The organism is Stenotrophomonas maltophilia (genome assembly GCF_900186865.1).
GTDB lineage: Bacteria > Pseudomonadota > Gammaproteobacteria > Xanthomonadales > Xanthomonadaceae > Stenotrophomonas > Stenotrophomonas maltophilia.
Genome location: NZ_LT906480.1, coordinates 4,747,957 through 4,803,473, shown reverse-complemented (window position 1 = coordinate 4,803,473; position 55,517 = coordinate 4,747,957). Strand labels below are relative to the sequence as shown.

Genomic DNA, 55,517 nt, shown 5'->3' with positions numbered 1-55,517 from the left:
GGCGGCGGCCATCGCTGGCGGCCTGCAGCACGCGCGCCTGCTGTTCCACCGGCAGCTCACCATGCAGGGCCTGTACTTCGACGCCGGCATCCAGCGATTCCTGCAGGCCAGCCTGCACCCGCGCGATCTCGCGCTGGCCGGGCAGGAACACCAGCAGGTCACCGGGGTGATCGGCCAGGGCCTGCTGCACCGCGCGGCGCACCTGCAGTTCCAGCGTCTCATCGCGGCGCGCCGGGAAATGGCTGACCGTCACCGGGTAGCTGCGGCCCTCGCTGCTCAGCCGCGGCGCATCGAGGAAGCGTGCCAGGCGCTCGCCATCCAGCGTGGCCGACATCACTACCAGGCGCAGGTCATCGCGCAGCTGCGCCTGCACGTCCAGCGCCAGCGCCAGGCCGAGGTCACCGCTGAGATGGCGCTCGTGGAATTCGTCGAACAGGATCGCACCGACCTCTTCCAGCATCGGGTCGTCCTGCAGCATGCGGGTCAGGATGCCTTCGGTGACGACTTCAATGCGGGTGCGTGCCGAGACCTTGTTCTCGAAGCGGATGCGGTAGCCGACCGTGCCGCCGACCTCTTCGCCCAGCTGCCGTGCCATGAACAGCGCGGCGCTGCGTGCGGCGACCCGGCGCGGCTCCAGCAGGATGATTTTCCGGCCTTGCAGCCATGGCGCTTCGAGCAGGGCCAGTGGTACCTGGGTGGTCTTGCCGGCGCCGGGCGGGGCTTCCAGCACCAGCCGTGGCTGCACGGCCAGGTGCTGCTGGATCTGCGGCAGCAGCGGGGAAATCGGGAAGAGCGGGGCATTCATGGGCAAAGGATAAGGGGCCATGGCGGCCGCAGGTACAATGCGCGGGCACTTTTCCCCCGCGATGACCATGCACCTGATCGATATCGGCGCCAACCTGACCCACGACTCCTTCGACCGCGACCGCGACGCCGTGCTGGACCGCGCACGGCAGGCCGGCGTGGTGCAGATGGTCATCACCGGTGCCAGCCGCGAGCACTCGCCGCTGGCCGTGCAGCTGGCGCAGCAGCACCCGGGCTTCCTGTATGCCACCGCCGGCGTGCACCCGCATCATGCGGTGGAGTACACCGAGGAATGTGATGCCGAGATGCGCGCACTGCATGATCACCCGGAAGTGGTGGCGGTGGGTGAGTGCGGGCTGGACTACTTCCGTGATTTCTCGCCGCGCCCGGCGCAGCACCGTGCCTTCGAGCGCCAGCTGCAGCTGGCGGCAGACAACGGCAAGCCCCTGTTCCTGCACCAGCGCGATGCACACGCCGATTTCATGGCACAGATGAAGAACTTCGAAGGCCGCATCGGCCCGGCGGTGGTGCATTGCTTCACCGGCGAACGCGATGAGCTGTTCGATTACCTGGACCAGGACTGGTACATCGGCATCACCGGCTGGCTGTGCGACGAGCGCCGTGGCGCGCACCTGCGCGAACTGGTGAAGAACATCCCGGCCAACCGCCTGATGATCGAGACCGATGCGCCCTACCTGTTGCCACGCACGCTGAAGCCGATGCCGAAGGACCGCCGCAACGAACCGATGTTCCTCTTGCACATCGTGGAAGAACTGGCGCGTGACCGTGGCGAGGACGTTGCAGTGACGGCGGCCAATGCGACTGCGGCGACGCGTGCGTTCTTCCGCCTGCCCGACGCGGGTTGATGGGAGTGCCGGTCGCTGGCCGGCAATCAACCGTGGTGCCGGCCAGCGGCCGGCACTACCGGAGCAGGTCGCGCAGGCCCTCACGGTAGCTGGGGAAGCGCGGCTGCCACGCCAGCGCTTCACGCGTGCCACGACTGTCGATGCGCTTGTTGCTCTCGTAGAAGCGGCGTAGCGTCGGGCTGAGTGCAGGGTCGTCCCATGCCACGGCAGGTGGCATCGCAAACCCGCCCAGCTTCGCGGCGAAGGCCAGCACATCCTGCGGTGGTGCCGGCTCGTCATCGCTGGGCAGGTATATCCCCTGCGCAACCGGTCGCTGCATCGCCGCGACGATCACTGCCGCAAGATCCTCTACGTGCAGGCGGTTGAACGCCAGGCCCGGCCGAATCACATGGCGGGCACGGCCCTGTGACAGCTGCAGCAACGCATTGCGCCCCGGCCCGTACAGGCCGGGCAGGCGGAACACCGCCCAAGCGATGCCACGTACCTCTGCAAGCGCACGCCATTGCGCTTCGGCACGCAGGCGCTGCACGCCGGCTGCTTCGGTGGCATCGGCTGCGCTGTGCTCGTCAACCCAGCCGCCGGCCCGATCGGCATACACCGACGTGGACGACAGATAGCCCACCCAGCGCAGTGCCGGGCTGGCCCGCAGAGCCGGCAGCAGCAGGCGCAGTGCCGGGTCGCCCGCGGCATCTGGCGGCACGCTGCACAGCACGGCCTCGGCCTGCGCGACCTCATCGAGCAGGGCGGGCGACGGTGGGGAGTCAGCGTGCAGCTGATGCCGCAGCAGGCCATCGTCCGGCGCCGACGAGGGGTTACGCACCGTGCCGACGACGTGCACCCCCCGCGCCTGCAGATGCGGGGCCAGCACGCATCCGCTCCAGCCCATACCGAGGATCAGCACCCGCATAGGCAGCGCGCCGGCCTGCAACGGGAGGCTCACGCGCCGCGCAGTGCCTGGTAGGCCTGCAGGCTGCTGTAGGCGACCTGCAGCAGCAGGGCTTCCTGATCGGCCTTGCGTGCACGCGCCAGCATGTCGCCGACGATCTGTTCGGCCTCTACCTGCTGGCCGGCTTCCAGATCCCGCAGCATCGACGCCTTCAGTGCCGAGCCCGCCTGGGTGAGGGTGCCGCGTGCGGTGTCCTGCGCGGCATCGGGAATCGGCTCACCGGCAGCTTCGGCCACGGCCAGGCATTCGTCGTACAGGCCGCGCACGATCGCCTCGCCATCATCGGTGGCGACGATGGTGCCGATATCCGCGCGAAGCAGGCAGGTAGCAGCGGCCAGCGCGGTCAGGAAGGTGTACTTGATCCACTGTTCCTGGCCGATGTGTTCGCTCGCCAGGTGATCAAGATGGGCCTGCGCGCAGGCAGCGGCGAAGGCACGCACGCGTGCGGACGCCGCGCCCCCATCGCGTTCGCCGAAGGTGAGCTTGGCCGGCTTGCCCAGGTGCAGCACCGCACCGTCGGGGGCCTTGGTGGCGCTGATGAAGCACAGGCCGCCGAGCACGGCGTCGCGGCCGAAGCGCAGGTCCAGCGCGTTGTAGTGGTGCAGGCCGTTGAGGATCGGCAGCACGGTGGTGTTCGCGCCCACGGCTGGAGCAATGGCGTCGATCGAGCTGTCGAGGTCGTAGGCCTTGCAGCTGAGGATGACCAGATCGAACGGCTTCTGCGCGGCCAATGCGGGCAGCGCATCGGCGGTGACGTGCTGCACCGGGAAGCTGGCATCGCCGAGCGGGCTGCGGATGACCAGGCCATCGCGGTCCAGCTGGGCGGCGCGCGCGGGGCGCACGAGGAAGGTCACGTCCACGCCGGCCTGGGCCAGGCGACCACCGAAGTAACCGCCGGTACCGCCGGCGCCGAGGATCAGGACGCGCATTGCACGTTCACCGCTTTCTGGGGAATCAGATCTGCGATTGTGCCGGAGATTGCGGCCAACGGCGGAGCCCCTCGTGGTGGTTCGCGCAGTTGGTTTCATGAGCTGGGTCGTGTGCGATGGGTTCGCGGGGGACGCCGTGAACCCCGCTCCGCGGTCCGGCCCAGCCGCTGGCGGCTGTGCGTTCGGGCGCTTGCGAAGCAATGCTTCGCAAGCAAAGCGCCCTCACCCCTGGGGGCTTAGCCGAGCCATGCATGGCGCGGATACCCCCGCGAGCCCATCGCACACGACCCCTGACAGTTTCCGGGTGCGGCCACCACGGAAAACAGATCAGGAGCGGAGGCGGGTCGCTCGCTGCGCTCGCTCGTGTAGAGCGGTGCTCAGGGCAGTTGTTCGCTGAAGTCTTCGGTGTAGCCCAACAGCAGTGTGGTGCGGGTGGCCAGGGTTGCAGCCAGTTTTGACCACGTGTCATGCGTTCCGGCCGCGTAGACGCGCTGCAGGTCCGCGACCAACGCATTTGCCTGTGCAGGCGACGGCGCGCTGTCGCGCTGGAAGCCGAGCCACGATGCGCCAAGCCCGAACAGGCGGTAGCCATGGTGCTCCTGCAGGTGCCGGATCAGGGCGTGATTCTGGAAGATGTCCCAGTCCGCGCTGAAGTAACCGTTGGGCAGGGCGGCGATCAGCAGGTCATCGCGGTCCACCGGCACCTGTTGCACGCAGACCACCTCGTCGACGATGAGGTCCGGCGTTGCATTGGCGGCGACCAGCGCCTCGATGTCCTCGTCGCTGCACATCAGCGTGCCCGGCAGCGCGCTCCATTCCAGCCGATGAGAGGAATGCTCGAGCTGCGCGACCACATGCGCCAGCAACCGCTCGCGTGCCGCCAATGCATCTTCGGGGGTTTCCGGATCTTCGTCCTCGTACAGCGCGACGCGCGCGTCGTCGGACGCATGCATGCTGGTGTAGCGGCATTGGCCGACATCATCGAGCGTGCACAGGTAGCGATACCGGGGATCAGCCGCGTGCCGCGAGGCCAGGTATTCCAGCACCTCATCCAGCGTGGGCGAATCGCCCAGCAACGCATGGCTGAAGGCATCGATGGGGCCGTCCGACACGGCCTTGTCCAATGGAATGGAAGTGATCTTCATCGCCACAGCCTAGCCGCAATCCCGAACGAAAAGAGCCGAGCATCGGCTTGGAACGCGTCATCCACGAATGGCTTGGATCCATCGTGTCGACCAAGGTCGACACCTACCAACAGCAGCGCAGAACGACTCCCCGGCAGATCGCAGGAATCTGTCGAAGGCGGGGTGGGTCCGGTTGCGGGGGTGTCTGCGGCATGGATGCCGCGGCCAAGCCCCCAGGATGGGTTTACGGCGTCCCCCGCAACCGGACCCACCCCGCCATCCCCCGGATAGTCAGCTTTTGCCGTTGCCGTTGCCGTTGATTCGGCGGGTGCAGGGCCGCAGGCCCTGCAGGCAAAACTCAGCTGCGCATGCCCACGCCGCGACGCAGCAGCCACAGCGCCAACGCCGTCAGCACCACCACGAAACCGATCATCAGGCCGTAGGCCACCGGCAGCGGTACATCGCTGCTGCCCAGCAGGCCATAGCGGAAGGCGTTGACCATGTAGAAGATCGGGTTGGCGTGCGTGGCCGCTTCGGCCCAGCTCGGCAGCAGCTTCACCGAATAGAACACGCCACCCAGGTAGGTCAGCGGGGTCAGGATGAAGGTCGGCACGATCGCCACGTCATCGAACTTCTTCGCATACACCGCGTTGATGAAGCCGGCCAGCGAGAAGATCGTCGCGCCCAGGATCACCGTGGTCAGCATCACCAGCGGGTGCGGGATGCGCACCGGGGTGAAGAACATCGCGATGATCAGCACGATCACGCCCACCATCAGGCCGCGCAGCACGGCGCCGGCCACGTAGCCCCACAGGATCACCCAGTTCGGCATCGGGCTGACCAGCAGTTCTTCCACGTGGCGGCCGAACTTGGCGCCAAAGAACGAGGAACTGATGTTGCCGTAGCTGTTCTGGATCACGCTCATCATCACCAGGCCCGGCACGATGAACTGCATGTAGGTGTAGCCGCCCATGTCACCCACGCGCGACCCGATCAGGTTGCCGAAGATCAGGAAGTACAGGGTCATGGTGATCGCCGGTGGCACCAGGGTCTGGCCCCAGATGCGCATGATGCGGGCGACTTCGCGGCGCACGATGGTCATCAGCGCGATGCGGTTGCGCTGGCCGTCGGTCAGCTCGGTGGTGCTCATGCAGGCTTCTCCAGGTTGCCGGTGAGGCGCACGAACAGCTCCTCCAGGCGGTTGCTCTTGGTACGCATCGAACGCACGCGGATACCGGCCTCGTTGAGCGTGGCGAACACGCGGTTGAGGTCCATTGCGCGCGGCATGTCGATGTCCAGCGTGTGCGGGTCCGGCGCGGTCAGCGTCGCACCTTCGATCACCGGCAGCTGTGCCGGCAGGTCACCGTCGATGTCCAGCAGGAAGCCCTCCACGTCCAGCTTGGCCAGCAAGGTGCGCATCGGCCCCTGCTCGACGATCTGGCCATGGTTGATGATCGCCAGGTGGCGGCACAGGTACTCGGCTTCTTCCAGGTAGTGCGTGGTAAGGATGATCGTGGTGCCTGCGGCATTGATCTCCTTCAGCACGCGCCACATGTCGCGGCGGATCTCGATGTCCACGCCGGCGGTCGGCTCGTCCAGGATCAGCAGGCGCGGGCGGGTCATCATCGCGCGGGCGATCATCAGCCGGCGCTTCATGCCGCCGGAAAGCGTGCGGCTCATTACCTGTGCCTTTTCCCACAGGTGCGCGCGCTTCAGTTCCTCTTCGGCGCGCTGCTCGGCTTCCTCGCGCGGTACGCCATAGAAGCCGGCGTAGTTCACCAGGATGTCGAAGGGCTTCTCGAACAGGTTGAAGTTGATTTCCTGAGGCACCAGCCCGATCAGGCGCATGGTGGCGCTGCGGTTGCGCACCAGGTCGCTGCCGAACACTTCCACCTGGCCCTCGCTGAGGTTGACCAGGGAGCTGATGATGCCGATCAGGGTCGACTTGCCGGCGCCATTGGGGCCGAGCAGGGCGAAGAAGTCGCCCGGGGCCACTTCCAGGGAAACCCCCTTCAGGGCCTGGGTGCCGTTGTCGTAGGTCTTGCGCAGGTCGCGCACGCGCAGGGCGGGCGCCGTATCGTTCTGGGATGCCAAGCTCGAAGCCTTCGCGCCCATGGGCTGGCGCTAGAGAGGGGCGGGGAGGGGCTATTATAGAAGACCCCGAGGGCTTGCCCCGGCTACACACTGTCCCGAAAAGTCGTGCCTGTTCAATTCCCCCTCAAGCTGGTCGGCTGCCGCATGCTGGCCCCGACCGTCGGCCACTACCAGTTCGTGCGTGACGATGGGCAGCCGCTGGATTTCCAGCCCGGCCAGTTCATCCAGGTCCATTTCAGCTACGCCGACGGCACCGAAACCAAGCGCAGCTACTCGCTGGCGACCATCCACGACCACGCGCTGGGCCCAGGCGAGGCGGTGGATATCGCCGTCAGTTTCGTGCCCGGTGGCGCCGCCACGGCCCTGTTCGAGGCACTGGAGCAGGGCGGCCAGATCAGTGCGTCCGGCCCCTATGGCCGGTTCTGCCTGAATCCCGGTGACCACAACGCCCGTTACCTGCTGATCGCCACCGGTACCGGCGTTACCCCGTACCGCTCGATGCTGCCGCTGCTGGAAAAGGCCATGGCCGAACGCGGTGTGCAGATCGTGCTGTTGCAGGGCGCGCGCAGCCCGGGCGAGCTGCTGTACAGCGAAGATTTTTACAGCTTCGCCGAAAAGCACCCGAACTTCCGTTATGTTCCGTGCCTGTCGCGTGAACTCCCGGCTGATCCGCACCCGGACGTACAGCACGGCTATGTGCAGCAGGCGCTGGCCGGCTTCACGCCGGACCCGGCCACCGACATCGCCTACCTGTGCGGCAACCCGGACATGGTCGATGCCTGTGCCGAGCTGCTGAAGGCCGCCGGCCTGGGCAACCCGCAGATCCGCCGCGAGAAGTACGTCAGCAGCAAGTAAGTCAGGGTAGTGCCGGCCGCTGGCCGGCAGCCCCACGAACCCTGGTAGTGCCGGCCGCTGGCCGGCAGCCCCACGAACCCTGGTAGTGCCGGCCGCTGGCCGGGCAGCCCCACGAACCCTGGTAGTGCCGGCCGCTGGCCGGCAACTCCAAGAACCGGAGGCGGCGCCACGCCGCCCCCGGTACCCTGCCTCAGTACGCGACCCAGGCATCGCGCCAGGCGAAACCGGTGCCCGGGCGATAGGCATCGGCGTTGATGTTGCACCACGCACCCTCCGGGAACGGCCGGCAGGCGTAGAGCTTGCCGTCGGTGCCCTTGACCACGGTTTCGCCCGGCGTGTAGCTGCCGATACCGGCCGGATACACGAAGTCGTAGTCGTCACCCGGCGGCGGATCGACCGGATCGACCGGGCCCGGCAAGCGGGTATCGATCTGGAACAGGTTGCCCGGCTTCAGGTAGACGCGGTTCTCGGTGGCCGAGGCGACCGGCGTGATCACGCCGTTCCTCATCACGCCCACACGCGCCTGCTGTGCACTGGCGTTGACCTTGCGGGCCAGCGCGAGCGGCCACTGGTTCGCAGCGGTCTGGCCTGCGGCCAGGGTGATCTCCGGACGCTCCAGATCATTGCCCTGGGCGTTGAACACGCGCAGCGTCAGGGTGGTGCCTTCTTCCAACGCACCGCGGGCGGTGACCGGGCCGGCGTCCTGCCACTGCGGCGGCGGTTCAACGCCACCACCGCCTTCGAAGCGCACGTCCGCGCAGGTATAGAACGCTTCACCGGAATCCGAGCGTTGCCAGGTGTTGTAGATGATGTGCTGGCCGCTGCGCTTGGGCAGCGGGCAATCCAGCTTGTAGACGTCGCCGGAGACCGGCACGTTGCCCAGCGTGCAGAATTCCTGCAGGTCGGCCCAGCGCAGCGGGCTGCCCGGCTGCCAGCCGTCGCGGGTGACGTAGAACTTCCACTCGCGGGTAGCATGCGGCGCCGGTGCCTTGAACTCGAAGGTGTAGCGCCCGCGCGAATCGGCGCGGATCGGCGAGGTCGGCCAGTCACTGCGGTTCAGATCGAGGCCGCGGTACTTGCTGTTGCCGCCGCTGCACAACTCGCCATCTGGAACCACCGCTTGATGGTTGCCGTTGGCGTTGGCCTGGTTGACACCGGCCCAGTCGTAGAACGGCTGGGCGCCGCCGATGGCCTTGGCGGCGGCGCAGGCCGGGTTGGTCGGATTCTCCGGATTGCCCTCGTGGCACTGCTTCACGCGGCTGAGCGGCTTGGACAGGGTGCCGTGGGCGAAGGCGTTGCCGGACAGTGCCAGGCCGACAACGGCGGACAGTGCGAGGACGGCCCGATGGGACAGGTGCATGCAGGAACTCCTTTGCGAAGTGTTGGAAACCTCGCGGAGTCTTCCCATGTAGCCGCCATATGCCCATCAGACAAGTTTGAAAGGCTGCTGCGTTCCTCTGTTTCTGCAACGCGCGCCCCACTGCGCGACAGGGGAGCCAGGAGGCGGTGTGATGTGCACCGCCTCCCAAATCACTGCGTCAGTACGCGATCCACGCATCGCGCCAGGCCGCGCCCACGCCCGGCCGGTAGGCCTCGGCATTGACGTTGCACCATGCACCCTCCGGGAACGGGCGGCAGGCATACAGCTTGCCGTCGCTGCTCTTCACCACGGTCTGGCCCGGCACGTAGCTGCCGATACCCGCCGGGTACACGTGGTCGAAATCACCACCTGGCGATGGCGTACCCGGGTCCGGCACCTGGGTATCGAGCTGGAAGCGGTTGCCGTCCTTCAGGTACACGCGATTGTCGGTGGCCGACGCCGACGGCGTGATCATGCCATTGGCAAGCACGCCCACGCGCGCATGCCGGGCACTGGCATTGACCTTGCGGGCCAGCGCCAAGGGCCATTGCGCGGCCGAGGTCTGGCCGCTGGCCAGCGTCGCTTCCACACGTTCGACATCGTTGCCGCTGGCATTGAACACGCGCAGTGCCAGCGTCGTACCGACCGGCAATTCACCGCGGGCGGTGACCGGGCCGGCATCCTGCCATTGCGGTGCCGGCGTCGTACCACCGCCGCTGCCCTCAAAGCGTACGTCCATGCAGGTGTAGAACGCTTCGGTCGAATCCGAGCGCTGCCAGGTGTTGTAGATCACATGCTGGCCGGTGCGCTGCGGCAGCGTGCACTGCAGCTTGTAGGTGCCATCGGCAGAGAGCGGTGTATTGCCCAGCGTGCAGAACTCCTGCAGGTCGGCCCAACGCAACGGGCTGCCCGGTTGCCAGCCGTCGCGGGTGACGAAGAAGCGCCAGTCGCGCGTGGCGTGCGGCGCGGTCGCCTTGAACACGAAGGTGAACTTGCCATTGGCATCGGCGTGGATCGGCGTGGTCTGCCAGTCACTGCGGTTCACGTCCAAGCCGCGGAAGGTGGGATTGTTGCCGCTGCACAGCTTGCCGTCGGGCACCACCGCCTGATGGTTGCCGTTGGCGTTGGCCTGGTTGATGCCGTTCCAGTCGTAGAACGCCTGCGATCCGCCCACCGCTTTCGCGGCGGCGCAGGCCGGGTTGGTCGGGTTCTCCGGATTGCCCTGGAAACAGGCATAGACGCGGCTGACCGGCGTGGTCATGGTGCCGTGGGCGAACGCGTTGCCGGCCAGGCACAGGCCTGCAGCGGCGAACGAGGTGGCCAGCAGCAGCGGTGTGGATCGGAATGACATGGCGCTTCCTTGTGGTCGTCGAAAGAGAGCGGTGACCGCAGAGTTGCGCTGCGCGGCGGACTTTCGGCGGCACCATGGCGAGTATCGAGTTGCGGTGCCGGGTGCGGAACCATGGAAATGCTGATCCGTGACTGTGGGTGTGAAGCCCTTCCCGCGGGCTTCACGTGGGCCTGAACGGATGCGCTGGCGATCACGTGTCCGGCGTGGCAATGATCACGTCGTGGAGATCCGGTCATGTCGGCGCCATGCCGACGCGATCCGCTTGGCACGAGAAGCAGCCGTGGGCCGCGTTGTGCAGCTGCACGAAGGCCACGGCAGGGTCGGCAAACAGCGCGTCCAGCCGAGCGCCGACATCCGTGCCTGCGCTGATCTCGGCGGCCAGCATCAATGCAGCCTGGTCATAGGCGCGCAACGAGATCATCCGGCGCTGCACGTACGGGGGTACTTCGCCCGGCGGCAGCACGCAGCGGGTCACGCCACGCTGCACGAAGATCGGGCCCGAGGCGTGATAGGGCGAGTGCAGGGGCAGGTGCACGTGGGACAACAGCAGCAGCTCGCTGCCACCGGGCGGATCGCTCAGGCTGATCCGGCAGGGGTGTCCTCCTGATTCGCCGGCCCAGCGACGCCGGATGCCCAGCGCAGCCAGCGCGGTGTCGCTCTTTTCGAACAGGTGCAGGAACGGGCGGTGGTCGATGCCACCGAGGTACCACGCATGCATGGGCGTCTCCTTGGTTTTCCGCGGATTCTGCGCAGGCACCGGCCGCCGTGCTCGCCGTTTTCAGACCCCGCATCTCCATCGGGCCAGGCAGCGCCACGGGGATCGCAGCACAAGGCGCCAAGATGCGCGCGCCGCCCCGGCCGATGAGCGCCGCATGTCCCTGGATGTCCCCACCCTCACCGTGCTTGGCTTCCTGCTCTGCATCGCTGGGGCCATCTGGCCGGAGACGAGTACTGCGCCACTTCGCTGCGTTGATGCAGCACGGTTTGCAGGGCCATGACACGCTGCTGGGCCGCTACGGTGGCGAGGAGTTCGTGCTGGTGCTGGCCAGCAGCACGCAGGCGGAAGCGATGGCGCGGGCTGCGGCGATCCGTACCGCTCTGCAGCAGAAGCCGGCGCGGCTGGCCACCGGGCCGGTGACGTTCACTGCCAGCATCGGCCTGGCGATGGACGACGGTCAGGGCGAGCTGTCCACGCTGCTGGCAGCGGCAGACGCGGCGCTGTACCGGGCCAAGGCCGCCGGCCGCGATCGCCTGGCCTGCGCCACGCCGGCGGAGATTTCGCGTCTGCCCATCGCCGACGACGCCGTGCCCGTGTAAGTTGAGTCACATCTTCCGCGGCAGCCCGTCGTGGTTGCCAGGAACGTCCTCCAGGGGAAACGAGCACGATGCAAAGACACCACCTCGCGTTGGCCGCAGTGTTGGCCAGCCTGATGCTTGCCGGATGCAGCCAGTCACCGTCACCCGGCGCCGAAGGCGCCAGCGATGCACCCAGCCGCCGTTTCGGCACGATCGACTTCCAGCCCTGCACGCTGTCCACGGTAGGTGCCAGTGCCAACGTGGAAGCGCAGTGCGCCACCCTGCAGGTGCCGGAGGACCGGGCCCAGCCCGCTGGCCGGCGCATTGGCCTGCGCATCGCCTGGCTGGAATCGGGCAGCAGCGGCTCCAGCCAGCCCGACCCGGTGTTCTTCCTGGCCGGTGGCCCCGGCCAGGCCGCCAGCGAAGTGGCCGTCATCGTCGATACCGCGCTGCGTCAGGTGCGCAAGCAGCGGGACATCTTCCTGGTCGACCAGCGCGGCACCGGCGGCTCCAACCCGCTCAGCTGCCTCGGCGCGGACGGAAAGGAACTGCCGATGGACGAGGACGCGGCGCCCTCCGAGGCCTTGCTGCGCGACTATGCCCAGCGATGCGCGGCTTCCCTGCAGGGACGTGCGGACGCACGTTTCTACACCACCACCGAAGCCATTGCCGACCTGGACGCGGTCCGCCAGGCCTTGGGCGTGGACCGGGTCAATCTGATCGGTGCGTCCTACGGCACCCGCGTGGCCCAGCGCTATGCGGGTACCTATCCACAGCACACCCGCAGCATCGTCATCGATGGCGTGGTGCCGAATGAGCTGGTGGTGGGCGGCGATTTCGCCAGGACGTTCGAAGACGCGATCGCCCTGCAGTCGGCACAGTGCCGCAAGGACGCTGCCTGCAGCCGGCGCTTCCCGACCGATACCCGTGCGCAGCTGCGCAGCGTGGTCGAGACCCTGCGCCGTGCACCGGTTCCGGTCGAGTATCGCGATCCCGGCACCTACGACACCCGGAAGGATGTGCTGACACCGGACAGCGTGGTGGGCCTGGCGTTTGCGTTTTCCTACGTACCCCAGTACGCCTCATTGCTGCCGCTGGTTCTTGATGAAGCCGCGCACGGCCGCTACGCGCCGCTCGCCTCGTTGGCGCGCGGTGCGAACCGCAGCATGGATTTCCAGATCAACCGTGGCATGCACTGGTCGGTGATCTGCAGCGAAGACGCGCCGCGCTACCAGGCGCCGGCCGAGGATCCCGGGCGCCTGTTCGGCAACGACGTGGCAAGTTCCTTCTTTGCCGCCTGCCCGGTATGGCCGCACCGGCCGGCACCGGCAGCCAATGCCGTGCCGCTGCGCAGTGACGTACCGGCGCTGCTGTTGTCTGGTGAACTGGACCCGGTGACCCCGCCGCGCTATGCCGAGCAGGTCCTCAAGGGCCTGCCCAATGGACGCGCGCTGGTCGCCCGTGGCCAGGGCCACGGCACGCTGACCGCCGGCTGCATGCCGCGCCTGCTTGGCCAGTTCATCGACACGACCGATGCCAAGGCGCTGGATGCCGGCTGCCTGGACACGCTGAGCTACGTGCCGGCGTTCACCTCGTTCAACGGATGGGAACCATGATCGTCGCCGACAACCTGCACAAGGCCTTCGACACCCGCACCGGCCGTATCCAGGCCGTGTCCAACGTCGGCTTCCGCGCCGAGGATGGCCGCATCACCGGCCTGCTGGGGCCCAATGGTGCTGGCAAGACCACCACCATGCGCATGCTGTACACGCTGATGACCCCCGACCAGGGCAGCATCAGCGTCGATGGTGTCGATGCTGCGCGCAATCCGGTGGAAGTGCGTCGCCATCTCGGCGTGCTGCCCGACGCGCGTGGCGTCTACAAGCGCCTGACCGCGCGTGAGAACATCGCCTACTTCGGCGAACTGCATGGCCTGTCGGCCGAGCGCATCCGCGAGCGCATCGAGGTGCTGTCGCACGCGCTGGACATGGGGGACATCCTCGACCGCCAGACCGATGGCTTCTCGCAGGGCCAGCGCACCAAGACCGCGATCGCCCGCGCACTGGTGCACGACCCGCGCAACGTCATTCTCGATGAACCGACCAACGGCCTGGACGTGATGACCACCCGCGCACTGCGCCGCTTCCTGCTGGGCCTGCGCGAAGAAGGCCGCTGCGTGATCCTGTCTAGCCACATCATGCAGGAGGTGGCCGCGCTGTGCGATCACATCGTGATCATCGCCAAGGGCACGGTGATGGCCGCCGGCAGCGCCGATGAACTGCGCGCGCAGTCCGGCGAATCCAACCTGGAGGATGCGTTCGTGAAACTGATCGGCAGCGAAGAGGGCCTGCACGCATGAGCATGATGTCGACCCTGATGACGGTGATGCGCAAGGAGCTGCGTGACCTGTCGCGCGACCGCCGTACGCTGGCGCTGACCCTGCTGTTCGGGCCGCTGCTGTACCCGCTGCTGATCCTGGGCATGGGCAAGCTGTCCGAAAGCCGCGTGCGCACGCAGATCGAGCAGCCGCTGCAGATTCCCACCATCGGCGCCGAACATGCGCCGAACCTGGTGCGCTTCCTGGCTGCCCAGGGCCTGAATACCGCTGCTGCGCCGAAGGACCTGGCCGAGGCCATCCGTTCGCAGGACATCGACGTGGCGCTGCGCATCAGCCCGGACTTCGGCAGGGACTGGGCCGATGGCAAGCCAGCGCCGGTGGAGGTGATCAGTGACAGTACACGACGTGCCGCCGAGGTGCCCACTGCGCGCCTGCAGGCGGCGTTGGCCACGTACAACGGGCAGGTAGGGGCGCTGCGGCTGATGGCGCGGGGCATCGACGCCCAGGTCGCACGGCCGCTGGACGTGGCCAGCCAGGACATGGCCAGTGCCGAAGCCAAGCGTGGCCTGATGCTGTCGGCGTTGTTGCCGATCCTGCTGACCCTCACCTCGTTCCTCGGTGGTGCCTACCTGGTAATGGACACCACCGCCGGCGAGCGTGAGCGGCAGTCGCTGGAGCCGCTGCTGGCCACGCCGGGGTCGCGCAGTGCCATTGTCAGCGGCAAGATCGCCGCCGCCTGCATGGTCGGCTTTGCGTCGCTGCTGTTGACCCTGGCCGCGTTCAAGGTGAGCGCGCAGATCGCCCCCGGCAACATCGGCCGCCAGCTCAACATGAACATCATGGCGATGGTGCAGATGCTGCTGGTGATGCTGCCGATGCTGCTGATCGGCACCTCGCTGCTGACCTTCCTGGCCGCAGCGGCCAAGAGCATGAAGGAAGCGCAGAGCCACATGACCTGGTTGATGCTTCTGCCGATGCTGCCGGGCTATGCGCTGATTGCCTACCCGGTGAAGAGCCAGCTGTGGCAGTACGCCGTGCCGTTCCTGTCGCAGAACCAGATGCTGCTGAAGGTGATCCGCCACGAGACCATCACACCCGCGGTCTGGGCCATCTACCTCGGCGCCAGCCTCGGCCTGGCCGCCGTGCTGTGGTTCGCCGCCGTGCGCCGGTATCACAACGAGCGCCTGGCCATCTCCGGCTGACCGCAGAGATAGCGCCGGGCTGTGCCCGGCGGATATGAAACGAGGCCCGGTCATGCCGGGCCTCGTTGTTTTCAGCACTGCTTTGCTTGCCAAGTACCGAAGCGCTGCGCAATCACCGGCGCCAGGCGGTCGAAGTTTTCCCAGGTATCGGCGACGTGGTACAGCGAAGGGAGATCATCTGCCAGCAACTCGATGTAGTCATCGGGATAAACGGCATCATCAGCTTGGTAGTACTCCAGCGTGAATGCATTCGCCTCATCGTTGATCATTTCATCAAGGAACTTGCCATCACACACCAGCAGGAACTGACCGGGTGTCATTGCACGCCGGGTCAAGGCTCCCAGCTCCTCCTGCATGTCATCCAACAGCTCTTCGCCTGCCATCCCCCGTAGCAGCAGCCACGCCAGATACATTCCGATGTGGGTAGCGCCTGCCTCAGGGGAGAGATCGGCAGGGAAGTCGCCGTCAGAGTGCCAGCTGGCGTCGTCGTACTTCATATGGGTGCGTCTGTGGACCAACGGGCAGGTTAGGTCGCGAAGATATACAGCGCGAGTGTTGATTGCGTCACTCCACGCTATACCGCGCAGGCGTCACCCCCATCTCGCGCTTGAACACGGCGATGAAGGCGCTGGGCGTGTCGTACCCCATCGACAGCGCGACGCTGATCACCGGCTCGCCGGACAGCAGGCGTGGCAGCGCCAGCAGCACCCGCAGGCGTTGCCGCCACTGGCTCAGCGTCATGCCGGTCTCGGCCAGCCAGTGGCGGGCCAGGCTGCGGCCGGACAGGCCACTGCTGGCGGCCCAGTCCTCGACGCTGCGGTTGTCGTGCGGCGCGCGAGCCAGCGCGGCGGCGATCCGGCCCAGGCGCCGGTCACGCGGTTGTGGCAGGGCCAGCGGCAGCGGCGTGCTAGCAGTGATCTCATCGGCGATCACGCCGGCCAGGCGTGCCTGCGCAGCATCCAGTGGCGCATGGGGCCATTGCAGCGCACGTGCTGTCGCCGCCTGCAGCAGCGCACTGGGCTGGAAGATGCGTGGTGTGGCGGGCAGACCCAGGCAGGCCTCCGCGTTGAAGTACAGGCTCCAGCCATTGAACCCGTCTGCGCCCAGCAGCGCGTGGGGCACCAAGGGCGGTATCCAGGCGACGTGACCTGCGGGCAGCAGCCAGTGCAGGTCGTCGGCGGCGATCCGCAGCAGCCCCTGGTGCGCACCCAGCAGCTGCCCACGCGCATGCCGGTGGCGGGCCGTGCGACGCTTGCCGAGCTGGTGCAGCCCGGCCGCCAGCACCACCGGTCCATCGGTGGCATCGGCCAGCGCGGGGGCGAGCAATGCGGCGGTTGTCTGATCTGCCATATCGATTGGCAGTTATACGGCAGAAACGTCGCCTCCGGGCCCCGACACTGGGGCCCACTTCAACGGAGCGCTTCCCCATGCAGCCACACGACATCCTCCCCGACCATCAGAACGACGTGCAGGTGAACGGCGTCACCGTGCGCAAGGGCAGTGTCGGCGCCTTCCTGGCCAGCGTCCGTGACTGGCAGGATCCCGCCAGCGATGTTGCCACCCGTTCCACTGCCGAAGCCGACCTGCGTGCGCTGCTGCCGGGCCTGCACGCGCTGGGCCTGTTCCAGGTGCTGACGGCGCGCGATCCGGCACTGCAACACCTGATCGATGGAGCGGCCTGAAACGGACAAGGCCCGGACATGCCGGGCCTTGGCGTCATTGCAGGGGCAGAAACGACTTAATCCCCTCCGTCCCCTTTTTCGTTCAGTTGTTGCCCGGCGCGAACACCAGCGTACGGCGGGTGGTCACCGGCGCGCTGACCGGCTCGAAGCGCCAGCGCTTGACCGCGTTCAGGGCTTCACGGTCGAACACGCGTCCCGGCGTCGCGCGCAGCACGCGAGCGTTCACCACCGAGCCGTCAGTGCCGACGGTGATCTCCACCAGCACTTCGCCGGAGGTTCCCGAACGCAGCGCTTCGCCCGGATAGCGCGGCGCCGGTGTGCTGACCGGGCGCAGGGTGGGCGCTGCCGGTGCGGCGGCCTGGCGTGCGGCGCTGGCCTGCTGGGCGGCAGCCTGCTGCTGCTTCTGCTCGGCCTCGCGGCGGGCGGCGGCCTGGCGCTCGGCTTCCTGGCGCTCGTTGTCGCGGCGCGCGGCATCCTGCTGCGCGGCAATCTGCTTGGCGGCGTCGGCTTCCTTGGCGCGCTGCTCGCTCAGGCGCTGCTGCTCGGTCTGCTGCTTGCTGCGGTCCTCGGCGTCCTTCTTGGCCTTCTCGGCTTCCGCTTCGGTGCGCTTGGCTGCGTTCTGCACGCCCTTGGCCAGGCCGTCCTTCAGGCGCGGCAGGGCCGGCGCGGATGCATCCACCTTCTCGATCAGTGCCACCAGGCGCTGCGCTTCGGTGTAGTCCTCGCGGCCCAGGTGTTGCTCGGCGGCGATCAGGGTGTACGGCAGCAGGTCGGTCAGTGCGCTCTTCACCGAGGCGTCGTCCGGCGTCTTGTCACGCAGGGCGAGGTAGTACTCGATGGCGTTGTCGCCGGCCGGTGCATACATGCGGTTCTCGCGCAGCGCCTGGCTGGCCGACTCGCGCAGCTGCTCGGTGCCCATGGACTGCACCTTGGCAGCAACCGCCGGTGCGGCGGGTGCGGCAGCGGCAGGCGCCGTGGCGGCAGCAGGCGCTGCGGATTCTTCCTTGCCCGAGCAGGCGGCCAGTGCCAGTGCCAGGGCAACCGGCAGCCACCGGCGCGCGGCGGTGATCGTTGAGACGTGCGACATCCTGCTCCCCTCTAGAAGACGACGTGACGTAAATCATTGATACGCATGGCCGGGACCTGCGGTCCGGGCGCGGCAGGGTGACGTTTCCCGACGCCACCGCCGGCAACGGCGAGGGTGCAATCTAGCATCCCGGCCACCGCCGCGCACAAGGGACGGTGGCCGGAAAGGGGCAGCGGCGGTCAAGCCGCTGGCGGCGGCGACCTCAGTGGTCGTGTGCCTTGTCGTGCGACTTGCTGTGGCTGTTGGACATCAGCTTGTCGGTCCAGGCGATGCCGATCGCCGACAGGATGAACACGCAGTGGATGATGGTCTGCCACAGCACGCCATCCTGGGTCAGCATCGAGCAGCGGGCGACACCGATGTTGGCAGCGGCCACGCTCATCTGCTCCGGCGTGCACAGCGGGATGCCGCCCAGCGCACCGCTGGCGATGAAGGTCTTCAGCAGGTGGATCGAGGAGATGCCGATGATCGCCATCGCCAGCTTCACCTTCAGCACGCTGGCATTGACGTGGCTCAGCCATTCCGGCTGGTCCGGGTGGCCTTCCAGGCGCAGGCGCGAGACGAAGGTCTCGTAGCCGCCGACGATCACCATCACCAGCAGGTTGGAGATCATCACCACGTCGATCAGGCCCAGCACGATCAGCATGATCTGCTGCTCGCCCATCGACACCGAGTGCGAGATCAGGTGCCACAGTTCCTTGCCGAACAGGAACACGTAGACGCACTGCGCCACGATCAGGCCCAGGTACAGCGGCAGCTGCAGCCAGCGCGAGGCGAAGATCAGCGTGGGCAAGGGGGAGAGCGGCGGGCGGTTTGCACTCATGCGAGGGATGCTGCGTTGCGGGGGAGAGGCGAGGTTACCGGCCGGCCATGACGGTGCCAACCCAACTCACGCACTAGACTTCAGGTTCCTTTCCGCACCCCGAGCCGCCGCCATGATCGACCTGTATTACTGGCCCACCCCGAACGGCCACAAAGTGACCCTGCTGCTGGAAGAAACCGGCCTGGAATACCGCATCCACCCGGTCAACATCGGCTCGGGCGACCAGTTCAAGCCGGAATTCCTGGCGATCTCGCCGAACAACAAGATGCCGGCCATCGTCGACCAGGCCCCGGCCGATGGCGGTGCTCCCCAGAGCGTGTTCGAGTCCGGCGCGATCCTGCTGTACCTTGCCGAGAAGACCGGCCGCTTCCTGCCCAGCGACCCCCGCGGCCGCGTCACCACCCTGGAGTGGCTGTTCTGGCAGATGGCCGGCCTGGGCCCGATGAGCGGCCAGATGGGCCACTTCAACGTATACGCGCCTGAAAAGATCCCGTATGCCATCGAGCGCTACGACAACGAAGTGCGCCGCCTGCACGGGGTGATGGACAAGCGCCTGGCCCAGCACGCCTTCCTGGCCGGCGACGAGTACACCATCGCCGACATGGCCAGCTACCCGTGGATCGGCGCCTACGACAAGCTGCTGGTGGATTTCACCGCGTTCCCGAACCTCAAGCGCTGGCATGAAGCCATTGCCGCACGCCCGGCCACCCAGCGGGCCTATGCCCCGCGCCAGCAGGTGAACCCCAACGCCGGCAAGCCGCTCAGCGACGAGGAGCGCAAGCACCTGTTCGCCCAGCGCTGACCGCCTCGGGGTCGGATCCCTTTGCAGCGCAAAGGGCTCTGACCCCAGCACCAGGCCATGGGCAGAAGGTCATGCTGCCTTCCCGCACAGGCTTGGTTAGGATGGGGGACGACCGCTCCGCGTCCATCGCGGGGGCGGACCTGCCGTTTGCCGGGATCCTCCATGCGCCACCTGTTCGCTTCGCTCGCCCTCATGCTCGCCACCAGTACCGCCGCCCACGCTGAAAAGCTGACCCTGGAAGCCATCACCGGCCCGTTGCCGTTGTCCGGCCCAACCCTGATGAAGCCGAAGGTGGCGCCCGACGGTTCGCAGGTCAGCTTCCTGCGCGGCAAGGACAGCGACCGCAACCAGCTGGACCTGTGGACCTACGACATCGACAGTGGCCAGACCCGGTTGCTGGTTGATTCCAAGGTGGTGCTGCCCGGCACCGAGACCCTCAGCGACGAGGAGAAGGCCCGCCGCGAGCGCCAGCGCATCGCCGCGATGACCGGCATCGTCGATTACCAGTGGTCGCCGGACGCGCAGCGCCTGCTGTTCCCGCTGGGCGGCGAGCTGTACCTGTACGACCTCAAGCAGCAGGGCCAGGCGGCGGTGCGCCAGCTGACCCATGGTGAAGGCTTCGCCACCGACGCCAAGCTGTCGCCCAAGGGCGGCTTCGTCAGCTTCATCCGCGGCCGCAACCTGTGGGTGATCGACCTGGCCAGCGGCAGGCAGCTGCAGCTGACCCGCGACGGCAGCACCACCATCGGCAACGGCGTTGCCGAGTTCGTCGCCGACGAGGAAATGGATCGCCACACCGGTTACTGGTGGGCGCCGGACGATTCGGCGATTGCCTTTGCCCGCATCGACGAATCGCCGGTACCGGTGCAGAAGCGCTACGAGGTCTATGCCGACCGCACCGACGTGATCGAGCAGCGTTACCCGGCCGCCGGCGATGCCAACGTGCGCGTGCAGCTGGGCGTGATCGCACCGGCCGCCGATGCGCAGCCGCGCTGGGTCGACCTCGGCAAGGAACAGGACATCTACCTGGCCCGCGTGGACTGGCGCGATGCGCAGCACCTGAGCTTCCAGCGCCAGTCGCGTGACCAGAAGCAGCTGGACCTGGTGGAAGTGGCACTCGACTCCAACCGCCAGCGCGTGCTCGCCCACGAAACCAGCCCGACCTGGGTGCCGCTGCACAACAGCCTGCGTTTCCTCGACGATGGCAGCGTGCTGTGGTCGTCCGAACGCACCGGCTTCCAGCACCTGTACCGCATCGACAGCAAGGGCAAGGCCACCGCGCTGACCCACGGCAACTGGCCGGTGGACGAGCTGCTGGCGGTTGATGAAAAGGCTGGCAAGGCCTACTTCCGCGCCGGCATCGAGACCTCGCGCGAAAGCCAGATCTACGCGGTGTCGCTGCAGGGCGGTGAGCCGCAGCGCCTGTCGAAGGCGCCGGGCATGCACAGCGCCAGCTTCGCCCGCAACGCCAGCGTCTACGTGGACAGCTGGTCCAACAGCACCACGCCGCCGCAGATCGAACTGTTCCGCGCCAATGGCGAGAAGATCGCCACCCTGCTCGAGAACGACCTGGCCGATCCCAAGCATCCGTATGCGCGCTACCGCGATGCGCAGCGCCCGGTGGAGTTCGGCACGTTGATGGCTGCCGACGGCAAGACCCCGCTGAACTACAGCGTGATCAAGCCGGCCGGCTTCGATCCGTCCAAGCGCTACCCGGTGGCCGTGTACGTCTATGGTGGCCCGGCCAGCCAGACCGTCACCGACAGCTGGCCCGGCCGTGGCGACCACCTGTTCAACCAGTACCTGGCCCAGCAGGGCTACGTGGTGTTCTCGCTGGACAACCGTGGCACCCCGCGCCGTGGCCGCGACTTCGGTGGTGCGCTGTATGGCAAGCAGGGCACGGTGGAAGTGACCGACCAGCTGCGCGGCGTGGCCTGGCTGAAGCAGCAGCCATGGGTGGACCCGGCGCGCATCGGCGTGCAGGGCTGGTCCAACGGCGGCTACATGACCCTGATGCTGCTGGCCAAGGCTTCGAACCAGTACGCCTGTGGCGTGGCCGGTGCGCCGGTGACCGACTGGGGCCTGTACGACAGCCATTACACCGAACGCTACATGGACCTGCCGGCGCGCAATGAAGCGGGTTACCGCGAAGCGCGCGTGCTGACCCATATCGATGGCCTGCGCTCGCCGCTGCTGCTGATCCACGGCATGGCTGACGACAACGTGTTGTTCACCAATTCGACCAGCCTGATGAGCGCGTTGCAGAAGCGTGCACAGCCGTTCGAGCTGATGACCTACCCGGGTGCCAAGCATGGCCTGTCCGGCGCCGATGCCCTGCATCGCTACCGCGTGGCCGAAGCCTTCCTGGGACGTTGCCTCAAGCCCTGATCCAGCAACGGGAAGGAGCCCGCCGATGACCCTGCCACCGCCGATTCCCGCCCATGACCCGGCATCCGCCGGTTGGTGGTGCCGCCACTGGCGCTGGGCGATGCCGTTGATGGTGGTGCTGGTGCTGGGTGGTGCAGGGGGTGTGGTGACCTGGAGCGTGCTGCGCTGGAGCGAGGCGGCACGCGAGAGCCCGCCGATGCGCGAGGCGCTGCGGCGGGCGGGCTGCAGTATTGAACTGGTGGAAGCGTTCGGTGAGCCGTTGAACATCGAGTCGATGCCGCTGGGCAGCATGCAGACTGCGATCAACGGCCAGCGTGATGTCGGCCTGACCGTAGCCCTGGAAGGACCGCATGCGCACGGGCGGTTGTTCGTGCAGGGTACCCGTCGCGATGACGTGTGGGACTACCCGGTGATGTACGTGTTGGGCGAGGACAAGCAGACCTTCGACCTGACGGCGCTGGATGACGACGAGGCCGCGCAGGAGTGCGAGCTGAAGGCCTGCCGTGATCGCGGCGAATGCCCGCTGACCGCCGTGCTCTGACCTCCGGGCGCAGGCGACTGCGGGACGTCGACTGGGTAGAGTCGGCTGGATAGAGTCGACTGTCAGTCGACTGCTCTTCGATCAGACAGCGAAAAACCCCGCGCTGCGCGCGATAGTCGACTGACAGTCGACTCTACCCCCGCCGGGTTTCCGCGGAGCCCGGCTGCACAACCAGCCCGCCATGACTTCCCGCCGATTGTCGCCATCGCCTTGAGCGCGTAGGGTGCGGGCAACCCTTTGCTGGAGTGTCCCATGAAGCCGATTGCGCTCGCCGTTGCCCTGGCCCTGACTGCCGCACCGCTGCTGTCCGCACCACCGGCGCTGGCGGCACCCTCCGCCAAGGCCGCCACCCCGGCCAGCCCGGCCTGGGTCGCCCGCAGCAATGCGCTGGCGCAGATTCTGCTGGACGCCCAGGGCCCGTTCCAGCCGGAGGAAACCGGCTTCTTCGGCGTGCCCGGCTACGACGACAAGGTGGCCGATCTCGGCCCGGACAACGGCAAGCGCTACCGCGCTGCCATGGCCAAGGCACGTGACGAACTGAAGGCAAAGCTGGCCGTCGAGAAGGATCCCAATGTCCGCCAGGACTTGGAAATCATGATCCACGCCGCCAGCCAGAACATCGAAGGCAGCGAGCTCAACGAGAAGTACCTGCTGCCGTGGAGCGATGCGCCGCAGACCGTGTTCAGCGGCCTCAACCTGCTGCTGTCCGACCAGGTGCCGGTCGAGCGTCGGGCCAAGGCGGTCGACCGCCTCAAGGCCTATGCCGGCCTGCAGCCGGGCGGCACCGCCTTCACCACGCTGGCGCGCCAGCGCTACGAGGAACGGCTGAAGGACAGCAGCCTGTTGCAGCCGACGAAGATTGAAGTGCAGCAGTCGCTGGACAACGTCGAGACCTACATCACCGGTATCGAGTCGCTGCTGAAGAAGTACCAGATTGCCGGCGCCGATGAAGCAATGAAGGCGCTGGCCGGGCAGATGAAGGACTACGCCGTCTGGACCCGCAAGGAGGTACTGCCGAAGTCACGTGCCGACGCACGCCTGCCGGCGCCGTTGTACGCCTACCAGCTCAAGCAGGTCGGCATCGACATCGACCCGAAGCTGCTGATGCAGCGCGCGCAGCTGGAGTTCATGGAAACCCGCTCGGCGATGCAGCAGCTGGCACCGCTGGTGGTGAAGGACAAGGGGCTGAAGGTGGCCGACCCGAGCGATCCGGTGGCGGTGATCCGCGCGCTGAAGGCCGACAAGATCGCCGACGACCATCTGGAAGGTCACTATCGCAAGGTGATCGATGCGATCGATCCGCTGATCCGCGAGCACGCCATCGTGGACGTGCCCAAGCGCGCCATGCAGATGCGCCTGGGCTCGGCCGCCGAGAGCGCGGCCAGCCCGGCCCCGCACTTCCTGCCGGCCCCGCTGGTCAACAACACCGGGCAGCAGGGCACCTTCGTGCTGCCGCTGGGCAACCCGGCAGCGGGTCCGGGCGCGCAGTACGACGACTTCAACTTCGGTGCGGCAGCATGGACGCTGAGCGCGCATGAAGGCCGCCCCGGCCACGAGCTGCAGTTCACCGCGATGGTCGAGCGTGGTGTGTCGCTGGCACGCACCATGTTCGCGTTCAATTCGGTGAACGTGGAAGGCTGGGCGCTGTACGCCGAAGCCGAGATGGTGCCGTACGAGCCGCTGGACGGGCAGATGATCGCCCTGCAGTTCCGCCTGCTGCGCGCCGCGCGCGCGATGCTCGACCCGATGCTCAACCTCGGCCTGACCGACCGTGCCAACGGCGAGCGCGTGCTGATGGAGCAGGTCGGCCTGTCCAAGGCGATGGCCACCCAGGAACTGGACCGCTACATGGTGCGGATGCCGGGCCAGGCCGGTAGCTACTTCTACGGCTACACCCGCATCCTGGAACTGCGCATGCAGACGGAACTGGCGCTGGGTGCGAAGTTCGACCGCCTGGCGTTCAACAACTTCCTGCTCGACCAGGGCCTGCTGCCGCCGGACCAGCTGGCCGACGCGGTGAACAAGGTGTTTGTACCGAAGTACAAGCGCTGAGCATCACCGGGTAGTGCCGGCCGCTGGCCGGCATTGCCCCTGGCGCAGGAAGGATTCCTGGGGTTGCCGGCCAGCGGCCGGCACTACCTGCGGTGACGCTGCTGCGTCACCGCTGCGGGGTAATCACCTGTGTCGGCAACCGCGCCGGCGGTGCCGGATTCGGCACCCAGATCGCGACGCCCGCGGCGCGCTTCTGCGTGGTCGGAATCCCGATGCCGACGCCGCCACCGACGTGCGAGCCGAACGTGCCCGCGCCTACCGACATGCCTACCGGCGAACCGCTGCTGCCCACGCCCATCAGCACCACGCCGTTGGCGCCCAGCGCTGCGGCTTCACGCTTCAGGCGGGCCACGGCGGCGTCGGTCTGGCCCTGGGTGCCGAAGCCGACGGCGGAAGACGATTCCAGCTGGGCGATTTCCTGGGAGCCGGCCGGTGGCGTCGAATAGATCTGCACCAGCGCCGGATCGATCGGTGCGCGGGCGCGGCCCAGCATCACCTTGGAGGTGCTGGCACAGCCGGCGGCGACCAGCAGCATGGCCGCCAACGCGGCCCAACGGATGTTCATGGCACTTCCCCTGCAGGACTGGTTGCGATGATCGGCGGGCCACTCTGAATCGGCGCCAACACCCGGGCCGGGGCACGCACGACAGCACGCTAGCACGGGCCGGGTGACAGCCCCGCCAATGGCAGTAGGCGGCGGCAACGGGAACGATTATGGTGGGGCCAGGAACCAACTGCGGGAGAGCGGCATGGGTGTGATCAGTCTGTTGTGGGGCGTATTGGCGCTGTTGTGGATGATCCTGGCGTTGATTCCGCTGCTGGGCTGGGGCAACTGGTTCCTGATCCCGTTCGCCGCGGTCGGTGCGGTGATCGCCGCGCTGGGCATCCTGTTCACCCACCCGAGCAAGCGTGGCCGGGCCTGGGCCGGGTTGGTCCTGAACGGTATCGTGGTGGTGGTCGGCATCCTGCGTCTTGGCCTGGGCGGCGGCGTGGTCTGAGCCCGGTCCCGGGTGCGACAGGGCGTCGCAGGCACACGGCCGGTGGCCGGGCGGGGGCGTACAATGAATGGCTGCGCGAGCCCCCCGCGTGCCTGTGAATCCGCGCCCCGCGCGGCTGCCCCATGATCATCCGACCCCGTCCCCACGGCTGGCAACTGCTGTACATCCTGCGCGGTTCGATCGTCAAAGCGATCGCGCCGAAGGTGCTGGCCATCCTGATCCTGTCCATCGCCGTGGCTGCGGTGGTCGAACTGGCGCCCCCCACCGGCATCGAACGCGTGTCGGTGACCCCGTTCACCCTGCTTGGCCTGGTGCTGTCGATCTTCCTCAGCTTCCGCAACAGCGCCTGCTACGACCGCTGGTGGGAAGGACGCAAGCTGTGGGGCCAGCTGGTCTACGAATCGCGTTCGCTGGCGCGCCAGGTAAACCTGCTGCTGGCCGACGACGCGGGCCGTCGTCGGCGCGTCGCCTACCTCACCACCGCGTTCGCCCATGCGCTGGCGGCGCGACTGCGTGGTCGCATCGTCGCCCTGGCAGCACTGCCGTGGCTGGACAAGCGCCAGCGCGAACAGCTGGGCCAGCGCGAGAACGTGCCCGATGCACTGCTGGCGATGATCGCGGCCGAACTGGCGCATGCGCTGCGCGCCGGCCAGCTCGAGCCCATCCTCTACACCCAGCTGGAAGAGCGCCTGCACGCGATGTCGTCGATCCAGGCCGGCTGCGAGCGCATCCTCACCACGCCGCTGCCGTTCGCCTACACCCTGCTGCTGCACCGCTGCGCGTGGATGTTCTGTGTGCTGCTGCCGTTCGGCCTGGCCAGTTCGCTGGGCTGGGGCACGCCGGTGCTGTCGGCGGTACTGGCCTATGCCTTCTTCGGCCTGGACCAGCTGGGCGAAGAAATGGAAGACCCGTTCGGCCTGGAGCCGAACGACCTGCCGCTGGACGCGCTGGTGCGCACGATCGAGATCGACCAGCTCGATGCGCTCGGCGAACGCCCGTTGCCCGAACCCCTGCTGCCGCAGGGCTACCTGTTGCAATAGCCACTCTTCGGAGCCTGCCATGTCCCATCCGCTGTACCGCCCGCGCCGCATGCGCCACGACGAGTTCTCGCGCCGCCTGATGCGCGAGAACACGCTGACCACCGACGACCTGATCTACCCGGTGTTCGTGCACGAACTGGCCGGCCGCACCGCAGTGCCGTCGATGCCGGGCGTGGAGCGGCTGTCGATCGAAGAACTGCTGAAGGTGGCCGAAGAGGCGCTGGAGCTGGGCATTCCGGTGATCGACCTGTTCCCGGTGATCGACCCGTCGCTGAAATCGCTGGATGCATCGGCGGCGTGGGCCGAGGACGGCCTGGCGCAACGCGCGATCCGCGCGCTGAAGTCGCGCTTCCCGGAACTGGGGGTGATGACCGACGTCGCGCTGGACCCGTACACCACCCACGGCCAGGACGGCATCATCGATGACAAGGGCTATGTGCTGAACGACATCACCGTCGAAGCGCTGGTCAAGCAGTCGGTGTCGCATGCCGAAGCCGGCGTCGACATCGTTTCGCCGTCGGACATGATGGATGGCCGCATCGGCGCGATCCGCCGTGCGCTGGATGCCGACAACCACGTCAACGTGCGCATCATGGCTTACTCGGCCAAGTACGCCTCGGCGTTCTACGGTCCGTTCCGTGATGCGGTGGGCAGCGCGGCCAGCCTCGGCAAGGCCGACAAGAAGACCTACCAGATGGACCCGGCCAACGGCGACGAGGCCCTGCGCGAGATCGCGCTGGACCTGGAAGAAGGCGCCGACATGGTGATGGTCAAGCCGGGCATGCCGTACCTGGACCTGGTGCGCCGGGTGAAGGAAAAATTCGGTGTGCCGACCTTCGCCTATCAGGTCAGTGGCGAGTACGCGATGATGAAGGCCGCCTTCGCCAACGGCTGGCTGGACGAGCGCGCCTGCGTGCTGGAGTCGCTGCTGGGCTTCAAGCGGGCCGGTGCCGATGGCGTGCTGACCTACTTCGCGCCGCAGGTGGCGCGATGGCTGCGCGAGCGCTGACAATAGCGCCACGATAGACGGAGGACTGCGCGATGGGACCCGAACTGGGATGGATGCAATGGCTGATCTGGGGCACCGGCACGCTGGTGTTCGGCGCCATCATCGTCGGTGTCTTCATCGCCGCCTGGCGCGCGGGCAAGCGCCCACCGGAGCAGCTCTCCGCCGCCCGCCACGTGGCCCGTGAGCAGGCCCTGCCGGACAGCGTGCAGGCCGAGCTGGCCGCGCTGAACCAGCGCAAGGACAATGGCCAGCTGAGCGAGATGGAGTACGAGCAGTTGCGCGCCAAGGTGTTGTCGCGCTGACGGGGCGTTTCATCCACGCATCGCGTGGATCTACTGGTAGTCGCCAACCTTGGTTGGCGCTTTCACGTATGCCAACCAAGGTTGGCATCTACCAAACGGCTATCCACGCCCGGCGTGGATCTACCGCACGCACCCGGCCACCGCCGCCACCTTCGGCACCGCCAACCGGTACACGTCCACGCCACCGGCACGCGGTGCCCTGGCCGCGCTGCTGGCCACCATCATTTCGCCTGGCTTGGCGTTGTCGATCACCGGCGCGCCGGTCCAGCCGCCGGTCTGGTTGAACGACAGTCCCAACGGTTGCAGGGCCGCGCCACTCCACGCGCAGCCGCTGCTCCACACCTGTGCGGTCGCGCCGTTGCCGCGGCTGAACACCACCGCGCCATCGTTGCCCAGCCAGTCGCCGTCGGTCTCGTCGTCGGCGCTGTTCAACGCGCTCAGTGCGGTGGCCGGGCCACGCAGTCCCTGGGCATCCAGCGTTGCCACGAACAGGTCCCAGCCGGCGCCACCGCCCTGCTGGCGGGCAAACAACAGCCGCTGGCCATCCGCGCTCAGGGCCGGTCCGCGCTCTTCCCGGCGCCCGCCATCGCCGCCCAGGGCCTGCGCGCTGCCCAGCTGGCCATCGGCGGCCAGCGCGGCCCGATACAGCGCCAGCTTGCCCTCGCGGCCGGCGGCGAACAGCAGCCAGCGGCCGTCACGGCTGAAGTAGGGATCACGGGCCTCACCGGCCACGCCTACCGGCAAGGCCTGCGCCTGCTGCCAGCGGCCGTCGACCACGCGCGCCTCCCACAGACCCCAGCCAGCTTCGCTGCGGCGGGCGAAAACGATGCGCTGGCCATCGGCGCTGATCGTGGCGCGGCCCTCGTCGGCACGGGTCGAGACCACGCCCATGCCTTCGATTCCGTACTCGTTCAACGCCATCGCCACGGGGGCAGAGAGTAGACTGGCGGCAAGCACCAGCAGGGGCGGGGTGATGCGCATCATCCGGGTCCGTGCACGAAAGAGCATCAGTCTAGCCAGCTTGAGGATTCCATGACCGACCGTTACGCCGTCTTCGGACACCCCGTTGCCCACTCGAAGTCGCCGCAGATCCACGCGACGTTCGGTCGCCAGGAAGGCATCGCGGTGGACTACCGCGCGATCGACCTGGCCCCGGATGCGTTCCTTGCCGGCCTGGAGGCCTTCGCCGCCGACGGCGGTGTCGGCGCCAACGTCACCTCGCCGCACAAGGAGGCCGCGTTCTCGGTGTGCACCACCCTGACCGCACGCGCGCGCCGCGCCGGTTCGGTCAACACGCTGCTGCGCAAGGGCGACCGCTGGCATGGCGACACCACCGACGGCATCGGCCTGGTGCGTGACCTGACCGACCGCCATGGCCTGGACCTGCGTGGCCGCCGCATGTTGCTGATCGGTGCCGGTGGCTCCGCGCGCAGCGTCGCCCCGGCGCTGCTTGATGCCGGCATCACCGAGCTGGTGGTGGTCAACCGCACGCCGGAACGCGCTGATGAACTGATCGATGCGATGGGTGAGCCGGGTCGCGCGATCAGCCGCTACTGGGAAGACCTGCGTGATCTGGGTGACTTCGAACTGATCGTCAACGCCACCTCGGCCGGCCACGATCGCGACGTCGAGTTCAAGCTGCCGCTGTCGCTGGTCAACTCGATGACCACCGCCGTCGACCTCAACTACGGCGAAGCGGCGATCGCCTTCCTGGCCTGGGCGCGCGCCGCGGAGTGCCGCAATACGGTCGATGGCCTGGGCATGCTGGTCGAGCAGGCCGCTGAGAGTTTCCTGCAGTGGCACGGTGTGCGCCCGCAGACCGACGAGGTCTACCAGTCGCTGCGCCAGGGCTCGGCCGTGCTGGCCGGCGAGGACTGATCGATGGACAGCACAACGTTGATGGTGTCGGTGCTGAGCATGGTCGGCGTGCGCCTGCCGGTGCTGATCGCGCTGTGCGTGGGCCTGGTCTGGGTGGTCGGCGCGCCGCGTGATGCGACGCGCACCGGCGCTCTGGTTGGCCTGGTACTGCTGCTGCTGTCCAGCCTGGGCGGCATGGCCGCCGGCATCCTGCCGATGTGGTTGATCAGCAGCGGCAACTTCAACGCCATCTCGGGCATGAGCGCCATCCTCGGCGTGCTGCATTTCGCGCTGGCGATGGTCGAGGCCATCGGCGTGGTGCTGCTGGTGTGGGCACTGGTACGCCTGCTGCGTAGCCGTACGATCCCGGCGGCCTGACCGGCAGCGCCGGGCCATGCCCGGCGTATCTGGCCCTTGGGCGGTCCGGCGATCGGACCGTGACCGCCGCCGGGCGTCGTCGCTGGCCCGTTCAGGGTGCCAGCGGCGGTGAACGTGGCCGGCCATGCGACAATGACCGGCCTGATCCAGCCACGGTAATTCCCGGCGTGACCGAAACCGTCGCCGCTCCGCGCACCCTCGATGACACCTTGAAGGACGCGATCCGCAAGGCGTACACGACGCTGCAGGCCAATACCCCCGGCTTTTCCACCCGTCGCTCGCAGAGCCAGATGATCGGCGTGGTGTCGCGTGCGCTGTCGAAAAGCGGTGGCGTCGGCGTGGTCGAGGCGCCCACCGGCGTCGGCAAGAGCCTGGGCTACCTCACCGCAGGCGTGCCGATCGCATTGGCCAGCAAGAAGAAGCTGGTGATCAGCACCGGCACCGTGGCGCTGCAGTCGCAGCTGGTCGAGCGCGATATCCCGAATTTCCTGAAAGCCACCGGCCTGGAGGCGACCGTGGCGCTGGCCAAGGGCCGTACCCGCTACCTGTGCACGCGCAATGCCGCCGAGGCGCAGGGCGAGGGCTCGCAGGGTGGCATGTTCGAGGATGACGCGCCGCTGTTCGACCGGCCACTGGCGCCGATCGAGATGGACATCGCCAAGCGCCTGACCGACGCCTTCACCAGCGGCAGCTGGGATGGCGATATCGACAACGCACCGGAGACCATCAGCCCCGGCCTGCGCAGCCGCATCACCACGCCGGCTTCGGGCTGCGCCGGGCGCCGTTGTGCCTATTCGGCGCAGTGTGCGGTGCTGCGTTCGCGCAACACCGTGCGTGATGCGCAGATCGTGGTCACCAACCACGCGCTGCTGCTGTCGGCGCTGTCGATCGGCGACAGCGACAACGGCCAGCCGTTGATCGCGCCGCCCTCGGACATGCTGCTGGTGCTGGACGAAGGCCATCACATCGGCAACGTGGCGATCGACCAGGGCGCGGCCAGCCTGGCGCTGGACGAGATGGCCAAGCGTACCGGCCGCCTGCAGATCCTGATCGCTGGCGCCTACCGCGCGGTGGACAAGGATCGCCTTGGCAACCTGCTGCCGAACGAAGCGATCGAGGTGGCCAGCAACGTGGCCAAGCAGCTGCGCGCGTTCCGCGATCATATCGAGCGCGTGTGGATGCCGGCGCCGGCGGACGAAGAGCCGATGTGGCGCGCGGCCAATGGGCGACTGCCCGAGGCCTGGCGCGAGCCGATCGAGGCGTTGGCTGACGATACCCGCAGCCTCTACAACTGGGCGCACGCCGCCACCGCGCAGGTGGCCAAGGGCAAGCCGGACGATGCCGCGCGCGAGCGCCTGCAGCGCAACCTGGGCATGGCGCTGGAAATGATCGAGCAGCAGTACAACCTGTGGCAGGCCTGGCGTCGCAAAGACAAGGACGGTGCGCCGCCGATGGCGCGCTGGGTCACCGCCACCCGCGACGGCGACCTGGTGCTGCACGGCTCGCCGGTGTCGGCCGCGCACGTGCTGCGCAAGCTGCTGTGGGATGAAGTGGACTCGGTGGTGATGACCTCGGCGACGCTGACCGGCGGTGGCGACTTCCAGTCGCTGGCGATCGACAACGGCATTCCGGAAGAGGCCGAGATGGTCTCGTTGTCGTCACCGTTCGACCTGCCCAACCAGGCCGAACTGATCGTGCCGAAATTCCCGGTCACTCCAGACGACCGCGAGGGCCACCCGCGTGAAGTGGCGCGCTACCTCGACACCGAGCTGGACTGGGCCAAGGGCTCGATGGTGCTGTTCACCTCGCGCTGGAAGATGGAGAAGGTGGCCGGGCTGATGTCGGCCGCGCGCCGCAAGCAGGTGCTGGTGCAGGGCGAGATGTCCAAGACCCGCCTGATCGACGAGCATCTGCGGCGCGTGGCGGCGGGCGAGGGCTCGGTGCTGTTTGGGCTGAATTCGTTCGGCGAAGGCCTCGACCTGCCCGGTGAAGCCTGCACCACGGTGGTGATCACCCAGGTGCCGTTCGCGGTGCCGACTGATCCGCAGACCGCTACCCTCAGCGAATGGTTCGAGGGGCGTGGGCTGAATGCCTTCAATCTGATCGCCATTCCGCATGCGTTGCGCACGCTGACCCAGTTCGCAGGCCGCCTGATCCGCACTTCCACCGACACCGGCCGCGTGATCATCCTCGATTCGCGGCTGCTGACCCGCCGCTACGGCAAGCGCATCATCGACGCGCTGCCGCCGTTCAAGCGTGTGATCGGCTGACCGGTAGTGCCGGCCGCTGGCCGGAAAAAAGGGGACGGAGGGAATTAAGTCGTTTATGGCACAAACGACTTAATTCCCTCCGTCCCCTTTTCCCAGATGCCGGCCAGCGGCCGGCACTACCGTATGGCGGTCAATCGCCCAGAAGCGCGGTGTTGCGTACGGCGCCCTTGTCGGCGCTGGTGGCCAGCAGGGCGTAGGCCTTCAGCGCGCTGGTGACCTTGCGTGGGCGCGGCGCGCGCGGCTTCCAACCACGCGCATCGGCGTCGCTGCGGCGCTGGGCCAGCGTGGTCTCATCCAGCAGCAGGTCGATTCGGCGGGCCGGAATGTCGATGCGGATGCGGTCGCCATCTTCCACCAGGCCGATGACACCCCCGCTGGCGGCTTCCGGCGAGACATGGCCGATCGACAGGCCGGAGGTGCCGCCGGAGAAGCGGCCGTCGGTCAGTAGCGCACACTGCTTGCCCAGCCCCTTCGACTTCAGGTAGCTGGTCGGGTAGAGCATTTCCTGCATGCCGGGGCCGCCCTTCGGGCCTTCGTAGCGGATCACCACCACCTCGCCCGGCAGCACCTCGTCGGCGAGGATGCCGGCAACGGCGGCGTCCTGGCTTTCATAGACACGCGCGGGACCTTCGAACACGTGGATCGATTCGTCCACGCCGGCGGTCTTCACCACGCAGCCATCGATGGCCAGATTGCCGCGCAGCACGGCCAGCCCGCCTTCCAGCGAATATGCATGCTGCAGCGAGCGGATGCAGCCCTCGGCGCGGTCGACGTCCAGCGTCGGCCAGCGCGTGGCCTGGCTGAAGGCTTCCTGGGTGGGAATGCCGGCAGGACCGGCCTTGAAGAAGGTGTGCAGGGTGTCGTTGTCACTGCGCACCACATCCCAGCGTTCCAGCGCTTCGGCCAGGCTGGCGCTGTGCACGGTGGGTACCGTGGTTTCGAGCAGGCCGGCGCGGTCCAGTTCACCGAGGATGCCGAACACGCCGCCGGCGCGGTGCACGTCTTCGATGTGGTACTTCGGTGTGTTCGGCGCCACCTTGCACAGCTGCGGCACGCGCCGCGACAGCGCGTCGATGTGGGTCAGGTCGAAGTCGACCTCCGCTTCCTGCGCTGCGGCCAGCAGGTGCAGGATGGTGTTGGTGGAGCCGCCCATGGCGATGTCCAGGGTCATCGCATTGGCAAATGCGGCCTGGGTGGCGATGCCGCGCGGCAGCGCGCTGGGGTCTTCGCCGCCATACCAGCGGTGGCACAGTTCGACGATCAGGCGGCCGGCGCGGCGGAACAGCGCCTCGCGGTCGGCATGGGTGGCCAACGTGGTGCCGTTGCCGGGCAGCGACAGGCCCAGCGCTTCGGTCAGGCAGTTCATCGAGTTGGCGGTGAACATGCCCGAGCAGGAGCCGCAGGTGGGGCAGGCGCTGCGCTCGAACGCCGCGACCTTCTCGTCGGAGGCGCTGTCATCGGCGGCCACCACCATCGCATCGACCAGATCCAGCTTGTGCTCGGACAGCTTGGTCTTGCCCGCTTCCATCGGCCCGCCGGAGACGAACACCACCGGGATGTTGAGGCGCAGCGCGGCCATCAGCATGCCGGGGGTGATCTTGTCGCAGTTGCTGATGCACACCAGCGCGTCGGCACAGTGCGCGTTGACCATGTACTCCACGGCGTCGGCGATGATCTCGCGGCTGGGCAGCGAATACAGCATGCCGTCGTGGCCCATCGCGATGCCGTCGTCCACGGCGATGGTGTTGAATTCCTTGGCGACGCCGCCGACCTGCTCGATCTCGCGCGCGACCAGCTGGCCGAGGTCCTTCAGGTGCACGTGGCCGGGCACGAACTGGGTGAAGGAGTTGGCGATGGCGATGATCGGCTTGTGGAAGTCGCCATCCTTCATGCCGGTGGCACGCCACAGGGCGCGGGCGCCGGCCATGTTGCGGCCGGCGGTGGAGGTGCGGGAACGGTATTCGGGCATGGCTGGCGGAACGGGCGGGCCGTACGACGTGGGGGTCAGCCGATCATGGCCAATTTTTTCGGTTGCTGCTGCAACCACCGGGGAGAGAGCGGCAGGGCTGCGCCCTGCACCCGGGGTAGTGCCGGCCGCTGGCCGGCAACCTCAACAGCAACAGCTGGGCTATCCGTGGGATGGCGGGGTGGGTCCGGCTGCGGGGGACGGCGCAAGTACGTCCATGTAGCCTCGGTCGCGCCATCCATGGCGCTCACGCCCCCGCAACCGGACCCACCCCGCCTTCGACAGTTTCCTGCGATCTGACGGGGTCGGATCCCGTTCTGCGCGACGGGCTCTGACCCCCGATTCCTGATTGGAACGACGAAAATGAAAGTCCGTTCATCTTTCGGACTTTGCCGATTCCGGTTGCTGGCCCGGATTTGGCATCATTGGGGCATTGATCCGTCGACAGGGCATGAGGCCATGAAACGTTCCCGCACCACCGCGCTGCTGCTGATGAGCGCCGCGCCGCTGCTGTTCACCGCCTGCCAGAAGGAGCCGGAGGTGAAGGTGCAGGAAGGCCTGTACACCTCGGTCGAGGCCTGCACCGAGGCCACCGGCGATCCGTCGTCGTGCCGCAATGCCTTCGCCGAAGCGCAGAAGCAGGCCGCCGATGCGGCGCCGAAGTACGCCAGCAGGGAAGCCTGCGAGAAGGACTACAAGCCGGAGCAGTGCGTGCAGCAGCACACCTCGGCCGGAACCTCGTTCATCGGCCCGATGATGATGGGCTTCTTCATGTCGCAGATGCTGAGCAACCGCGGAGGCCTGGCACCGCAGGCACCGGCGTCGGCGCCGGCCTACCAGGACAAGAACGCGGGTTGGGCGCGCCCGGCACCGGGTGGCACCGGTGGCCTGAACACCGCCAGCGGCATCGGCGCGGGCAAGGCCGGCCTGGCCCCGGTCACCAGCGAACCGAACCGTGCGGTCACTGCCAGCCGTGGTGGCTTCGGCAACACCAGCGCGCGTCGCAGCAGCAGCGGCAGCTACGGCGGCTGATCGACCCATGCAGCGCATCCGGATTGCCGAGCGTGCCCAATGGCGGGCGCGCGCGGAAGAGGCAGGTTTCCGCTTCCACACCATCGACGGCCAGCCGTACTGGGACGAAAGCGCGTACTACGCGTTCACCCTGCGCCAGATCGAGCAGGACATCGAAGACCCCAGCGCCGAGCTGCACCAGATGGCGCTGGACCTGGTCGGCGATGTCATCGCCAGCGAACGCTTGATGGACCAGCTGGCGATTCCGTCGCATTACCGCGACTGGATCGCCGACAGCTGGCGCCAGCGCCAGCCGCATCTGTACGGTCGCCTGGACCTGGCCTACGACGGTACTGGCCCGGCCAAGCTGTACGAACTGAACTACGACACGCCGACCTCGCTGTTCGAGGCCAGCTTCTTCCAATGGCAGTGGCTGGAAGACCAGCGCAACGCCGGTCGCCTGCCGCAGCACGCCGACCAGTTCAACGCGATCCACGAAACGCTGGTCGAGCGTTTCGGCGAACTGGCCACGCAGCTGCCGCCGCCGCTGTATTTCAGTGCCGTGGGCAGCTCCGAAGAAGACCGCGGCACCGTCGACTATCTGCGCGACTGTGCATCGCAGGCCGGCCTGCATGGCCAGGCCATCGCCATCGAGGACATTGGCCTGTCCGAGGACGGTCGCTTCACCGCGCTGGACGATTCGGTGATCGGCACGCTGTTCAAGCTGTACCCGCTGGAAGACCTGATGGCCGAGGAATTCGGTCGCGCGCTGCCCGGCTCGGGCGTGCAGCTGCTGGAGCCGGCGTGGAAGGCGGTGTTGAGCAACAAGGGCATCCTGCCGCTGCTGTGGCAGCGCAACGTGGGCCATCCGAACCTGCTGGAAGCGCATTTCGATGACGGCAGCACGCTGGCGTCGGGCTGGGTGCGCAAGCCGCTGTTCTCGCGCGAAGGCGCGAACATCGAGATGCATCTGGCCGATGGCAGCACCCAGCGCAGCGACGGTCCCTACGACGGCCCGGCGATCATCCAGCGCGCCCATCCGCTCACCCGCTTCGAAGGCGGCTATCCGCTGATCGGCAGCTGGGTGGTGGGTGACCACGCCTGCGGCATCGGCATCCGCGAAGACGACAGCGCGATCACCCGTGACAGTGCGCGCTTCGTGCCGCACGCGATCGTTGACGAGGCGCCGACGCGGATCTACGTCTGATGGCGGTGCGACGTTGGCCTGGCCGGCATGGGCGTTCTTCGCCCGTGCCTGGCCGGCACTTCGATGACGGGCGCAGCCTGCAGGCCTTCGCGGACCGCGTCGCGGTGCGTTGCCATCGCTGCGACACCCCCGGCTGGGTGGTCGCCAGCTGGGAACCTTACCGGTGGACCGCGCGATTCCGCTGCACCGGCTGCAGCTCTGCACTGGACAGTGGGGACTGGGTCGGCGCGGTCTACATGCTGGGCCGCCAACCCTGTGGATTCTGTGGGCATCAGTGGCTGCACGTGCGTCGTCGGGTTCCCGCTGGCGTTCCTGCACCGGCGTCCTTCGCTGCTCGATGTGCGCAATGTGATCGCAGTACCGATGTTTCGGTCTCGGTGCGTCCATTGCGTGATGCCGAGCCTGCCGATCCGCACTTCGGATTGCCGCTGTGCCTGGTCGAACAGACCCGCGCAGGCCTGCTCTGGGCCTATAACGCTGAACATCTGCAGGCATTGCACGAGTACGCGAGCGCGACATTGCGCGAAAGCCGCGGCCATCACCGATCCATGTTCTCGCGCCTGCCGCAGTGGATGAAGCTGGCCCGCAACCGGGTGTTGCTGCAGCGCGCGGTGGAGCGATTGCAGCGGCGGTTGTTGCAGGGGTAATGCCGGCCGCTGGCAGGCAACCGTTGCTGGTAGATGCCGACCCTGGTCGGCGCTGTGGGTTTCGTGCCAACCAAGGTTGGCACCTACCAGAGCGATGTGTCGGTAGTGCCGGCCGCTGGCCGGCAACCGCTCCCGGTATCAGAGCAACCCTTCGCGCTTCACCGCCAGATAGCGCTCCACCAGTGCACCGGGCAGGGCGTCGGCGGTCACGTCCAGCACCATCACCTTCTCGCTGCGCAGCGCTTCATGCGCTTTCGCGCGCTGCTGCAGGTACAGCGCCGCGGCGCCGGCCTGTGCCGCGTCCTCCAGCGACTGCACCTCTTCATCGAGGACAGCATCCAGTTCGCGCTCGCGCAGGCTGGCCACGCACACCAGGTGGCGTTTCTGCAGCAGGCGCACCGCCGCCAGCAGATCCTCGATGTCTTCGTCGCGCACGTTGCTGACCAGCATCACCAGCGCGCGCCGGCGCTGGCGCAGCGACACTTCGGTGGCGGCGGCCAGGTAGTCGGTGGCCACCGCGCGCGGCTGCAGGTCGTAGCTGGCACGCAGCAGGTGCTCGACGGTGCCCATGCCACGCTGCGGTGCCACCCAGCGGCGCTCGCCACCGGTGGCGAACAGGCCGGCAGCATCGCCCTGGCGCAGCGCCAGGTAGGCCACCACCAGCGAGGCATTCAATGCATGATCGAAGTGCGAGAGCCCGCCTTCGCTGGCCAGCATGCGGCGGCCACTGTCGAGCATCAGCAGCAGCTGCTGGTTCTTCTCGTCCTGGTACTCGCGCGAGACCAGCTTGCGCGCACGCGCGGTGGCCTTCCAGTCCAGCTGGCGCAGGCTGTCGCCGATGCGGTACTCGCGCATCTGGTGGAAGTCGGTGCCTTCACCGCGGCGGCGCTTCACGTGTGCACCGACCAACCGCGAGGCCTGGTCGGCGCTGAACAGGGCGAAGCGGGTGAGCGGTACGAAGTTCGGATAGACCCGCACGTCCAGCGCGGGAGGCAGCGTGCGTTGCTGCCACCACAGCCGCCACGGCGAGCGCATGCGCAGGTGCACGCCTTCGAAGCGGAAGCGCCCGCGCTGCAGCGGCTGCAGGTGGTAGTGCAGGGTGGAGGCGCTGCCGGCCTTCAGGCGCACGCGCTGCGGCAGCGACTCCAGCGGCCAGCCGCCGGGGACCAGGTCGAACACCTGCACCGTCATCGATGCGTCCGCCTGCAGCCGCAGCGCGGCCTCGCGGCGCACGCCCAGTGCCAGCGCTTCGGGCAGCTCACGCTGGATCTGCGGCGATGGACGCCGCGTCTGCCGCCACAGATCCATCAACGCTGGCACGGCAATCGCCACCGCGGCCAGCGCCCAGCTCCAGCGCGGCAGCAGGCCGCCCAGCACCAGGCCACCCAGGGCGGCCCAGGCCAGCAGCAGCGCCAGCAGCAGCGGGGCCGGCCTCATCGGCGCGGTGCTTCCACCTTGGCCAGCAGTGCACCCAGCACGTCGTCGGCGTCCTGGCCTTCGATCTGCAGTTCCGGTGCCAGCGCGATGCGATGGCGCAGCGCGGGGCGCGCGATGTCGCGCACGTCGTCGGGGGTGACGAAGTCACGGCCGGCCAACACCGCCTGCGCGCGCGAGGCACGTACCAGCGCGATGCTGCCACGCGGGCCAGCGCCGACCGCGATACCCGGCCACTGCCTCGTGGCCGCCACAATCCGCACCGCGTAGTCGATCACTTCGTCATCGACGGTGATCGCCGCCGTGGCGCGCTGCAGTTCCAGCAGCTCACCGGCGCCGAGCACGCGCGGCACCTGGCTCAGGTCGAAATCGCTGGCGGCGCGGCCGCTGGTGATCGCGGTCACCATGCGCTTCTCGTCCTCCAGCTGCGGGTAGTCGATCAGCACCTTCAGCAGGAAGCGGTCCAGCTGCGCTTCCGGCAGCGGGTAGGTGCCTTCCTGTTCCAGCGGGTTCTGCGTGGCCAGCGCCATGAACGGCGGCGCCAGGGTGAAGGCCTTGCCTTCGATGGTCACCTGGCCTTCCTGCATCACTTCCAGCAGCGCCGACTGGGTCTTGGCCGGTGCGCGGTTGATCTCGTCGGCCAGCAGCAGGTTGGTGAACACCGGGCCGCGACGGATCTTGAAGCTCTCGCTCTTCGGGTCGTACACCGCGTGGCCGCTGACGTCGCTGGGCATCAGGTCGGGGGTGAACTGCACGCGGCCGTAATCCAGTTCCAGGGCCTGTGCCAGCGCGCGCACCAGCAGGGTCTTGCCCAGCCCGGGCACGCCCTCGATCAGCACGTGGCCACCGGCCAGCAGGGCCACCAGGATCTGGTCCAGCACATCAGCCTGGCCGATGAAGGCGTGGCCGACGGCATCGCGGATGGCATCGACGCGTTCGATCAGGCGGGCGTTGGCGGCCGCCGGCAGCTCGGGGACTTCGGTCATAGCAGGGATCTCATCTGGAGCAGCAAGCGGATGCGCTCGCGCAGGGCGGAGGAATCGTGCGGCGGAGGGGGCGTGAGCGCGCTGGCAACGCGGCCTTGCGGCCACCTCAGCAGCTCGGCGATGGCCTGATCGCGCGGCGCGCCATCGAGTGCGGCGGCAATCGGTGCGCGCAGGCGCAGGCGGTGCAGGAACAGGGCGAGTACGGCCTCGTACAGGCGCGCGCCGTGGCCGAAACGCAGCAGCAGTTCACCACTGGCGCGCACGTGCTCCAGCAGCGAACGGCGTTCCAGAACCGGCGACGGCAGCAGGCTGCCGAAGCGCTGCGAGCGGCCCCACAGCCAACCCAGCAGGGCCAGCAGCAACGGTGCCCACAGCGGCCAGCCCTGATAGAACATGCGCGACCACAGCGACGGCGGGCGGCTGGCATAGACCAGCCAGACCGCACCCTTGCCGTAGTTCGGATCGAGCAGGTAGCGGGTCAGGTCGCGATGCGACGCGTCGTGCAGGCCGTCGCTGGGCCCGCCGCCTGCCGACGCCAGGCGCGCCGCCGGTGAGTCCACCTCGCTGCGCATGAACTCCATGTCGGCCAGCACGCTCACCTTGCCCTGGCCATGGCGCAGGCGCGCGAACACCAGGTCGCGATCCGTGCCCCAGCGACGTTCGGCCTGCGCACTGGCGGCAAAACCCAGGGTGAAGCGGCGGCCACCGCAGAATTCGACGTGGCCAGGATCGTCGTCGACATGGAACGGCTGGCAGTCGCTGCGCTGGAACAGGCTGTCCACGCCCAGCCGGTCCAGCAAGGGGCCCTGCGTGCTGCCGGCATCGTCCTCGGCCGGCGGCGGTGTACGTACCAGCAGGTGACCACCACCGTCGACCCAGTCCAGCAGCGCGCTGGCAACGGGCGGCGGCAGTTCGCTGCTGTCCTGCAGCAGCACCACCGTATCGTTCGGCCCCAGTGCCATCTGCTGCAGTTCCAGCCGTGGCCGCGAGTGCACGTCAATGCCATCGGCGCGCAGCGCCTGGCCGAGTACGTACAGCGGGTTGTAGGCGGCCTCGCCCTGTGGCGGCAGCCGGATCGTCTCGGTCACCCGTTCGTGCGTGCGCAGGTAGAGGATGGTCAGCGGTACACCGAACAGCACCAATGCACCGAGCAGCAGCGACCAGAACAGGCGCGGACTCATGCCTGCCACCCGTACTGCTGGCGCAGGGTATCGGCCAATGCATCGAAATCGGCGCGGCTGGGCAGGCGGCCACCGTAGGCGGCGTACTGCCACATGCGCACGATGCGCGCGAACAGGTCACGGTCGCTGGCCTCGGGCATGCGCCGCGACGCGCGCAGGCATTGCGCTTCGGTGGCACCGGGTGGAAGCGCGATACCGCTGCGCTCGCCCACCGTGCGCACACTGGCGCGGTACAGCAGGGCCAGCGCCTGCCGCGGCCGGCCCTGGTCCCAGAGCAGGCCAGCCTGGGTGGCCACGTCCGGCGGCAGCACCACCGGCAACTCCACCTGTTCCTCCAGCACCTCCGGTGCAGCGTCGGCCTTGCGCCGGCCACTGCCACGCAGCCATGGCAGCCACAGCCGCGCGGTCAGCAGCAGCACCAGCAGCAGGATGCCGAGCAGGCCCCACAGGCCCCATTCGGCCAGCCGTGCCAGCCAGTCGATGCCGTCCCTGCGCGCTTTGCGTTCACCTTTGCTGTTGGTGTCACGCTGCAGCTGCTTGTCTTCCTTCTTTTTTTCCTCGGCCTGCTCGATCGGCTTCCAGCGGGTGACCTCGCGGGTCGGGCGCTGCAGCGGGTCCTCATAGGCGCGGTTAACCGCTTGACGGAAACCGGCGGTGTCCACCGGCGTGCCACCGAAGATGGTGGCCGGCGTGTTGGCCGGGTCGATGGTCGGTTCATCGTCGTCGTCTTCGGCGGCGATGTCACTGGCGTTGGGCTTGCCCATTGCGCGCCCGGGCTCGGCATCTGCGTCCTGCGCATGCACCGGGGCGGAGACCAGCGGCAGTGCCAGGCACAGCAGCAGCGCCAGCGTCGATGCCGCCGGCAGCAGGCGATCGCGCAGTCGGCGCAGGGCGATTTCGACGTCCCAGGCTTCCATCTGCGTACGCCGGTTCAAGTACAGGCCAAAGCCCGCACCGACGAAGAACGGGCCGATCAGCGCCGAGGCCAGCCAGCAGGCCAGATTGAAACCGAAGCGTGCCCATGCCGGCGTGTCCTTGCCGATCATGTCCCACGCCGCACGCCAGGATTCGGACATCAGGTCCAGTGGCATGAACATGAACACTGCACCGATGGCACCAGATACCAGCACCGCTTCGAACGCCATGCAGGTCACAGTCAGCACTGTCGCCGCACCTGCGGCGCCGGCAGCCACCGCACGGCGGCGTGGACCGCGCTGACCCGGTGCGTTGCCTTCCAGCAGGTTCACCGGCAGGCACAGGCTGCGCAGCACGCTGAAGCGACGCCAGCCCAGGTAGCCCCAGGAACCAGTGTTGCCCCAGTGGCGCTGCGCACGCAGGGCCGAAAGTGTGCTGACCGGTTCGCCGAAGATGCCGCGCGACAGCACATACAGCGGCGCACGCTCGAACAGTGGCTTGCACCACCACATCGCCAGCCAGGCCCAACCGAAGGCATCCAGCCACCATCCCAGCCCGTTGAAGATCACGAACAACGGAGCACTGGCCAGCAGCCAGCTGCCCCACACGGCGCGCGCATGGCGGCGGGCGAGGGCACTGCCCAGCTCCATCGCTTCCCAGCCGCTGCGTGCACGCAGCACCACGTCCAGACGGTCAATGCGCATGGCCGCCTCCACGCCCGCCACGCCATAGCCACAGCAGCACGCCGGCCCAGAGCACTCCGGCGACGCCGAACTTGGTCCATGCGGGGACTTCAGCGATCGACGACCAGAACGCTTCGATGAAGGCTGCGACCAGCAGCATGAACGCCACGCCCAGGCACAGCCGCGCACCGATGCGGCCACCGTCGACCAGCGCGTCCAGGCGGCTGCGCCGGCCCGGTGCCAGCAGCTTCATGCCCAGCTGCAGGCCGGCACCGCCGGCGATCACGATCGCGGTCAGCTCGAACGCGCCATGGCCGGCCACGAAGCGCCAGAATGGTCCACCGTGTCCGATGTGCTGCAGGTGGCCGGCCACCGCGCCGATGGTGACGCCGTTGAACAGCAGCACCAGCAGCGTACCCAGCCCGGCCAGCAGGCCGCTGGCGAAGGTGCGCAGGGCAATGCTGATGTTGTTGAGGATGTAGTGGCCGAACATCATCCAGTCGGTACCGCTGTCGCGGCCCAGTCGTTCGGCGGCAGGGTCGTACATGCGCTCCATCGCGGCGATCTGGCGGTTGTCCATCAACGTGTGGATCAGGTCCGGGTAGACCTGTACAAGCACGAAGCAGGCGATTGCCGGCAGCGCGAACATCGCCAGCGCCACCCACATGCTGCGTGCCTGGCTGCGCACGAGCAGCGGGAAGTCGGCCACGAGGAATTCCAGCGCGGCGCGCCAGCGCGTCGGCCGTGTGCGGTACAGCACACTGTGGCCCTGCTGCATAAGCTGCTGCAGGCGCTGGACCAGCTGCGGGCTGTAACCGCGCTCGCGGGCCAGCGCCAGCTGCTGGCACAGGCGCCGGTAGCGCTGCGGGACGGCGGTATCGTCCAGTGCCAGGCCGCTGGCCTTGCGGCGCGCGCGGCGCGAGGCGCCGGCACGCAGCAGCAGCCACTGTTCCAGCTCCTGCCATTCCTGCTGGTAGCGGGCGACGAACTGTTCCTGTTTCATCGCCGCCCCAGCAGCCAGTTGGCCATGGCGTACAGGCGCAGCACGGCGACCTGGCCGTGGGTACCGGTCAGGGGCTCGGCAATGCCGGCCAGCTCCTGCTGGCGGGCCGCCGACAGCCGTGGCGCGCGCTCGGCGAAGGCCATCAGCGCGGCCTGTTCCTCCGGCCGCAGTGGCTGCGGCGGGGCCAGCACGCTGTCGATGGTAGGTGGCGGCGGCAGGTACAGCACAGGCGCGTGCACCACCACGGTGCCGGCCACCAGGTCGCCGAGGCGGCGGCCGTGCGGATCGAACAGGCTGCTGACCAGGCCCAGTGCGTAGCCGAACGGCAGCATGTCCACCGTGCGCAGCAGGTTGCGGGTGATCGCCGCCATCCAGCCCACGGGCGCGCCATCGCGGGACAGCACGCGCAGGCCCAGCGCGCGCTTGCCCAGGGTACGGCCCCACAGCGCCTCGCACACGATCGGGTAGACCCAGTAGACCAGGAACATCAGCACCAGGTTGAGGCCGGAGCCGAATTCGTCCAGCACCGCCAGCGGAATCGCCATCAGCACCAGTACCGCGATGCGCACGCCAAGATCGACCAGCCAGGCCATGGCCCGCGGCAGCGGTCCGGCTACCGGCAACTGAAGCAGCACACCCTCCGGCGTCACCACCTCACGGTAGGTATCGAGCATCGGTGCGGCCATCAGCGCGGTGGCCTTCGTTGTGGGCGCCGGAGTCCTCTCCGGCTGGCAACCACAGGCATGGGGGTCTCGACAGATCCTGGTCGGGCCCAGACTTTAGCAGAGCCGCGCGGCAGCGTTGGCTGCTCAGCCCCGGTATTCGTCCTTCAGCCGCAGGTAGTGGTCGGCCGAGTAGTGCAGCGACTCGATCTCCTTGTCGCTCAGCGTGCGTGCCGGCCGGGCCGGATTGCCGACCCACAGCTCGCCTTCGCCCACCACCTTGCCGGGACCGATCACCGCGCCGGCACCGACGAAGCCGTGGCGTTCAACGCGGGCACCGTCGAGGATGCAGGCGCCCATGCCGATCAGGCTGTAATCGCCGATCGTGCAGGCGTGGATGATGCAGCCGTGGCCGACGGTCACGCCTTCGCCGATCAGGGTCGGGTAGCCCGCCTTGTTGTACGGGCTGTGGTGGCTGACGTGGATGATGGTGCCGTCCTGCACGTTGGTGCGTGCACCGATGCGTACGTAATTGACGTCACCGCGGATGACCGTGCCCGGCCACACCGACACGTCGTCGCCCAGTTCCACGTCACCGATGATCGTGCACGACGGGTCGATGTACACGCGCTCGCCGAGGACGGGCATCTTGTCGCGGAAGGGGCGCAGCGGGTTCATCGGGGTCTCCGGAAATCAGGGCGTTCGCGACGATGATACCCGGGTGGTAGTGCCGGCCGCTGGCCGGCAACCGCGCGGCACGCCTGGATTTCCGTGGTTGCCGGCCAGCGGCCGGCACTACCAGCGGCAGGTGCGGCTCTTCATGCAGGCGCGTGCTCGGCCAGCATCTGCCGGAACAGCTCATCCAGCCACGCAGCATCACCTCGTCCGGCGGGCAGCTGTGGCGCCTGCGCAGTCCGGATGGCCAGTTCACGATCGATGTAGTCGCTGATCGCCGCAATGCGCGGCCCGGCGGCGACCTCGGCGCTGGCCCGCTTGACCGCCAGCAGGGCATCGATGACTTCACGCACCGCACCGTCTGGCAGCAGCCGGTCCAGCAGATCCTCGAAGGCCATCGGCGGGGGTGTCTGTTCGTGCTCTATCCACTGGCAGGCCAGCAGTGGGCGCAGCACGTACAGGTACTTCTTGGTGCGCACCGTTTCGCCACGCAGGTAGCCGCGATGGTTCGAGCGCGCCATGTTGAAGTAGTGCCACCAGGTGCCCAGCGGTGAATGGAACGCTTTCGCTGCTTCCCACAACTGTGACACCGCCGCCTGATCCTGCTGGTAGACGATCGGCGAGCGCAGCCACTCGATCAGGGTCGGATTGGATTTTGAAACCAGTCGCAGTGCCTTGCGCAGGTCCCAGCCGCTCACGTCGAGCTCATCGTCGATCGGCAGTTCGATCACATCGCGCTGCGCTTCGCCGGGACCGGTGCTCTCGTTGACGCTGAGATACCAAGGCTGGCGATGCACGTAGATGAAGCGCGCGTCGTAGTCGCTGTCGGGCGAGGAAAAGCCCCAGCCGCGGCTGCCCGACTCGCAGGCCAGCAGCACGCGTACGTCGTAGCGCTGTTCGATGTCAGCCAGGGTGGAAAGGATGGCGGCGCGCTTGTCCGGCGCGATTGGGTGGATGTCGTCCATGCAGTTGTGTTCGTAATGTCGAGCGTGCTCGACTGTAACGCAAGTGCGCACCGGTAGTGCCGGCCGCTGGCCGGCAAGCTCACGGGCGCACTTGGAATTCTGCGGTTGCCGGCCAGCGGCCGGCACTACCGGCTAGGGCTCGTAGCTGTAGCCCATGCCGTACACCGAACGGATCGGCTCGCCTTCCATGCCGGCGTCGGCCAGCTTGCGGCGCAGGTTGCGCACATGGCTGTCGACGGTGCGGTCGACCACCACGCGATGGTCCAGGTACAGCCGGTCGAGCAGTTCATCGCGCGCCCAGATCCGGCCCGGGGTGGCCAGCAGCGTGCGCAGCAGGCGGTACTCCACCGGCGTCAGGTCCAGGCCCTTGCCGTTCCAGGTGGCGCGTGCGGCCGGCTCGTCGATGTGCAGGCCACCGTTGGCGCGCGCACCCGGGTCCGGGCGGTAGCGGCGCAGCACCGCCATCACCCGCGCGACCACTTCGCGCGGACTGAACGGCTTGCAGATGTAGTCGTCGGCGCCGATCTCCAGGCCCAGCAGGCGGTCGATCTCTTCCACCCGTGCGGTGACCATGATGACCGGTACATCGCTGCTGGCACGCAGTTCGCGGCACAGGTCCACGCCATCACGCTGCGGCAGCATCAGGTCCAGCAGCACCAGATCGGGCTGGTAGCGCGCGAACGCGTCGATCACCTGGCCACCGTCGTCCACCCACTCGCTGGCCATGCCGGCGGCGGCCAGGTAGTCGCGCAGTACCGAGGCCAGGCGTGGCTCGTCCTCGACGATCAGGATCTTCGTGGACGTGGCGGGCGACGTGCTCATGCAGGCTCCGGCAGGGTGATGACCACGCGCAGCCCGCCCAGCGGCGAGGGCGCGGCGTGGATGACGCCGTGGTGGGCGAGGATGATGTTGTGGCTGATGGCCAGGCCCAGCCCGCTGCCGCCACTGGCGCGGTTGCGCGAACTTTCCACGCGGTAGAAGCGTTCGAACAGCAGTGCACACTTGTCGGCCGGAACGCCCGGCGCGGTGTCTTCCACGACCAGCTGCACGCCGGCAGGCACGCGCGCTGCCTGCACGCGTACGCGGCCACCGGCATGGGTGTAGCGCAGTGCGTTTTCCAGCAGGTTGGCCAGCACCTGCTGCAGGCGCCGTTCGTCACCGGACACCTGCAACGGCGTGGCGGGCAGGTCTTCTTCCAACGCCAGTCCTGCATTGGCGAAGCGCACGCGCATGCCATTGAGTTCGCTGCGCAGCAGCGCCACCAGGTCCAGTGGCGCGAAGCGGTACGCCAGGCCGCCGGACTGGGTCATCGACAGGTCGTGCAGGTCGTCGATCAGCTTGCCCAGCTGGCGGATCTCGCCCTGCAGGCCCACAAGGTTGGCCCGGTCCAGCGGACGGATGCCATCTTCGATCGCCTCCAGCTCGGCGCGCACCACGGCCAATGGCGTGCGCAGCTCATGCGAGATGTCGGCAATGAAGGCGCGGCGGTTGCGTTCGGTGTCGTCCAGCGCCTGCGCCATCCGGTTGAAGTCGTTGACCAGCGCGTCCAGCTCATCGTCACTGGTGCGCTCGATGCGGGTGGCGTAGTCACCGGCGGCCAACCGGTGGGTGGCAGCGGCCAGCTTGGCAAGGCGCTGGCGCAGCGCACGCGATACCAGCCAGGCCAGCAGTACCGTCACCAGCAGTAGCGCGATGCCGATCACCCACCAGGCGCGCACCTGGGTGTTGTAGAAATTCAGGTCGTTGGTGGCGATGACGGTCTGGAACGGCACCATGCCCAGCCAACCGACGGTCTGCCCGTCCACCTGCACCGCATGCGGCTCGTCATCGCTGGTGGCGTCGGGGTTGCCGGCCACGAAACGGTGCTGCGCGTCGAACAGGCCCAGGCGCGACGGCACGCCGGTCTGGTCGGACAGCGACGGCACCGGTCCTTCGTGCCCATGGGCCAGGTCCGGCCGCAGCAGCCGCGCCCAGCGGTCGCCATCACCGTGCAGATGCTCCCAGCCACCGTGCTCGCGGTACTCGCGCTGCAGGTGTGGCATCAGCCGCTGCATGCGCAGGTCGCCCTGGTCGTTGAGGTAGTCCAGGAAGCCGGTCTGGAAGGCCACGCGGCTGGCAATACCGTTCACTGCCAGCACCAGCAGGCAGGCGGTGAAGATCGCGAGGAAGGTCTTCGCGGTCAGGCCGAATTTGAGTTGGAACTTCGCCATCGCGGGGGCCATTAGCGGCGCATGCGGCGCCGAAAGCAAGCGCCAGCTGAGCCGGCCGCACAATCTCCATATTCTCTGCACAGTTTCACGGCAGCGTGCACGGGTCAACGCAAGGCCCCCACGCCCCCCATGTCCCTCCTGCGCCCGCTGTCCCGTTCCCCGCGTCCCCTGCTGTTGCCCCTGCTGCTGGCCCTGGCGGCCTGTTCGGCGGACAGGACCGACGCCCCGGCCATGCCCGAAGTGGGCGTCATCATCGCCCGCGCGCAGCCGCTGGCACTCCAACAGACCTTGCCCGGCCGTGCCGTGCCGTTCGAGATCTCCGAGGTGCGGCCGCAGATCGGCGGCCTGATCCGCCAGCGGTTGTTCACCGAAGGCCAGCAGGTCAAGGCAGGTCAGCTGCTGTACCAGGTCGACCCGGCACCGTACCAGGCGGCCTTCGATACCGCCCGCGGGCAGCTGGCGCAGGCCGAGGCCACCGTGTTGTCGGCACAGCCGAAGGCCGAGCGTACCCGTGCGCTGGTGAGCATGGATGCAGCCAGCAAGCAGGACGCCGACGATGCCACCTCGGCATTGAAGCAGGCGCAGGCCAACGTGATTGCCGCGCGCGCTGCATTGCAGGCTGCCCGCATCAACCTCGACTACACCCGGGTGACCGCCCCCATCGACGGCCGCATCGGCACCTCCAGCGTCACCGCCGGCGCGCTGGTCGCGGCCGGCCAGGATACGGCACTGACCACCATCCAGCGGCTGGACCCGGTGTACCTGGATGTCACCCAGTCCAGCACGCAGATGCTGGCGCTACGCAAGCAGCTCGATGCGGGCCTGGTGAAGGCCATCGATGGCAAGGCACAGGTACAGGTGCTGCTGGAGGACGGCAGCACCTACGCGCATGAAGGCACGTTGGAGTTCGTCGGCAGCGCAGTGGATCCGGGCACCGGAAACGTGAAGCTGCGCGCGGTCATTCCGAACCCGGACGGCCTGCTGTTGCCGGGCATGTACCTGAAGGCGGTGCTGCCGATGGCCACCGACGCGCGTGCCCTGCTGGTGCCGCAGAAGGCGGTGGTGCGCAACGAACGCGGCGAACCGCTGCTGCGCCTGCTCGACGCCAAGGATCATGTGGTCGAGCGCCGCGTCAGCACCGGCCAGGTGGTCGGTAACCAGTGGCAGATCACCAGCGGCCTCAAGGCTGGCGAACGGGTGATCGTCAGCAACGGCAGCGCGGTATCGCTCGGCCAGCAGGTGAAAGCGGTGGCGGCCACGACGGCGCAGTTGGCGGCGATGCCGGCGGTCGATCCGAACGGCAACACCGACGAAAAGTCGCACTGAGGCCTGGCCCACATGGTTCGTTTCTTCATTGACCGGCCGATCTTCGCCTGGGTGATCGCCATCGCGGTCAGCCTGCTCGGCCTGCTCGCGATCCTGATCCTGCCGGTGGACCGCTACCCGCAGATCGCCCCGCCCACCATCACCATCCGCGCCACCTACACCGGCGCCTCGTCGCGGACCGTGGAAAACGCGGTCACCCAGGTCATCGAGCAGTCCCAGCAAAGCCTCGATCACCTGATGTACATGACCTCGACCAGTGCCTCCGACGGCTCGGCGCAGGTCAACCTGGTGTTCGCCACCGGTACCAATCCGGATACCGCGCAGGTGCAGGTGCAGAACCAGCTGCAGGCCGCCATGGCCACGCTGCCGCAGGCGGTGCAGCAGAACGGCCTGACCATCACCAAGTCCAGTGGTTCGCTCTTCGAGGTGCTGTCGTTCACCAGCGAAGACGGCAGCATGGACAACTTCGATGTCGCCAACTTCATGGAAGCGCGCATCGACGACCAGATCAGCCGTGTCAGCGGCGTCGGCAACATCCAGCCGATCGGCCAGGAATACGCCATGCGTATCTGGCTGGATCCGGAAAAAATGCGCCAGTACGCACTGATGCCGTCGGACATCGAGACCGCACTGCAGGCGCAGAACACCGACGTGTCGGCCGGTGAGCTGGGTGGCCAACCGGCGCTGAAGGGCCAGCAGCTGGACGCAACCGTGACCGCGCGCAGCCGCCTGCACACGCCTGAGCAGTTCGCGCAGGTGGTGCTCAAGGCTGACGCCAACGGCAGCGTGGTGCACCTGGGCGACGTGGCGACGATCGGCCTGGGGCCGGAGAGCTATGACAGCATCAGCACCTTCAACGGCAAGCCGTCGGCCTCGCTGGGCATTGAACTCAATGCCGGTGCCAACGCGATCGCCGTCTCCAAGGCCATCGATGCACGGCTTCAGCAGCTGCAGAAGTACTGGCCGCACGGTTACACCGCCCACGTGGCCTTCACCACCACGCCGTTCGTGACCATCTCGCTGAAGGAAGTGGTGATCACCCTGATCGAGGCGATCGCGCTGGTCGTGCTGGTGATGTACCTGTTCCTGCAGAACTGGCGGGCCACGTTGATCCCGACCATCGCGGTGCCGGTGGTGCTGCTGGGCACCTTCGGCGTGCTGGCCGCGTTCGGGTACTCGATCAACACCCTGACCATGTTCGCGCTGGTGCTGGCCATCGGCCTGCTGGTGGACGACGCCATCGTGGTGGTGGAGAACGTGGAGCGGGTGATGACCTTCGAGGGGCTGGCACCGAAGCCGGCCACGCTGAAGGCGATGGGCCAGATCACCGGCGCGCTGGTCGGCATCGTGCTGGTGCTGACTGCGGTGTTCCTGCCGATGGCGTTCTTCAGCGGTGTCACCGGCGTGATCTATCGCCAGTTCTCGGTGACGATCGCTGCTGCGATGATCCTGTCGGTGCTGGTGGCGATGACCATCACCCCGGCGCTGTGCGGGAGCATCCTGCACCAGATTCCCAAGGGCGGCCATCCGCATGGCGATCACGCTGGCGAGCCGAGCCTGCTGGGCAAGTTCTTCATCTGGTTCAACCACCGCTTCGAGCGCACTTCCAATGGCCTGCGTCACCGCGTGGATGGCTTCCTTGGCCGCCGCACGCTGGGGGTGCTGTTCTACCTGGTGCTGAGCGTGGCCACCGGCCTGCTGCTGTGGCACCTGCCGGGCGCGTTCCTGCCCGATGAAGACCAGGGCATGCTCAACGCGCTGGTGAAGCTGCCGGCCGGTTCCACGCTGGAGCAGACGCGGGCGGTGATGGATCGTCTGAGTGCCGTCGCGGTGAAGGACGACGGCGTGCTCTCGATCCAGGCCACCGCCGGTTTCAGTGTTACCGGCAGCGGCCAGAACGTCGGCCAGGCCTTCATCCGCCTGAAGGACTGGGATGACCGCAAGGACGACGCCGATACCATCGCCGCACGGTTGACGCGGGCGATGGCCAGCGTGCCCGATGCGCAGGTGTTCATCACCTCGCCACCCGCCATCCTTGGCCTCGGCGATGCGGGCGGTTTCACCTTGGAACTGCAGGACGAAGGCGGTGCCGGCCATGCCGCCGCCGTGGCCGCGCGCAACACGCTGCTGAAGGAAGCCGCCAAGGACCCGAAGCTGGTCAACGTGCGCTACGCCAGCCTGGAAGACGCGCCGGTATACGCCGTGAAGGTGGACGACGCCAAGGTGCAGGCCATGGGCGTGAACCCGCAGGACGTCAATGACACCTTGAACGCGGCGCTGGGCGGCGACTTCGTCAACAACTTCATCTACAAGGGCCGCATCAAGAAGGTGTTCATCCAGGGCACCGCCGAAGCACGCATGCAGCCGCAGGACATCGAGCGCTGGAGCGTGCGCAACCAGGCCGGGCAGATGGTGCCGCTGTCGTCGCTGATCAGCACGCATTGGACCAGTGCGCCGGCCGCACTGCAGCGCTACAACGGCATCTCGGCGATGGAAATCACCGGCCAACCGGCGCCGGGTGTCAGCTCCGGCGAGGCGATGGCCGAGATCGCGCGCCTGGCCGACACACTGCCGGAAGGCTTCAGCCACGCCTGGTCGGACATGGCCTACCAGGAACAGCTGTCGGGCAACCAGGCGCCGATGCTGTATGCCATCTCGCTGCTGTTCGTGTTCCTGTGCCTGGCCGCGCTGTATGAAAGCTGGGCGGTGCCGTTCGCGGTGATGCTGGCCGTGCCGGTAGGCGTGTTCGGTGCCGTGCTGATGATGAACCTGCGTGGCCTCAACAACGATGTGTACTTCCAGGTCGGCCTGTTGACCACGATTGGTCTGGCAGCGAAGAACGGCATCCTGATCGTCGAGTTCGCGCGCATCCTCGAACAGCAGGGCAGGGACACCCGAGACGCAATCCTGCAGGCGGTCTACCTGCGGCTGCGGCCGATCGTGATGACTTCGCTGGCGTTCCTGATGGGCGTGTTGCCGCTGGTGTTCGCCACCGGCGCCGGTTCGGCCGCGCGCCGTTCGCTGGGTACCGGCGTGGCCGGTGGTACGGTGGCCTCGATGGTGCTGGGCATGTTCTTCGTGCCGTTGTTCTACCTGCTGGTGCGCCGCCTGTTCCCGGGCCGCGCGCCGGCCGACGCCACTGTCCCGGAGACAAGCCCATGAAGCCGATGCTGCTGCGCGCCCTGGCGGCCGCAACGATGACCGCCGTGCTGGGCGGCTGCGTGAGCATGGCCCCACACTACCAGCGTCCCGAGGCGCCGGTGCCGGCACAGTTCGGCAATGCCGGCACCGGCGAGGCTGAGCCGGCACTGGCGATGCCGGCCTGGCGCGAAGTGTTCCTGGAACCGCGCCTGCAGCAGGTCATCGCGCTGGCGCTGCAGAACAACCGCGACCTGCGCGTGGCGGTGCTGCAGGTGGAGAAGGAGCGCGCGCAGTACCGCATCCAGCGCGCGGCACTGCTGCCGTCGGTGGATGCCAGCGGCAGTGTCACCCGTTCGCGGGTGAGCGATGCCAACAGCGAGACCGGCGTCACCCAGGTGACCGAATCCGATGCCGTGCAGGTGGGCATCAGCAGCTGGGAGCTGGACCTGTTCGGGCGTATCCGCAGCTTGAAGAACGAGGCGCTGCAGAACTGGCTGGCCAGCGCCGAGAACCAGCGCGCCGTGCGCACCAGCCTGGTGGCCGAAGTGGCCACGGCGTGGCTGGCGCTGGCGGCCGACGAGCAGTCGCTGGCGTTCACCCGGCAGACGCTGGACAGCCAGCAGCAGACCCTGCAGCGCACCGAGGCCCGCCATGCACAAGGCCTGGCTTCGGGCCTGGACCTGTCGCAGGTGCAGGCCAGCGTGGAAGCCGCGCGCGGTGCGCTGGCCAAGCTGCAGACCCAGCAGGCGCAGGATCGCGATGCGCTGCAGCTGCTGGTCGGTGCACCGCTGGACGCGGCACTGCTGCCCAGCGCACAGGCGCTGGACGGCACCGTGGCGCTGGCGCCGCTGCCTTCCAACCTGCCCTCAAGCGTGCTGCTGCAGCGCCCGGACGTGCTGTCCGCCGAACACGCGTTGCAGGCGGCCAATGCCGATATCGGTGCCGCGCGCGCTGCATTCTTCCCGACGCTGACGTTGACCGCCAACTACGGCCACAGCTCCACCGCGTTGTCGACGCTGTTCTCGGCCGGCACCCGTGGCTGGTCGTTCGCGCCCAGCATCACCGCGCCGATCTTCCATGCCGGTGCACTGAACGCCTCGCTGGATGCCTCGAAGATCGGCAAGGACATCGGCATCGCGCAGTACGAGAAGGCGATCCAGCAGGCCTTCAGTGAGGTGGCCGATGCGCTGGCCACGCGCGATCACCTGACCGCGCAGCTGGACGCGCAACGCGCGTTGGTGGCTGACAGCCAGCGCAGCTACACCTTGGCCGAGGCGCGCTACCGCACTGGACTGGATGGCTACCTGCAGTCGTTGGATGCGCAGCGCAGCCTGTATGCCGCGCAGCAGGACCTGATCGCCCTGCAGCAGCAGGAGGCGGGCAACCGGGTGACGTTGTTCAAGGTGCTGGGTGGTGGCGCCGACGCGCGGTAACGCGCCCGCCAATGTGGGTGTGCCTTCCGCTCCGGTAGGTGCCGACCTTGGTCGGCACAAATGCATGCAGCATCGCGATCTGATGATTCGTGCCGACCAAGGTCGGCACCCACCAGAAGCAGGTGCGACCGCTTATGCCACGCGGCCGCGGCGCGCCCGCTCCAGATGCACCAGCAGCAGCGAGATCGCTGCCGGGGTCATGCCCGGGATGCGCTGCGCCTGGCCGATGGTCTGCGGGCGCACGCGCTCCAGCTTCTGCAGCGCTTCGGCCGACAGCCCGCGTACCGTCCCATAATCGAAGGCTTCAGCGATCGGCGTGGCTTCGTGCCGCTGCTGGCGCTCGATTTCCTCGCGCTGGCGATCCAGGTAGCCGGCGTACTTCACGCCGATCTCCACCTGCTCGGCCACCTTGGCGTCGGCCACGGCCGGGCCCAGCGACGGCACCTGCATCAGCTGCGCGTAATCCAGCTCGGGGCGCTTGATCAGGTCCAGCACATTGGTTTCGCGGCTGACCGCCACGCCCAGCGTGTCCTGTACCTCGCGGCCCAGCGCATTGGCCGGGGTCGCCCACAGTGCGCCCAGGCGCGCGCGCTCGGCGGCGACGGCGGCCTGCTTGGTCTCGAACGCGCTCCAGCGATGGTCATCCACCAGGCCCATTTCGCGGCCGGCGGGGGTCAGGCGCTGGTCGGCATTGTCCTCGCGCAGCTGCAGGCGATATTCGGCGCGGCTGGTGAACATGCGGTATGGCTCGTTGGTGCCGTGGGTGATCAGGTCATCCACCAGCACGCCCAGGTACGCCTCGTCGCGGCGCGGGCACCAGCCATCCAGTCCACGTACCTGGCGTGCGGCGTTGAGGCCGGCCAGCAGGCCCTGCGCGGCCGCTTCTTCATAGCCGGTGGTGCCGTTGATCTGGCCGGCGAAGAACAGGCCGTTGACCAGCTTGGTTTCCAGCGAGGCCTTCAGCCCGCGCGGATCGAAGAAGTCGTACTCGATCGCGTAGCCGGGGCGGGTGATGTGCGCGTTCTCGAAACCACGGATGCTGCGCACCATCTCCAGCTGCACGTCGAACGGCAGCGAGGTGGAGATGCCGTTGGGGTAGATCTCGACGATGCCCAGGCCTTCGGGTTCGACGAAGATCTGGTGGCTGGCCTTTTCGGCGAAGCGCACCACCTTGTCTTCGATGGACGGGCAGTAGCGCGGACCGATGCCCTCGATCTGGCCGCTGTACAGCGGCGAGCGATGCAGCGCGTCGCGGATGATCTGGTGGGTCTGCTCGGTGGTGTGGGTGATCCAGCAGCTGACCTGCTGCGGATGCTCGTCCACCGAGCCGAGGAAGGACATCACCGGACGCGGCGTGTCGCCGGGCTGTTCGTCCATCACGCTGTAGTCCAGCGAACGGCCATCGATGCGCGGCGGCGTGCCGGTTTTCAGGCGATCCACCTGGAACGGGCGCTCGCGCAGGCGTGCGGCCAGCGTGGTGGCCGGCGGGTCACCCATGCGGCCGGCGGCGTACTGGGTCGGGCCGACGTGGATCTTGCCGGCGAGGAAGGTACCGGCGGTCAACACCACGGCCCCGGCGTCGAAACGCAGGCCGGTCTGGGTGATGACCCCGCGCACGGCGTCGCCTTCGATGACCAGGTCATCGACCGCAGCCTGGAACACCGTCAGGTTGTCCTGC

General features: G+C 67.8%; 51 protein-coding genes (2 of these 51 only partly in view). 24 read left to right on the top strand and 27 right to left on the bottom strand.

The window, feature by feature from the left end; translation table 11 throughout:
• A protein-coding gene (hrpB, locus tag CKW06_RS22570; protein ID WP_024958526.1) for an ATP-dependent helicase HrpB crosses the window boundary here: on the bottom strand, positions 1-805 show its 5' portion. 1,700 nt of this gene lie to the left of the window's left edge; 805 of the gene's 2,505 nt are visible here — the first part of the coding sequence; the start codon lies at positions 803-805; its stop codon lies beyond the left edge, outside the window.
• A 67-nt stretch (positions 806-872) separates the two neighbouring features.
• On the opposite strand from hrpB, the gene CKW06_RS22565 reads away from it, so the two are divergent.
• Positions 873-1,670: a TatD family hydrolase gene (locus CKW06_RS22565; RefSeq protein ID WP_024958527.1), complete on the top strand. Its 798-nt coding sequence runs from the start codon at positions 873-875 to the stop codon at positions 1,668-1,670.
• A gap of 55 nt (positions 1,671-1,725) precedes the next feature.
• On the opposite strand, the gene CKW06_RS22560 is transcribed toward CKW06_RS22565, so the two are convergent.
• From CKW06_RS22560 to CKW06_RS22540, 5 genes are all read right to left on the bottom strand, one after another.
• Positions 1,726-2,577, bottom strand: coding sequence for a Rossmann-fold NAD(P)-binding domain-containing protein (locus tag CKW06_RS22560; RefSeq protein WP_174522849.1), 852 nt, complete (start codon positions 2,575-2,577; stop codon positions 1,726-1,728).
• A 29-nt stretch (positions 2,578-2,606) separates the two neighbouring features.
• Positions 2,607-3,545: a 2-dehydropantoate 2-reductase gene (panE, locus tag CKW06_RS22555; RefSeq protein WP_024958529.1), complete on the bottom strand. Its 939-nt coding sequence runs from the start codon at positions 3,543-3,545 to the stop codon at positions 2,607-2,609.
• 377 nt (positions 3,546-3,922) lie between these two features.
• The gene (locus CKW06_RS22550) at positions 3,923-4,690 is read right to left on the bottom strand and encodes a hypothetical protein (protein ID WP_024958530.1); all 768 of its coding nucleotides are present in this window, start codon (positions 4,688-4,690) and stop codon (positions 3,923-3,925) included.
• Between the two features lie 337 nt (positions 4,691-5,027).
• Entirely contained in the window at positions 5,028-5,819 is a 792-nt protein-coding gene (locus CKW06_RS22545) for an ABC transporter permease (protein WP_024958209.1), read from the bottom strand.
• Positions 5,816-6,784 carry an ABC transporter ATP-binding protein gene (locus tag CKW06_RS22540; RefSeq protein ID WP_005411567.1) on the bottom strand — a complete coding sequence of 323 codons (969 nt, stop codon included), beginning with the start codon at positions 6,782-6,784 and terminating at the stop codon, positions 5,816-5,818. Before CKW06_RS22540 ends, CKW06_RS22545 begins: the two co-directional genes overlap by 4 nt.
• Before the next feature lie 84 nt (positions 6,785-6,868).
• Here CKW06_RS22540 and CKW06_RS22535 point away from each other — a divergent pair, with 84 nt between their 5' ends.
• Positions 6,869-7,618 (top strand): ferredoxin--NADP reductase, encoded by a 750-nt coding sequence (locus CKW06_RS22535; protein ID WP_024958208.1) that lies wholly within the window; start codon positions 6,869-6,871, stop codon positions 7,616-7,618.
• 190 nt (positions 7,619-7,808) lie between these two features.
• Here the strand turns inward: CKW06_RS22535 and CKW06_RS22530 are convergent, their stop codons facing one another.
• The 3 genes from CKW06_RS22530 to CKW06_RS22520 all read right to left on the bottom strand — a co-directional run bounded on the left by CKW06_RS22530 (position 7,809) and on the right by CKW06_RS22520 (position 11,047).
• Entirely contained in the window at positions 7,809-8,978 is a 1,170-nt protein-coding gene (locus CKW06_RS22530; protein ID WP_005411565.1) for a lytic polysaccharide monooxygenase, read from the bottom strand.
• A gap of 178 nt (positions 8,979-9,156) precedes the next feature.
• Positions 9,157-10,329, bottom strand: a complete 1,173-nt coding sequence (locus tag CKW06_RS22525; protein ID WP_024958207.1) for a lytic polysaccharide monooxygenase — start codon at positions 10,327-10,329, stop codon at positions 9,157-9,159.
• A gap of 232 nt (positions 10,330-10,561) precedes the next feature.
• Complete coding sequence (locus CKW06_RS22520) at positions 10,562-11,047, bottom strand: DUF1203 domain-containing protein (RefSeq protein WP_005411563.1); 486 nt, start codon at positions 11,045-11,047, stop codon at positions 10,562-10,564.
• 254 nt (positions 11,048-11,301) lie between these two features.
• On the opposite strand from CKW06_RS22520, the gene CKW06_RS22515 reads away from it, so the two are divergent.
• The 4 genes from CKW06_RS22515 to CKW06_RS22500 all read left to right on the top strand — a co-directional run bounded on the left by CKW06_RS22515 (position 11,302) and on the right by CKW06_RS22500 (position 15,165).
• Positions 11,302-11,646, top strand: coding sequence for a GGDEF domain-containing protein (locus CKW06_RS22515; protein WP_005411562.1), 345 nt, complete (start codon positions 11,302-11,304; stop codon positions 11,644-11,646).
• 68 nt (positions 11,647-11,714) lie between these two features.
• Positions 11,715-13,241 carry an alpha/beta hydrolase gene (locus CKW06_RS22510; RefSeq protein ID WP_005411561.1) on the top strand — a complete coding sequence of 509 codons (1,527 nt, stop codon included), beginning with the start codon at positions 11,715-11,717 and terminating at the stop codon, positions 13,239-13,241.
• Positions 13,238-13,984, top strand: coding sequence for an ABC transporter ATP-binding protein (locus CKW06_RS22505; RefSeq protein ID WP_005411560.1), 747 nt, complete (start codon positions 13,238-13,240; stop codon positions 13,982-13,984). Before CKW06_RS22510 ends, CKW06_RS22505 begins: the two co-directional genes overlap by 4 nt.
• Positions 13,981-15,165, top strand: a complete 1,185-nt coding sequence (locus tag CKW06_RS22500) for an ABC transporter permease (RefSeq protein ID WP_024958206.1) — start codon at positions 13,981-13,983, stop codon at positions 15,163-15,165. Before CKW06_RS22505 ends, CKW06_RS22500 begins: the two co-directional genes overlap by 4 nt.
• Before the next feature lie 71 nt (positions 15,166-15,236).
• Here the strand turns inward: CKW06_RS22500 and CKW06_RS22495 are convergent, their stop codons facing one another.
• Both CKW06_RS22495 and CKW06_RS22490 read right to left on the bottom strand, forming a co-directional pair.
• A complete protein-coding gene (locus CKW06_RS22495; protein ID WP_024958205.1) occupies positions 15,237-15,662 on the bottom strand; it encodes a DUF7832 domain-containing protein in 426 nt (141 codons plus the stop codon).
• Positions 15,663-15,729: 67 nt separating this feature from the next.
• Positions 15,730-16,515 (bottom strand): helix-turn-helix domain-containing protein, encoded by a 786-nt coding sequence (locus CKW06_RS22490; protein WP_024958204.1) that lies wholly within the window; start codon positions 16,513-16,515, stop codon positions 15,730-15,732.
• A gap of 77 nt (positions 16,516-16,592) precedes the next feature.
• Here CKW06_RS22490 and CKW06_RS22485 point away from each other — a divergent pair, with 77 nt between their 5' ends.
• Positions 16,593-16,847: a hypothetical protein gene (locus CKW06_RS22485; RefSeq protein WP_024958203.1), complete on the top strand. Its 255-nt coding sequence runs from the start codon at positions 16,593-16,595 to the stop codon at positions 16,845-16,847.
• Positions 16,848-16,929: 82 nt separating this feature from the next.
• Here the strand turns inward: CKW06_RS22485 and CKW06_RS22480 are convergent, their stop codons facing one another.
• On the bottom strand, positions 16,930-17,934 hold the full coding sequence (locus CKW06_RS22480) for an energy transducer TonB (protein WP_005414830.1): 1,005 nt from the start codon (positions 17,932-17,934) through the stop codon (positions 16,930-16,932).
• Between the two features lie 202 nt (positions 17,935-18,136).
• Positions 18,137-18,757: a TIGR00645 family protein gene (locus CKW06_RS22475; protein WP_024958202.1), complete on the bottom strand. Its 621-nt coding sequence runs from the start codon at positions 18,755-18,757 to the stop codon at positions 18,137-18,139.
• A gap of 112 nt (positions 18,758-18,869) precedes the next feature.
• Here CKW06_RS22475 and CKW06_RS22470 point away from each other — a divergent pair, with 112 nt between their 5' ends.
• From CKW06_RS22470 to CKW06_RS22455, 4 genes are all read left to right on the top strand, one after another.
• A complete protein-coding gene (locus tag CKW06_RS22470) occupies positions 18,870-19,559 on the top strand; it encodes a glutathione binding-like protein (RefSeq protein WP_024958201.1) in 690 nt (229 codons plus the stop codon).
• A 162-nt stretch (positions 19,560-19,721) separates the two neighbouring features.
• Positions 19,722-21,947 (top strand): S9 family peptidase, encoded by a 2,226-nt coding sequence (locus tag CKW06_RS22465; RefSeq protein WP_024958200.1) that lies wholly within the window; start codon positions 19,722-19,724, stop codon positions 21,945-21,947.
• 25 nt (positions 21,948-21,972) lie between these two features.
• The gene (locus CKW06_RS22460) at positions 21,973-22,488 is read left to right on the top strand and encodes a cytochrome c oxidase assembly factor Coa1 family protein (protein ID WP_005414826.1); all 516 of its coding nucleotides are present in this window, start codon (positions 21,973-21,975) and stop codon (positions 22,486-22,488) included.
• Positions 22,489-22,740: 252 nt separating this feature from the next.
• The gene (locus CKW06_RS22455) at positions 22,741-24,540 is read left to right on the top strand and encodes a DUF885 domain-containing protein (RefSeq protein ID WP_024958199.1); all 1,800 of its coding nucleotides are present in this window, start codon (positions 22,741-22,743) and stop codon (positions 24,538-24,540) included.
• A 106-nt stretch (positions 24,541-24,646) separates the two neighbouring features.
• On the opposite strand, the gene CKW06_RS22450 is transcribed toward CKW06_RS22455, so the two are convergent.
• Positions 24,647-25,105, bottom strand: a complete 459-nt coding sequence (locus tag CKW06_RS22450; RefSeq protein ID WP_024958198.1) for a hypothetical protein — start codon at positions 25,103-25,105, stop codon at positions 24,647-24,649.
• A 184-nt stretch (positions 25,106-25,289) separates the two neighbouring features.
• On the opposite strand from CKW06_RS22450, the gene CKW06_RS22445 reads away from it, so the two are divergent.
• The 4 genes from CKW06_RS22445 to CKW06_RS22430 all read left to right on the top strand — a co-directional run bounded on the left by CKW06_RS22445 (position 25,290) and on the right by CKW06_RS22430 (position 27,889).
• Positions 25,290-25,538, top strand: a complete 249-nt coding sequence (locus CKW06_RS22445; RefSeq protein WP_005411548.1) for a hypothetical protein — start codon at positions 25,290-25,292, stop codon at positions 25,536-25,538.
• A 122-nt stretch (positions 25,539-25,660) separates the two neighbouring features.
• A complete protein-coding gene (locus CKW06_RS22440) occupies positions 25,661-26,578 on the top strand; it encodes a bestrophin family protein (RefSeq protein WP_005411547.1) in 918 nt (305 codons plus the stop codon).
• A gap of 19 nt (positions 26,579-26,597) precedes the next feature.
• The gene (gene hemB, locus CKW06_RS22435; RefSeq protein ID WP_005414824.1) at positions 26,598-27,587 is read left to right on the top strand and encodes a porphobilinogen synthase; all 990 of its coding nucleotides are present in this window, start codon (positions 26,598-26,600) and stop codon (positions 27,585-27,587) included.
• Positions 27,588-27,619: 32 nt separating this feature from the next.
• The gene (locus CKW06_RS22430) at positions 27,620-27,889 is read left to right on the top strand and encodes a hypothetical protein (RefSeq protein ID WP_005411545.1); all 270 of its coding nucleotides are present in this window, start codon (positions 27,620-27,622) and stop codon (positions 27,887-27,889) included.
• A gap of 120 nt (positions 27,890-28,009) precedes the next feature.
• Here the strand turns inward: CKW06_RS22430 and CKW06_RS22425 are convergent, their stop codons facing one another.
• Positions 28,010-28,873 carry a TolB family protein gene (locus CKW06_RS22425; RefSeq protein WP_024958196.1) on the bottom strand — a complete coding sequence of 288 codons (864 nt, stop codon included), beginning with the start codon at positions 28,871-28,873 and terminating at the stop codon, positions 28,010-28,012.
• Between the two features lie 48 nt (positions 28,874-28,921).
• Between CKW06_RS22425 and aroE the strand changes: the two genes are divergently transcribed.
• From aroE to dinG, 3 genes are all read left to right on the top strand, one after another.
• Complete coding sequence (aroE, locus tag CKW06_RS22420; protein ID WP_024958195.1) at positions 28,922-29,767, top strand: shikimate dehydrogenase; 846 nt, start codon at positions 28,922-28,924, stop codon at positions 29,765-29,767.
• A gap of 3 nt (positions 29,768-29,770) precedes the next feature.
• Positions 29,771-30,124 (top strand): hypothetical protein, encoded by a 354-nt coding sequence (locus tag CKW06_RS22415; protein ID WP_024958194.1) that lies wholly within the window; start codon positions 29,771-29,773, stop codon positions 30,122-30,124.
• 167 nt (positions 30,125-30,291) lie between these two features.
• Positions 30,292-32,394, top strand: coding sequence for an ATP-dependent DNA helicase DinG (gene dinG / locus CKW06_RS22410; RefSeq protein ID WP_024958193.1), 2,103 nt, complete (start codon positions 30,292-30,294; stop codon positions 32,392-32,394).
• 130 nt (positions 32,395-32,524) lie between these two features.
• On the opposite strand, the gene ilvD is transcribed toward dinG, so the two are convergent.
• A complete protein-coding gene (gene ilvD, locus CKW06_RS22405; protein ID WP_024958192.1) occupies positions 32,525-34,363 on the bottom strand; it encodes a dihydroxy-acid dehydratase in 1,839 nt (612 codons plus the stop codon).
• 456 nt (positions 34,364-34,819) lie between these two features.
• Here ilvD and CKW06_RS22395 point away from each other — a divergent pair, with 456 nt between their 5' ends.
• From CKW06_RS22395 to CKW06_RS22385, 3 genes are read left to right on the top strand one after another with little or no spacing between them, the layout of a single operon-like run.
• Positions 34,820-35,392, top strand: coding sequence for a DUF1190 domain-containing protein (locus tag CKW06_RS22395; RefSeq protein WP_005411539.1), 573 nt, complete (start codon positions 34,820-34,822; stop codon positions 35,390-35,392).
• 7 nt (positions 35,393-35,399) lie between these two features.
• On the top strand, positions 35,400-36,578 hold the full coding sequence (locus tag CKW06_RS22390; RefSeq protein ID WP_012481554.1) for a glutathionylspermidine synthase family protein: 1,179 nt from the start codon (positions 35,400-35,402) through the stop codon (positions 36,576-36,578).
• A complete protein-coding gene (locus CKW06_RS22385) occupies positions 36,578-37,225 on the top strand; it encodes a hypothetical protein (protein WP_024956134.1) in 648 nt (215 codons plus the stop codon). Before CKW06_RS22390 ends, CKW06_RS22385 begins: the two co-directional genes overlap by 1 nt.
• Positions 37,226-37,363: 138 nt before the next feature.
• Here CKW06_RS22385 and CKW06_RS22380 read toward each other — a convergent pair whose 3' ends face one another.
• From CKW06_RS22380 to baeS, 10 genes are all read right to left on the bottom strand, one after another.
• A complete protein-coding gene (locus tag CKW06_RS22380; protein WP_024956133.1) occupies positions 37,364-38,662 on the bottom strand; it encodes a DUF58 domain-containing protein in 1,299 nt (432 codons plus the stop codon).
• A complete protein-coding gene (locus tag CKW06_RS22375) occupies positions 38,659-39,645 on the bottom strand; it encodes an AAA family ATPase (RefSeq protein ID WP_005411535.1) in 987 nt (328 codons plus the stop codon). The genes CKW06_RS22380 and CKW06_RS22375 overlap by 4 nt, the downstream gene beginning before the upstream one ends.
• Entirely contained in the window at positions 39,642-40,826 is a 1,185-nt protein-coding gene (locus CKW06_RS22370) for a DUF4350 domain-containing protein (protein ID WP_024956132.1), read from the bottom strand. The genes CKW06_RS22375 and CKW06_RS22370 overlap by 4 nt, the downstream gene beginning before the upstream one ends.
• On the bottom strand, positions 40,823-42,445 hold the full coding sequence (locus CKW06_RS22365; protein WP_024956131.1) for a DUF4129 domain-containing protein: 1,623 nt from the start codon (positions 42,443-42,445) through the stop codon (positions 40,823-40,825). The genes CKW06_RS22370 and CKW06_RS22365 overlap by 4 nt, the downstream gene beginning before the upstream one ends.
• Positions 42,435-43,427 carry a stage II sporulation protein M gene (locus tag CKW06_RS22360; RefSeq protein ID WP_005411532.1) on the bottom strand — a complete coding sequence of 331 codons (993 nt, stop codon included), beginning with the start codon at positions 43,425-43,427 and terminating at the stop codon, positions 42,435-42,437. Before CKW06_RS22360 ends, CKW06_RS22365 begins: the two co-directional genes overlap by 11 nt.
• Complete coding sequence (locus tag CKW06_RS22355) at positions 43,424-44,113, bottom strand: RDD family protein (RefSeq protein WP_005414811.1); 690 nt, start codon at positions 44,111-44,113, stop codon at positions 43,424-43,426. Before CKW06_RS22355 ends, CKW06_RS22360 begins: the two co-directional genes overlap by 4 nt.
• A gap of 123 nt (positions 44,114-44,236) precedes the next feature.
• Entirely contained in the window at positions 44,237-44,767 is a 531-nt protein-coding gene (locus tag CKW06_RS22350; protein WP_024956130.1) for a gamma carbonic anhydrase family protein, read from the bottom strand.
• Positions 44,768-44,907: 140 nt separating this feature from the next.
• Positions 44,908-45,729 (bottom strand): nucleotidyltransferase domain-containing protein, encoded by an 822-nt coding sequence (locus CKW06_RS22345; RefSeq protein ID WP_005411529.1) that lies wholly within the window; start codon positions 45,727-45,729, stop codon positions 44,908-44,910.
• Between the two features lie 132 nt (positions 45,730-45,861).
• Positions 45,862-46,551, bottom strand: coding sequence for a response regulator (locus CKW06_RS22340; RefSeq protein WP_005414809.1), 690 nt, complete (start codon positions 46,549-46,551; stop codon positions 45,862-45,864).
• Positions 46,548-47,951 (bottom strand): sensor histidine kinase efflux regulator BaeS, encoded by a 1,404-nt coding sequence (gene baeS, locus CKW06_RS22335; RefSeq protein WP_024956129.1) that lies wholly within the window; start codon positions 47,949-47,951, stop codon positions 46,548-46,550. The genes CKW06_RS22340 and baeS overlap by 4 nt, the downstream gene beginning before the upstream one ends.
• Positions 47,952-48,068: 117 nt before the next feature.
• Here baeS and smeA point away from each other — a divergent pair, with 117 nt between their 5' ends.
• Genes smeA through smeC form a run of 3 tightly spaced genes read left to right on the top strand, consistent with a single transcriptional unit; the run spans position 48,069 to position 53,839 of the window.
• A complete protein-coding gene (smeA, locus tag CKW06_RS22330) occupies positions 48,069-49,265 on the top strand; it encodes a multidrug efflux RND transporter periplasmic adaptor subunit SmeA (protein ID WP_051924760.1) in 1,197 nt (398 codons plus the stop codon).
• A 12-nt stretch (positions 49,266-49,277) separates the two neighbouring features.
• Entirely contained in the window at positions 49,278-52,427 is a 3,150-nt protein-coding gene (gene smeB / locus CKW06_RS22325; protein ID WP_024958773.1) for a multidrug efflux RND transporter permease subunit SmeB, read from the top strand.
• Positions 52,424-53,839 carry a multidrug efflux transporter outer membrane subunit SmeC gene (gene smeC, locus CKW06_RS22320; protein ID WP_032964841.1) on the top strand — a complete coding sequence of 472 codons (1,416 nt, stop codon included), beginning with the start codon at positions 52,424-52,426 and terminating at the stop codon, positions 53,837-53,839. Before smeB ends, smeC begins: the two co-directional genes overlap by 4 nt.
• 132 nt (positions 53,840-53,971) lie before the next feature.
• Here the strand turns inward: smeC and mnmG are convergent, their stop codons facing one another.
• A protein-coding gene (gene mnmG / locus CKW06_RS22315) for a tRNA uridine-5-carboxymethylaminomethyl(34) synthesis enzyme MnmG (protein WP_024958771.1) crosses the window boundary here: on the bottom strand, positions 53,972-55,517 show its 3' portion. Its footprint extends 344 nt past the window's final position; the window shows 1,546 of its 1,890 coding nt (coding positions 345-1,890); its start codon lies off the right edge, out of view; the stop codon is at positions 53,972-53,974.

What these genes read in the sequence shown, in the direction of transcription:
- CKW06_RS22565 (WP_024958527.1), top strand. Translation starts at nt 873, where the DNA reads ATGCACCTGATCGATATCGGCGCCAACCTGACCCACGACTCCTTCGAC.
- CKW06_RS22560 (WP_174522849.1), bottom strand. Translation starts at nt 2,577, where the DNA reads ATGCGGGTGCTGATCCTCGGTATGGGCTGGAGCGGATGCGTGCTGGCC.
- panE (WP_024958529.1), bottom strand. Translation starts at nt 3,545, where the DNA reads ATGCGCGTCCTGATCCTCGGCGCCGGCGGTACCGGCGGTTACTTCGGT.
- CKW06_RS22550 (WP_024958530.1), bottom strand. Translation starts at nt 4,690, where the DNA reads ATGAAGATCACTTCCATTCCATTGGACAAGGCCGTGTCGGACGGCCCC.
- CKW06_RS22545 (WP_024958209.1), bottom strand. Translation starts at nt 5,819, where the DNA reads ATGAGCACCACCGAGCTGACCGACGGCCAGCGCAACCGCATCGCGCTG.
- CKW06_RS22540 (WP_005411567.1), bottom strand. Translation starts at nt 6,784, where the DNA reads ATGGGCGCGAAGGCTTCGAGCTTGGCATCCCAGAACGATACGGCGCCC.
- CKW06_RS22530 (WP_005411565.1), bottom strand. Translation starts at nt 8,978, where the DNA reads ATGCACCTGTCCCATCGGGCCGTCCTCGCACTGTCCGCCGTTGTCGGC.
- CKW06_RS22525 (WP_024958207.1), bottom strand. Translation starts at nt 10,329, where the DNA reads ATGTCATTCCGATCCACACCGCTGCTGCTGGCCACCTCGTTCGCCGCT.
- CKW06_RS22520 (WP_005411563.1), bottom strand. Translation starts at nt 11,047, where the DNA reads ATGCATGCGTGGTACCTCGGTGGCATCGACCACCGCCCGTTCCTGCAC.
- CKW06_RS22515 (WP_005411562.1), top strand. Translation starts at nt 11,302, where the DNA reads ATGCAGCACGGTTTGCAGGGCCATGACACGCTGCTGGGCCGCTACGGT.
- CKW06_RS22510 (WP_005411561.1), top strand. Translation starts at nt 11,715, where the DNA reads ATGCAAAGACACCACCTCGCGTTGGCCGCAGTGTTGGCCAGCCTGATG.
- CKW06_RS22505 (WP_005411560.1), top strand. Translation starts at nt 13,238, where the DNA reads ATGATCGTCGCCGACAACCTGCACAAGGCCTTCGACACCCGCACCGGC.
- CKW06_RS22500 (WP_024958206.1), top strand. Translation starts at nt 13,981, where the DNA reads ATGAGCATGATGTCGACCCTGATGACGGTGATGCGCAAGGAGCTGCGT.
- CKW06_RS22495 (WP_024958205.1), bottom strand. Translation starts at nt 15,662, where the DNA reads ATGAAGTACGACGACGCCAGCTGGCACTCTGACGGCGACTTCCCTGCC.
- CKW06_RS22490 (WP_024958204.1), bottom strand. Translation starts at nt 16,515, where the DNA reads ATGGCAGATCAGACAACCGCCGCATTGCTCGCCCCCGCGCTGGCCGAT.
- CKW06_RS22485 (WP_024958203.1), top strand. Translation starts at nt 16,593, where the DNA reads ATGCAGCCACACGACATCCTCCCCGACCATCAGAACGACGTGCAGGTG.
- CKW06_RS22480 (WP_005414830.1), bottom strand. Translation starts at nt 17,934, where the DNA reads ATGTCGCACGTCTCAACGATCACCGCCGCGCGCCGGTGGCTGCCGGTT.
- CKW06_RS22475 (WP_024958202.1), bottom strand. Translation starts at nt 18,757, where the DNA reads ATGAGTGCAAACCGCCCGCCGCTCTCCCCCTTGCCCACGCTGATCTTC.
- CKW06_RS22470 (WP_024958201.1), top strand. Translation starts at nt 18,870, where the DNA reads ATGATCGACCTGTATTACTGGCCCACCCCGAACGGCCACAAAGTGACC.
- CKW06_RS22465 (WP_024958200.1), top strand. Translation starts at nt 19,722, where the DNA reads ATGCGCCACCTGTTCGCTTCGCTCGCCCTCATGCTCGCCACCAGTACC.
- CKW06_RS22460 (WP_005414826.1), top strand. Translation starts at nt 21,973, where the DNA reads ATGACCCTGCCACCGCCGATTCCCGCCCATGACCCGGCATCCGCCGGT.
- CKW06_RS22455 (WP_024958199.1), top strand. Translation starts at nt 22,741, where the DNA reads ATGAAGCCGATTGCGCTCGCCGTTGCCCTGGCCCTGACTGCCGCACCG.
- CKW06_RS22450 (WP_024958198.1), bottom strand. Translation starts at nt 25,105, where the DNA reads ATGAACATCCGTTGGGCCGCGTTGGCGGCCATGCTGCTGGTCGCCGCC.
- CKW06_RS22445 (WP_005411548.1), top strand. Translation starts at nt 25,290, where the DNA reads ATGGGTGTGATCAGTCTGTTGTGGGGCGTATTGGCGCTGTTGTGGATG.
- CKW06_RS22440 (WP_005411547.1), top strand. Translation starts at nt 25,661, where the DNA reads ATGATCATCCGACCCCGTCCCCACGGCTGGCAACTGCTGTACATCCTG.
- hemB (WP_005414824.1), top strand. Translation starts at nt 26,598, where the DNA reads ATGTCCCATCCGCTGTACCGCCCGCGCCGCATGCGCCACGACGAGTTC.
- CKW06_RS22430 (WP_005411545.1), top strand. Translation starts at nt 27,620, where the DNA reads ATGGGACCCGAACTGGGATGGATGCAATGGCTGATCTGGGGCACCGGC.
- CKW06_RS22425 (WP_024958196.1), bottom strand. Translation starts at nt 28,873, where the DNA reads ATGATGCGCATCACCCCGCCCCTGCTGGTGCTTGCCGCCAGTCTACTC.
- aroE (WP_024958195.1), top strand. Translation starts at nt 28,922, where the DNA reads ATGACCGACCGTTACGCCGTCTTCGGACACCCCGTTGCCCACTCGAAG.
- CKW06_RS22415 (WP_024958194.1), top strand. Translation starts at nt 29,771, where the DNA reads ATGGACAGCACAACGTTGATGGTGTCGGTGCTGAGCATGGTCGGCGTG.
- ilvD (WP_024958192.1), bottom strand. Translation starts at nt 34,363, where the DNA reads ATGCCCGAATACCGTTCCCGCACCTCCACCGCCGGCCGCAACATGGCC.
- CKW06_RS22395 (WP_005411539.1), top strand. Translation starts at nt 34,820, where the DNA reads ATGAAACGTTCCCGCACCACCGCGCTGCTGCTGATGAGCGCCGCGCCG.
- CKW06_RS22390 (WP_012481554.1), top strand. Translation starts at nt 35,400, where the DNA reads ATGCAGCGCATCCGGATTGCCGAGCGTGCCCAATGGCGGGCGCGCGCG.
- CKW06_RS22385 (WP_024956134.1), top strand. Translation starts at nt 36,578, where the DNA reads ATGGCGGTGCGACGTTGGCCTGGCCGGCATGGGCGTTCTTCGCCCGTG.
- CKW06_RS22380 (WP_024956133.1), bottom strand. Translation starts at nt 38,662, where the DNA reads ATGAGGCCGGCCCCGCTGCTGCTGGCGCTGCTGCTGGCCTGGGCCGCC.
- CKW06_RS22375 (WP_005411535.1), bottom strand. Translation starts at nt 39,645, where the DNA reads ATGACCGAAGTCCCCGAGCTGCCGGCGGCCGCCAACGCCCGCCTGATC.
- CKW06_RS22370 (WP_024956132.1), bottom strand. Translation starts at nt 40,826, where the DNA reads ATGAGTCCGCGCCTGTTCTGGTCGCTGCTGCTCGGTGCATTGGTGCTG.
- CKW06_RS22365 (WP_024956131.1), bottom strand. Translation starts at nt 42,445, where the DNA reads ATGCGCATTGACCGTCTGGACGTGGTGCTGCGTGCACGCAGCGGCTGG.
- CKW06_RS22360 (WP_005411532.1), bottom strand. Translation starts at nt 43,427, where the DNA reads ATGAAACAGGAACAGTTCGTCGCCCGCTACCAGCAGGAATGGCAGGAG.
- CKW06_RS22355 (WP_005414811.1), bottom strand. Translation starts at nt 44,113, where the DNA reads ATGGCCGCACCGATGCTCGATACCTACCGTGAGGTGGTGACGCCGGAG.
- CKW06_RS22350 (WP_024956130.1), bottom strand. Translation starts at nt 44,767, where the DNA reads ATGAACCCGCTGCGCCCCTTCCGCGACAAGATGCCCGTCCTCGGCGAG.
- CKW06_RS22345 (WP_005411529.1), bottom strand. Translation starts at nt 45,729, where the DNA reads ATGGACGACATCCACCCAATCGCGCCGGACAAGCGCGCCGCCATCCTT.
- CKW06_RS22340 (WP_005414809.1), bottom strand. Translation starts at nt 46,551, where the DNA reads ATGAGCACGTCGCCCGCCACGTCCACGAAGATCCTGATCGTCGAGGAC.
- baeS (WP_024956129.1), bottom strand. Translation starts at nt 47,951, where the DNA reads ATGGCCCCCGCGATGGCGAAGTTCCAACTCAAATTCGGCCTGACCGCG.
- smeA (WP_051924760.1), top strand. Translation starts at nt 48,069, where the DNA reads ATGTCCCTCCTGCGCCCGCTGTCCCGTTCCCCGCGTCCCCTGCTGTTG.
- smeB (WP_024958773.1), top strand. Translation starts at nt 49,278, where the DNA reads ATGGTTCGTTTCTTCATTGACCGGCCGATCTTCGCCTGGGTGATCGCC.
- smeC (WP_032964841.1), top strand. Translation starts at nt 52,424, where the DNA reads ATGAAGCCGATGCTGCTGCGCGCCCTGGCGGCCGCAACGATGACCGCC.